Raw genomic sequence first — 57671 nt, 5'->3', positions numbered from 1 at the left:
AGGGTGTTGGACAGGTAGCCCTTGCGCGCCACCGTCTCCCACCCCCAGTGCAGCGGGATGCCGACCTGATGGATGGTCTTGCCGCTGACCGTCAGCGCCTTGACGCGCTTGGTCACCACCGCCTTCGCCTTGATGAAGCCGCGCCGCGAGCTGACCTTCACGGTGTCGCCGGTGCGGATGCCCTTCTCGGCGGCCAGCGTCTCGCCGATCTCCACGAACTGTTCGGGCTGGGCGATGGCGTTCAGCGCCACGCTCTTGGTCCAGAACTGGAAATGCTCGGTCAGGCGGTAGGTGGTGCCGACATAGGGGAACTGGTCATGGGTGCCGAGCCGCGCCTTGTCAGCGGGGAAGATGCGCACCGCCGGGCTGGTGACCACCTTCGGATGGAGTGGGTTGGTGCCGAGCGGGCTTTCCATCGGCTCGTAATGCTCGGGGAATGGGCCGTCCACCAGCTTGTCGGTGGCGAACAGGCGGCCGACGCCCTCCGGATTCATGATGAAGGGGTTCATGCCGCTGGAGGGCGCCGCGTCGATCTTGAAGTCCGGCACGTCGGCGCCCGCCCACCGCTCGCCGGTCCAGGCGATCAGCGTGCGCTTCGGATCCCAGGGCTTGCCCGACGGATCGCAGGAGGCGCGGTTGTAGATGATGCGGCGGTTGGCCGGCCATGCCCATGCCCAGCCCGGTGTGTTGCCGAGACCGGAATCGGAGTTGTCGCGCCGCGCCATCTGGTTGCCCGCCTGGGTCCAGCAGCCGGCGAAGATCCAGCAGGCCGACAGGGTGGAGCCGTCATCCTGCATCAGCGCGAAGCCCGGAAGCTGCTCGCCCTTGCGGGCCAGGAACTTCGTCGGGTCCTTCGGGTCGGGGATGTCGGCCAGCGCCCGGCCGTTCAATTCCTTCGCCAGTTCCTCCGGCGTCGGTTCCAGCGGGTTCCGATAGGGCCAGGAGAGATTGAGGATCGGCTCCGGTGCCGTGCCGCCGTCCCGGCGGTAGAGGCCGCGCAGCGCGACGAACAGCTCGGCGATGATCTCCTGGTCGGTCTTGGCCTCGCCCGGCGGATTGGCGCCCTTGTAGTGCCATTGCAGCCAGCGCGCCGAATTGACGATGGCGCCATCCTCCTCGGCGAAGCAGGTCGACGGCAGGCGGAACACCTCGGTCTTGATGGCTGCGGTGTCGACGTCGTTGATCTCGCCGTGATTGCGCCAGAAGGACGCCGTCTCCGTGGCGATCGGGTCGATCACCACCATGTATTTCAGCTTGGAGAAGCAGGCGGCGGTCTTGCGCGCGTCGGGGAAGGAGGTCAGCGGGTTGAAGCCCTGGACGATCAACCCGTTGACCTTGCCGTTGTGCATCAGGTCCATGACCTGAAGCACGTCGTACATCTTGTCCCACTTGGGGATCCAGTCATAGCCCCAGTCATTGTCGCGGGTGGCGTTGTCGCCCCAGAACCATTTCATCAGGCTGACGAAGAATTTCGGCGTGTTGCTCCAGAAATTGAGCTGGCCGGGCTGCTGCGCCTTGGGCGTCGTCCTGGCGAGATAGTCGGCGAGCGTCGGGTGCGCCTTCTCGTTGGGCAGCGTCAGATAGCCGGGCAGACTGGTGGACAGCAGGCCGAGGTCGGACAGGCCCTGGATGTTGGAATGGCCGCGTAGCGCGTTCACGCCGCCGCCGGGCATGCCGATGTTGCCCAGCAGCAGCTGGATCATCGCCATGGTGCGGATGTTCTGGGCGCCGACCGTGTGCTGGGTCCAGCCGAGCGCGTAGAGGATCGTGCCGACCTTTTCGCGCGCCGAGGTTTCGCCCAGATAGCGGCAGACCGTCAGGAAGCCGTCCTTCGGGCTGCCGGTCAGGTCGGCCACCACGTCGGGCGTGTAGCGCGCGTAATGGGCCTTCATCAGGTTCCACACGCAGCGCGGATGCTGGAGCGTCGGGTCGGTGCAGGCGTTGCCCGCCTCGTCGAACTCGTAGTTCCAGCTCTTGCGGTCGTACTGCCCCTTGGCCGGATCGAAGCCGGAGAACAGGCCGTCCTCGAATCCGAAACCCTCGTCGACGATGTAGGAGGCGTTGGTGAACGCCTTCACATACTCCCACTGGATTTTATCGTTGGCGATCAGCCAGTTGATGACGCCGCCCAGGAAGACGATGTCGGAGCCGGCGCGGATCGGGACATACTCGTCGGCCACGGCGGCGGAGCGGTTGAAGCGCGGATCGACCACGACGATCCGGGCGCCCCTCTTCTTCGCCTCGATGGCCCATTTGAAGCCGACGGGGTGCGCCTCGGCCGGGTTGCCGCCCATCACCAGGATGAAGTCGGCGTTGGAGATGTCCACCCAGGTGTTGGTCATCGCCCCTCGCCCGAAGGTGGAGGCCAGCGCCGACACGGTCGGGCCGTGGCAGACGCGGGCCTGCGCGTCGGTGCCGACAATGCCGAGCGAGCGCATGAATTTCTGCGTCAGGATGCCGGTCTCGTTCGACGAGGCCGAGGCGGTCAGCATCGCCGTCGACACCCAGCGGTTCACCGTCACGCCCTGGTCGTTCCTGACGACGATGTTGGCGTCGCGGTCGTCCTTCATATGGCGGGCGATGCGTTCGACCGCCTCATGCCAGGAAATGCGCTTCCACTCGCTGCTGCCGGCCTCGCGCACCTCTGGATATTTGAGGCGGTTCGGGCTGTGGATGAAGTCCAGCAGGCCGGCGCCCTTCGGACAGAGCGAGCCGCGGCTGACGGGATGGTCGGGGTCGCCCTCGATATGGACGATCTCCGCCTTCGCGTTCTTGGCGCCGTCCCCCAGGCTGTACATCAGCAGGCCGCAGCCGACCGAACAGTAGGGGCAGGTGTTGCGAATCTCCTTGGCGCGGGCCAGCTTGAACTGCCGCACCTCGGCCAGCGCAGTCGCCGGCAGGAACCCCAGCGCCGCAACGCTGGAGGCCGCGATTCCCCCCGCCGTTCCCTTCATGAATTGCCGACGACTGAGCTGCATGGTTCCTCCCGGATTGGCGCTGTTTTGGGCGCGCCCAAGGCAGGTTCCGTGCCAGTCCGGAAAAGCCCTCAAATCCTGTGGCTTTCCGTCATGGCCTTAACGTGTTTATGGACATTCTGTCCGGATCGGAGGGACAGAATGTCCACATAAGGGTTAGGCTGATTGGCACTTTCCACTGCGAAAAGGCGGCTCGGCCGGCTTGTACGGAAATTGCAACGGACGGCGGGCGCAACCTCATGAGAGACGGCCCCCATGTCCCAGCACCGCCACGCCACTGCTACCGAAGGATCCACTCCCGTCAGCGGGGCGATGGCCGAAGCCATGGCCGCCGCCGGACTGGAGCCCGGCCGGTCGCCGTCCCCCGTGCGCCTGCCGGATGCCGGCAAGCTGTTTCAGCACCGCGCCAAACGTCTTCGCAGCCTCGCCAGCGGTCATCGCTTGTCCTCCTGGCTGGCCTTCATGGCGCAGTTGAGCGATGTCCAGCACGCGCTGACCGCGATCCAAACCTTGGCGTCGCCGGAGACAGGCTGGCTTTCCGACCTGGAACAGCTGCGCTGCCGGCTGCGCGGCACGCTTCCGGCGGCGGCGGAGAACGCGCTGGAGGATCTGCCCTGGAGCGACGGGGAGGCGCTGAACGCCTTGGCCGCGCGGCTGTTGGCCGGCGAGGCGAAGCGGGAGGATATCGGCGGCGCACCCTTCATCGTCGCCGCCCTTCAGGTCGCCTGGACCCGCCACGCCGGCGGACTGGAGGCCGGTGCGGTCTCCGCCTCGGCGGTGGCCGGCCACTGCCCGGTTTGCGGAAGCGCGCCGGTTGCCGGCGTGATCCACACCGGGAGCGAGATCGGCGGGCTGCGCTATCTCCATTGCGGCCTCTGCCATACAGCATGGCACCATGTCCGCAGCGCCTGCGTGGCCTGCGGCGAAGGCAACCGGATCGACCTGCGGCTGATCGAGGCGGGGGAGGATTCCGGCAACGGGTCCAACGACCCGGCGCGTGCCGAAACCTGCGAATCCTGCAATGGCTATCTGAAGCTGTTCCTGATGGAGAAGGCGCCCGGCCTCGACCCGGTGGCCGACGACCTCGCCTCCTTCGCCCTCGACATCCTGGTCGGCGACGAGGGATTCCAGCGGATCGGCGGCAACCCATTCCTTGCCAAGGGGGAATGAGCGACCGGTTCACTCGTCGCGGAACAGGACCGATGGGGATGCCGCTTCGCCGGGCCGGCCGGCGAAGCGGGCTATCCGGCGCAACGTCACGGTGAAGGTGGTGCGAAGGCCGGGCCGGCTCTGCACGGCGATGTGGCCGCCCTGGCGCTGGACGATGGCGAAGCTGATCGACAGGCCCAGCCCCGTCCCCTCGGACTTCTTGGTGGTGAAGAAGGGGTCGAAGACGCGGCCGAGACAGTCGGGCTGGATGCCGTGTCCGGTGTCGTGGACCGACAGGACGACGCCCGCCTCGCCATTCTCCGGAAAACGCGTGTCGGCGGTCTCGATGGTCAGCGTGCCGCCGTCCGGCATCGCCTGGACGGCGTTGACCATCAGGTTGACCAGCACCTGCTGCAACTCGCCCCGGCTGATCTCGACCGGCACCGTCGCCGTCAGGCTGGTTTCCACCGCGATGCGGCGGCGCCCCATGGTGTGGCGGGTCAGCAGCAGGCAGTCGAGAACCACCGCGTTGACGTCGACCGGCTCCGCCTGCCCGGCATAGTCGCCCGGCCGGGCGAACTGGAGCAGCTTGGCGATGATGGTCTGGATGCGCCGGGTCTGCTCGTCGATCAGGCGGATCTCGTCCTTCACCGGTGCGGCGGCATCGCCCAGCACCTCGCCCAGCAGGTCGAGGTTGCCCTGGATCACCGCGACGGGGTTGTTGATCTCGTGGGCGACCCCGGCGGTCAGCTGGCCGATGGCGGCCAGCTTCTCGCTCAGCACCAGCTGGCGGCTGGCCTGCCGGAGCGTGGCATTGGCGCTTTCCAGCTCGGCCGTGCGCTCGGCGACCTTGCGGTCGAGGTCTTCGGCCGACCGCTGCAACTCCAGCCGGCGGGCCGCCAGCGAGTCCAGCAGCTGGTCGAAGGCCCGCGACAGCCGCCCAAGCTCGTCCCGGCTCCGGCTCGGCCCGGCGCGCGCCGTCTCGTCGCCTGCCTCGATGGTGGCGATGACCCGGTTCATCCGTTCGAGCGGCCGGAAAATCGCCTGGGCGAAGCGCAGATCCGCCAATGTTCCGAGCGCGGAAACAGCCAGGAACGCCAGGACCAGCCCGGTCATGGCGCGGTATAGCGCGTCCTGCAACGGCGCTTCCAGGAAGCCGACATAGAGCATGCCGATGCGCCGCCCTTCGGTGTCGAGCAGCGGCTCGTAGCCGGAGACATAGGTGTCGTCCACCACGAAGGCGGAGCCCAGCCACACCCTCCCCTCGCCCATCACCCGGCGGTAGACCGCCGCCGACGCCCGCGTGCCGAGCGCACGCTCCCCTTCGAACAGGCGGACATTGGTGGCGATGCGGGTGTCGTCGAGGAACAGGGTTGCGGTGCCCTGGCTGCCCAGCGGCAGCGACGCCTCCTGATAGACGACGGTGTTGATGCGGTCGACAATGGTCTGGCTGCCGTTGAGCAGCGTGCCGCCTTCCAGCACGCCGAGAATCTCGCCGTCGAGCCCGAATATCGGCACTGCGGCGTGGATGGTCAGTGCCCGGTCCTCCACGCTGCGCGCGGTGGAGGCGGCGTTGCGGGTGGGCACCAGCGGAATGAGGGTACGGGCCGGCAGGGACGGGTCGATGGCGGCCAGATGCTCCGGCTCCAGCACGTCGAGCCCGTGGGTGCCGTCGCCCCGCAAGGCCGAGCGCACCACCGTCCAGCCGGACCGGTCGGCCCCTTCCGATCCGGCCTTTTCCGCTCCGCCGCCGGCCCGCACCCGGCCCTGCGGATCGAGCAGCAGCAGGAAGTCCAGCCCTTGCCGGTGCGCGGTCTCGTCCAGCAGCGCTTCCAGCCTGCCGCCCTCCCGCCGCTCGAGCGCAAGCGCCAGGCGGTGGGAGGCCGCGAGCGCCGCCAGCCCGTCGCCGACCGTGCCCTGCACGCGGTCGAACACCTGCCGGGCGGTGCCGAGATCGGCGCTGACCTTGTTGATCAGCAGCTGGTTGTAGCCCTGGGTGCCCCAGTACCAGACGATCAGCAGCAGGGCGGGCATGCCCAGCAGCAGCGGTGCCAGGACCAGCGCCAGCAGCTTGTGGCGGACCGATCCCGTGAAGGGTGTCAGACGCTCGTCCAGCGCGGCGCGCAGGCGGCTCAGACGCCCCATTCGGCCCACTTGCGGTCGAGCGTCTTGCGCGACACCCCCAGCAGGGCGGCGGCCCGCGCCCGGTTCCCGCCGCAATCGGCCAGCACGGCCAGGATATGACGCTTTTCGACCTCGGCCAGCGTCTGCCCGCCGGCCGCGTCGGCGCCGGCCCCCTCCGGGGCGACACAGACCGACAGACCCAGATCCTCCAGCGGGAACTCGCCGAACAGCAGGGCGCGCTCCACAAGGTTGCGCAGTTCGCGCACGTTGCCGGGCCAGCCATGGGCGATCAGCGCCGCTTCGAGCGGCGGGTCGATATCCAGCGGCGGAACCCCCAGGCGCAGCGACAGCACCCCCATGAAGCGGCGCGCCAGCTCGACCACATCGTCGCCCCGCTCCCGCAGCGGCGGAACGCGCAGGGTCATCACGGCGAGCCGGTAAAACAGGTCCGCCCGGAACCGGCCGGCGGCGACCTCCGCCTTCAAGTCGCGATTGGTTGCGGCCACCACGCGGACGTCCACCGGAAGCTCCTGCTCGCCGCCGACCGGACGGATGCGGCGCTCCTCCAGAACGCGCAGCAGCTTCGATTGCAGCGCCAGCGGCAGTTCGCCGATCTCGTCCAGGAACAGCGTGCCGCCATGGGCGTAATAGAACAGCCCCTTGCGCGCCTCCTTGGCCCCGGTGAAGGCGCCGCGCAGATGGCCGAACAGCTCGGCCTCCACCAGATCGGCCGACACGGCGGCGCAGTTCAGCGCCACGAAGGGCCGCTCGGCCCGGTGCGAGCGGGTGTGCAGGGCGCGCGCCACCAACTCCTTGCCGACGCCGGACTCCCCTTCGATCAGCACGGTGGACGGCGAGGGTGCTACCCGTTCGATGAGCGCCCGCAGACGCAGGATCGCCGCCGAGCGGCCGACGATCTCGTCGGTGGTGCCGCGCCGCTTGGCCAGCTGCCGCCGCAGGACGAAGTTCTCGCGCTGGAGCCGGGTGCGCTCCATGCAGCGGGCGATGGCGCTGACGATCTGCTCCACCCGGAACGGCTTCAGGATCAGATCGGCCGCCCCGGCCCGCAACGCCTCGATGGCGGTGTCGATGTCGGCGAAGGCGGTGATCAGGATCACATCGCCGCCGAAGCCGGCCGCCTGCAACTCCTTCAGCCAGTCGAGGCCCGACTGTCCCGGCAGGGCGATGTCGAGGATGATCAGATCGACACAGTGCCGTTCGAGATGAAGCGCGGCGTCCTCGGCGCTGCCCGTCGTGGTGACGCGCCAGCCGCGCCGCTCCAGGCTGCGCGACAGGAAATTGCGGATGCCTTCCTCGTCATCGACGATCAGCACGGACGGCGCGGTTGCCGGCTCCTCCGCTGCGGCCGCGGACGGGATGGCTGCGTCATCGGGCGGCGGGGTATCGGTTGGCATTCTCAGCTTCGGTGAGGCATCGCACAGGGGTATGACCGCGCGATCATAGCGAATGTCCACACTGTTTCCAGAGATAAGCGGCAATCTGCCGCTACTGCCTCCCGGTTGGGTTAACAATTCACTACCGCTTTGATTGCGGCGGTCCTGTCTGCGGCACACGGTGCGCAAGAAAAACCGTTTGTTCGGACACAAACTATTGTCTATCATATTCCAGTCATTGCAATCGTATAGCAATTAATTAATTGGGCTCGGGTTTTCCTGATCCCGTTGCCGCCGGTTGCCTTGGGCAGAACGCCCCCGATCCACTCCATCGTCCTTGGAAAGAGATATCCCATGGCCCTGCACGCCTGGTTTTCCGATCGGAAACTGGTTCACAAGCTGCTCATCCCGGCGGTCCTGCTGCTTGCCGTCATGGGCAGCGTGGTCTGGACGGCCAGATCGGCATTGGTCGACCTGACCGCCTCCACGAGCCGGGTGACCGATGTGGTGGCCGGGCGGCTGTCGGCGGCACTGACCATCCAATCGGCCATGGGCGATGCGATGGACGCTGAATCCAACGCGCTGGTCGCCGGCACGCGCGAGCGCATCGACGCCGCCTTCGCGACCTACAAGGACAACATCGGCAAGGCGCTGACCGCCATCGACCGTCTGGCCGCGGCCTACGACGCCCCGGCCGACCGCGAGGCGATCTCCGGGATCAAATCCATCGTCGGCGAGTATGAACGGGTGTCGCAGAAGGCGGTGGAGCTGGCGCGGGCCTATGACACCGACAGCGCGATCCGCGTGTCGATCGACGTCGGCCGCCCGGTCCGGCAGAAGCTGAACGCGGCCCTGTCGGAGCGGGTGGAGCACAGCCTGGAAGAGACCAAGCGCGCCGAGGACCGGGCGCTGGCGCTGTCCTCCAGCGTCATGACCCGCCTGTACGGTGTCGCCGGTGTCGGCCTGCTGGTCGCCTTCGGCCTGTTCGGTTCCATCATCGTGGCTTTCGTCGTGCGGCCGCTGCACCGGCTGGTCGCCGACATGACGGCCATCGCCGACGGCAATCTCGCGGTCGACATCCAGGGCGCCGGCCGCAAGGACGAGATCGGGCTGCTCGCCCGCGCGCTGCTGGTGTTCAAGAGCAACGGCCTCGCTATGCGCACCCTGCAGGAGGAGCGCGAGGCGCAGAAGCTGCAGGCGGAACGCGACCGGCAGGCCGGCATGCGGGCGCTGGCCGACCGCTTCGACGCCGATGTGCAGGACGTGGTTCAGGCGGTGGCGACGGCCGCCCGCCATCTGCGCGGCAATGCCGAGACCATGACCGCCATCGCCTCGCAGACGAGGGAACAGGCGGCGACCGTCGCCGCCACCACGGCGCAGTCCTCCGCCAACGTCGCCACCGTCGCCGCGGCGTCGGAACAGCTGGGAAGCTCCATCGGCGAGATCGGCCGGCAGGTCAACGCCGCCGCCGCCATCGCCCGCAACGCGGTGCAGGAGGGCGAGCGCACCAACGCGCTGGTCGCCCGGCTGGTCGAGGCCGCCCAGCGGATCGGCGATGTCGTCAGCCTGATCCAGAACATCGCCAGCCAGACCAATCTTCTCGCCCTCAACGCCACCATCGAGGCGGCGCGGGCCGGCGAGGCCGGCAAGGGCTTCGCCGTCGTGGCACAGGAGGTCAAGGCGCTCGCCACCCAGACCGCCCAGGCGACCGAGGAGATCGGCAGCCAGATCGCCGAGATCCAGACGGTGACCGACGGCACGGTGACGGCGATCCAGACCATCGGCCGCACCATCAACGACGTCGATTCCATCGCCGGCGCCATCGCCTCGGCGGTAGAGCAGCAGACCGCCGCCACCCAGGAGATCGGCCGCAACATCCAGCAGGCGGCCCAGGGAACCCAACTGGTGACCGGCAACATCGCCGAGGTCAGCAGCTCCGCCGGGCAGGTCGGACAGGCGGCCACGGAGGTGCTGGGCGCCGCCGACAGCCTGTCGCACGATTCCGACCGGCTGCGCGAGCGGATCCAGGCCTTCATCGGAGAGGTCCGCGCGGCCTGACGCGAAGAGCCGCATTGGGGCCGGCCGCATCGGAGCCGGATGGAACGCTATGGAACGGTTTTCCGGCCCTGTTCCACTGTTCCATCCGCCGCCCCTGCGACCGCAAGGGGACAGGTTTTGGCGCGATGAGCGGCGCCGGCACTCGATTGTTTCCGAAACGGGTCGGGTGGACCGCCGCCACCGCGCCATGCCGTTCCTCCGGTGGGTGAAACACTGGGGGGCACCCAGTTCTATCACCGTCGCCGGCCGGCGCTAAGCGCGCGATGAAAAAACGCCGGGCGGGCGTCAGGCCCGCCTGCGGGTGGCGGACGCCGCGACCATGGCGAAGAACTGCGCCTCGTCGATGGTGTCGGGCTTGCCGTACTTGGCGCGCCGGGCGGCGGCGGTGTCGAGCTTGGTGGCGCCGGGGGCATGGCCGACGACGAGATAGTCGGTGTCCTTGCGGACGCTGTGATGCCAGTGTCCGCCCAGCGCCTGGATGCGGGCCATCACCGCCTCGCGCGACAGGCCGGTCAGCTCGCCGGTGACGGCGAAGGCATAGCCATTGATGCCGTGCGTGATGGGAACGGCCGGTTGCAGGACCAGCGGCGGCGGGTCGATCTGGTTCGTCGGCGCCAGATGGGGAACCGCCAGCATCTCCACACTGCCGAGGATCATCTTCTGGAACAGGCGGCTGGTGATCTCGGCATCGACGAAGGCGCCGTGGAAGCGCGCCCGGATCCCGACATCGATGCCGAACAGCGTCGCCACCGCGTCGAGCGACGCCCGCCCGGCCACCTGCGCCCTGGCATGCTGCATGGTGCAGACCGACTGGCTCGCCATCCAGCGAATGCCGCAGAGTTCGAATTCATGCCGCAGGAACTCGATGTCGAAGCCGACATTGTGGCCGACCAGAACCGCGCCTTGCAGGAAGCCGAGGATGTCCTGGGCGACGCTGTGGAAGGGATCCTGGTGGCGAAGCAGATGGTCCGGCAGCCCGTGCACCCTCAGCGCATGCGGGTTCGACTTGCGCCCCGGATTGAAGATGAGGCTGAGACTGCGGCCGGTCGGGACCGCATCCGCCAGTTCGATGGCGGCGAAGCTGACCATGCGGTCACCGCCGGCCGTCGACAGACCGGTGGTCTCGCAGTCGATGACGACGAAACGGCGGGAAGATGGCCGGCTCCGGCCGGGCTTCGCCCCCGCCGAGGGATCGGTAGGCACTGTATCGCTCGAAAGGCTCATCGACTCTCGCCCTGGGGGCTGGACCGCCCCGTTGCACCACGCAATCACGGGATAATGGCAGGGTCGCCACCGCAGGTCGAGTGTGCGCGCCACCGCATGAACGGCGTCCCGGTAATGCCAGGGCCGACCGGCATTCGCTTCCATCCCGGAAATTTCGCCGTCTATCCAAAAATTCGGTCTCTATGCAAAAAGTGGATTGTTGGCTCACCAATCACGCGCTATCATATTTCAGTTGCTGTAATCGAATAGCGATTACAAACAAACACTATGCAGATCAAGGAGATCGCGTGTGGACGTGATCGCTGAGCTGTCGGGCCTGATCGGCGCCGACGCCGTTCTGACATCCAAATCCGACCTGGACGCGGCGACGGAAGACTGGCGCGGGCGCTACCGCGGGCCGGCCCTCTGCCTCGTCCGGCCGGCGAATGCCGAACAGGTCGCGGCGGTGGTGCGCTGCTGCGCGCAGCACGGGATTCCGCTGCTGCCGCAGGGCGGCAACACCAGCCTGTGCGGCGGCGCCACCCCATGGGAAAGCGGCCTCGCCCCGGTCATCCTCAATCTGGCCCGCATGCGTGCGGTTCGCAGCATCGACCCGGTCAACAGCACGATGGAGGTCGAGGCCGGCTGCGTGCTCGCCACCGTGCAGGAAGCGGCGGCGGCGGCGGGACGGCTCTATCCGGTCAGTCTGGGCGCGGAAGGCTCCTGCCAGATCGGCGGGACCATCGCGACCAACGCCGGCGGCACCTCGGTCCTGCGCTACGGCAACACGCGCGACAATGTGCTGGGGCTGGAGGTGGTGCTGGCCGACGGCACCATCTGGTCCGGCCTGTACGGCCTGCGCAAGAACAACACCGGCTACGACCTGAAGCATCTGTTCATCGGGTCGGAAGGCACGCTGGGCATCGTCACGGCGGCGACGCTGAAGCTGCATCCGCTGCCGACGCGCCATGCCGTCGCCTGGGTCGGCATGGCGGATCCCGCCGATGCGCTGACGCTGCTGACCCGCGTGCAGCAGCGCTGCGGCGCCCGGCTGTCGGCCTTCGAGATGATCAACCGCCTCCAGCTCGATCTGGTGGTGGAACAGGTTCCGGGCCGCCGCAGCCCGCTCGAGACTTCGGCGGACTGGCATGTGCTGATCGAGCTGTCGGACAACAGCGACGGCGACGCGCTGGACATGGAACTTCAGCTGATCCTGGAGGACGCCTTCGGCGACGGGCTGCTGACCGACGCGGCGCTCGCCGCCAGCGACTCCCAGCGCCACGCCATGTGGGAGGTGCGCCACAGCGTGTCGGAGGCCAACAAGAAGGCCGGCGTCGGCCTGACCACCGACTGCGCGGTGCCGCTGTCGGCGGTGCCGACCTTCATCGACGCCGCCACTGCCGCGGTGCAGGCGCTGGTGCCGGATCTGCCGTCGATCGTCGTCGCCCATCTCGGCGACGGCAACGTCCACTTCATCCCCTTCTTCACCTTCGACGCCTGGAATGCGGTTGCCGACCGTGAGGCTCTCGCCGCCGCCATCCGCCATGCGGTGAACGACGAGGCCGCCCGGCTGAACGGCACCTTCAGCGCCGAGCACGGCGTCGGCCGCGTCCAGCTGGGCGAGATGGCGCGCTACAAGCCCGCCGCCGAACTGGCGCTGATGCGCGCGGTGAAGCAGGCGCTGGATCCGCAGAATCTGTTCAACCCCGGCCGCCTGCTGCCGCCGGGCTAAGCCCTTTCCGTATCGTTTCCTGCCGTTCCGTCCGCCGTTCCGGCTCACCAAGAGGAGTTCCGACATGAGCATCCGCCAATCCGGCTGGTCCCGCCGCACCCTGCTGAAAGCCGGCGCCGCCGGCACGGCCGCGCTTGCCATGCCGGCGATCTGGAGCCCGGCCCGCGCGCAGAACAAGCGGATCGTCGTGCGCGACGACGGCGGCATCTACACCAAGGCCTATGGCGAGGTCTTCTACAAGCCCTTCACCGCCGCGACCGGCATCGAAGTGGTCGGCGTCCAGGCCAATGCCGAGCCGACCGCGCAGATCCGCTCGATGGTGGAAGCCAAGTCCTACACCTGGGACATGGCGAAGATCAGCCAGCCGGCCATCCTGATGCTGACGGGCGGCGACAAGCCGCTGCTGGAGAAGCACGGGCTGGAGGCCGATCCGGCCGTCGCCTCGATCCCCAAGCAGTACATGTCGGAATACGGCGTCGGCACCAACGTCTACACCACCGTGCTGGCCTACCGCACCGAAGCCTTCAAGGGCCGCAAGGCGCCGGCCTCCTGGAAGGACTTCTACGACGTCGCCAACTTCCCCGGCCGCCGCGCCCTGCGCAAGCACCCGTTCGACACCATCGAACAGGCGCTGATGGCCGACGGCGTGCCGACCTCGGAGGTCTATCCCTGCGACCTCGACCGCGCCTTCAAGGCGCTGGACCGCATCAAGAAGGACATCTCCGTCTTCTGGACCAGCGGTGCGCAGGTCGAGCAGATGCTGCTGTCGGGTGAAGTCGACATGGTCCCGACCTGGGTGTCGCGTCCGCAGGCCGCCATCGCCGCCGGCGCGCCAGTCGGCATCGTCTGGGACCAGAACATCTGGGGCCTCGACAGCTGGGCGATCCTGGCCGGCACCCCGAACGCCGACGCCTGCCGCCAGTTCATCAAGTTCGCCTCCGATGCCAAGCGTCAGGCCGAGCTGGTGAAGTATTTCCCGGCCGGCGTCACCCAGCCGGAGGCCTTCAAGCACATCGACGCCAAGATCGCTCCCGACTGCCCGACCTTCCCGGCCAACATCGAGCGCGGCGTGCAGATCAACGCCGACTACTGGCTGAAGAACCAGCAGAAGGGTCTCGAGCGCTACAACGCCTGGCTGCTGAGCTGAGGAACAGCGGGTGGGGGATGCCGGTGCGGTGTCCCCTCCCCGCCCTTTCCGCCCCCATCCCCCTTCGGCCCCACCCCTTCGCGAGGAGGCGCGCATGTCTTCTTCCAGCCTTTCCGTCCAGGGTCTTGCCAAGCGCTACGGCGACTTCGTGGCGCTCGCCCCGACGGATCTCGTCGTCGCCGACGGCGAATTCCTGACGCTGCTCGGCCCGTCGGGCTCCGGCAAGACGACGCTGCTCAGCCTGCTGGCCGGGCTGGTGCCGCCCGACGAGGGAAGCGTGCGCATCGGCTCGCAGGACGTCACCTACGCCCCGCCCTATGAGCGCGATATCGGCGTGGTGTTCCAGAACTACGCCCTGTTCCCGCACATGACCATCGAGGAGAACATCGCCTTTCCGCTGAAGATGCGGAAGGTCGGGGCGACCGAAGCCAAGCGGCGCGCGCTTGAGGCGCTGGAGATGGTGCATCTGCCGCACATCGCCGGCCGCTACCCGCGCGAGCTGTCGGGCGGCCAGCAGCAGCGCGTCGCGCTCGCCCGCTGCATGGTCTACAAGCCGTCGATCATCCTGATGGACGAGCCGCTGGGCGCGCTCGACAAGAAGCTGCGCGAGCACATGCAGCTGGAGATCAAGCGCCTGCACCGCGAGCTGGGAACGACGGTCGTCTACGTCACCCACGATCAGGAAGAGGCGATGACGATGTCCGACCGCATCTGCCTGATGAATGCCGGGCGGATCGAGCAGCTGGGCACGCCGGCCGACCTGTATTTCCGTCCGCGCTCGCTGTTCGTCGCCGATTTCCTGGGCGAATCCAACATCCTGCCCGCCGCCCTGGGCAGCCGCAGCGGCGACGAGGTCGAGATCGGGCTCGGCTCGCAGGGCGTGTCCGGCCGGGCGCTCGCCAACGGCAACGACCTGCCGCCGGGCACCGAGGTGCGCGTGATGGTGCGGCCGCAGAACCTGACGGTCGCCCGCAAGGGCGGCGGCGCTGCGGACGGGCTCCAGGGCCGCGTGTCGGAGGTGATGGTCACCGGCAGCCTGACCAAGGTCTATATGGAGCCGCTGGACGGCAAGCTGCCGCCGCTGGTCGCCGCCTTCCCCACCCGCAACGACGACGACGCGGTCCGCATCGACGACGTGCTGACGCTGTCCTGGAGCGGCCGGGACGCCGTGGTAATCGCCGACACGCTGGCCGATGCCGCCCGCGCGGCCGGGACGGCGTGAGATGAGCGGACAGTCCATGACCATGACCCACGCCCCCGGCGCCAAACGCCATTCGCCCCCACCCGCCTGGCGCAAGCCGGTGCTGATGGGCGCCCCGCTCGTCCTGCTGCTCATCGCCTTCCTGGTCTTCCCGGTCGGGCAGCTGCTGGCGCTCAGCGTCTACAACGGCCAGGGCTTCACGCTGGCGCCCTACGCCCAGCTGTTCGCCTCCAGCCTCTACATCACCGTCCTGTGGATCACGCTGAAGATCTCGCTGGCGACGACGGTGGTCGCGGTGATCGCGGCCTATCCGGTCGCCTACCTGATCTCCATCGCCAAGGGCCCGGCGAAGAGCCGGCTGATCTTCTGGGTCCTGCTGTCCTTCTGGACCAGCTTCCTGGTGCGCGCCTTCGCCTGGGTCGTCATCCTCGGCCGCAACGGCGTCGTCAACAGCACGCTGATGTCGCTGGGCATCATCGACACCCCGGCCGACCTGCTCTACGGCTTCGGCGCCGTTCTGATCGGCATGGTGCACGCCATGCTGCCGCTGGCGGTGATGACCATGCTGGCGGTGATGGAGAACATCGACCGCACCCTGCCGCGCGCCGCCGGCACGCTGGGCGCCCGTCCCGGCACCGCCTTCTGGACCGTCTATTTCCCGCTGTCGCTTCCCGGCGTGGCAGCATCGGCGATCATGGTCTTCGTGTCGGCCATCGGCTTCTTCATCGTGCCCGCCCTGCTGGGCGGCCGGAAGGAGACGATGATCACCCAGCTGATCATCGATCAGGTGCAGCAGACGCTGAACTGGGGCCTGGCCGGTGCCATCTCGGTCCTGCTGCTGACGGTCGTGCTGGTGGTGTTCCTGCTGTACGACCGCGTCTTCGGCTTCGCGTCGCTGACCGGCGAGAGCGCCGTGGTGCGCAACCGCGACACCGCCATGCGGCGGCTGGGCGGGCGCGTGCTGGCCGCGCTCGGCTCCGCCAGCGATGCGCTGATCGGCCTGGTGCCGCGCCGCCTCCCCATCCGCGGCCGGTCCGAGCGTCCGGTGGCGCTGACCGCCTTCGTCTGGCTGCTGCTGGTGCTGATCAGCCTGCCGGCCTTCCTGATGATCCCGCTGTCCTTCGGCAAGGGCGGTCTCGCCTGGCCGCCGTCGGGCTTCACGCTGCAATGGTACCAGCAGCTGCTGGACTCGCCGATCTGGATGCAGGCGCTGTGGCGTTCCATCGTGGTGGCGTTCGGCACCGGCCTGCTGTCGATGGCGATCGGCGTTCCCGCCGCCTTCCTGATGGTGCGCAGCCAGATGCGGGGCAAGGGCGCCATGCTGGCCTTCATCCTGTCGCCCATCGTCGTGCCGCGCATGATCATCGCCGTCGGCATGTTCTATGTCTTCGCCCAGATGGGTCTGGTCGGCACCATCCTGGGTCTGGTCATCGGCCACACCGTCGTCGCCGTGCCCTATGTGGTCATGACGATGATGGCGGTGCTGCGCAACTACGACACCCGGCTCGACCTCGCGGCGCAGAGCCTGGGTGCCCGGCCGGTGGCGGCGCTGCGGCACGTCACCTTCCCGATCCTGGGGGCCGGCATGCTGTCGTCCTTCCTGTTCGCCTTCGCCACCTCCTTCGACGAGCTGACCATCTCCCTATTCTCCTCGGGCGGGCTGAGCGCCACGCTGCCCAAGCAGTTCTGGGACGAGGTGACGCTGCAGGTCTCCCCTGTCATCGCGGCGGTGTCGACCGGGCTGCTGCTGTTCGTCGCCACCCTGATCTATGTCGCGGACCGTCTGCGCCGCCGCAGCCTCGCCGGCTGAGACCGGCTCACCAACCGCCTTCACCACCAGCTTCTTCCAAGGACAAGACATGCTCAACGCCACGAAGATTCGCGGCATCCTGCCCGCCACCCCGACGCCGGTCACTGCCGACGGCACCATCGACGTCGCGGCCTCCAAGGCGCTGTTCTCCTGGCTTTTCCGCCAGGGGATCGACGGGCTGGTCCCGCTCGGCGGCACCGGCGAGTATGGGGCGCTGGCGAAGGACCAGCGCATCCGCTTCGCCGAGCTGTCGGTCGAGGCGATGGCAGAGGCCGGTGAGAAGCGCGGGCCGGTGATCGCCGGGGTGCTCGACACCGGCTATTACGACGCGCTGTCGGCGGGCCGCGATTTCGCAGCCGCCGGTGTGGACGGTCTGCTGGTGCTGACCCCCTACTACACCAACCCGACGCAGGCCGGCATCCGCGACTATTTCCTGCGCTATGCCGACGAATCGCCGGTGCCGATCCTGATCTACGAGATCCCCTACCGCACCCGCATCGCCATCGATCCGGAGATCCTGCACGAGCTGTCGCGGCACGAGCGGATCGTCGGCATGAAGGCCTGCAACACCGACATGTATCATTTCCTGCGCACGGTGGCGGGGGTGGACTCCTCCTTCGCGGTGCTGAGCGGCGAGGACACGCTGTTCCCGCTGCATGTGGCGTCGGGCGCCCGGGGCGGCATCGTGGTGACGGCCAACCTGCTGCCGCGGGCGTGGAAGCTGATCCACGACCTCGCCTCCACCGGCAAGCTGGACAAGGCGCTGGAAATCCACCGCACGCTGATCCCGATGATGAACCTCGCCTTCGCCGAGACCAACCCCGGCCCGATGAAGGCGGTGATGGATCTGATCGGCGTGCATGCTCCCACGATGCTGGCGCCGCTGCGCGAGCCGGCCGAGCCGCTGAAGCAGTCGCTGCGGCGCGAGCTGTCCCGCCTGCTGGTCACTTACGAGGGAATGCCGGCCGCCCAGCCGGTATGACGGGTTGCACCGCGCGGCGCGTGGCATTCGGTTCGCCGGATGCTATGCGTTAGCGTGGACATGCCGGCCCCTGGCGCGCAAGCACGGGACCAGGGGCCGGCGGGATGGAGACTGCCTTGGGGAATTGCCGATGACGCGGACAGCAGGACGGAAGCCGAAGGCGGAACAGGCCGTGACGGAAACAGGCGGAGCTTCGGCTGAATCGACTGCGGCCGGTATGACTGCGGAGCCGGAGGCAAAGAAGGCCGACCCGCGCGAGTCTTCGCTGTTCGTCGGCTCGACCGAGAAGACCTTCCAGATCCTCCACGCCTTCGACGGGCCGCACCGGCAGATGCCGCTGTCGGAGATCGCCAGAGCCGCCAACCTGGACCGCAGCGCCGCGCAGCGGCTGGTCTACACGCTGGAGGTCCTCGGGTATCTGCGCCGCGTCCACGGCACGCGCAACTACGCGCTGACGCCGAAGCTGCTGCAATTCTCCTACAACTACCTGCGTGCCAACGAGCTGATCGAGAAGGCCTTCCCCTATCTTCTCGACATCAGCCGCAGTGTCGGCGAGACCGTCAACATGCAGGAGCTGGACGGCACCGAGATCGTCTACGTTGCGCGGTTCCCCGGCAAGCATCTGGTCAACATCGAGTTCATGGTCGGCAGCCGCCTGCCCGCCTACTACACGGCATCCGGCACCGCCATCCTGTCGCGCCTGTCGGAGGAGGAGCAGGAGGACATCCTGGCCCGCACCGACCTGCGACCGCTCACCCCCTTCACGGTCTGCGATCCCGACCAGCTTCGTGCCCGCGTGCGGGAGGCCGGAGAGAAGGGCTATGCCCTGCTGATCAACGAGGCGGTGATGGGCGACATCTCGGTCGGCGCCGCCATCACCGACGAGCATGGCCGCGCCGTGGCCGGCCTCAGCATCTCGGTCCCGGCCACGCGCTGGACGCCGGAGCAGGTCGAGCGGGAGCTCGCCCGCCATGTCCAGGTGGCTGCGGCCTCCATTTCCGTCCACAAATTCGGCGGCTATTCCCGATAGCGGCCCCACCCCGCGGGAGGCGGTGATCCCATGGCGGCCCACCAGGCATGCCTGAACATCGACGAGTTGCGGCTGCGCGCCCGCCGTTTCCTGCCGCGCGGCCTGTTCGAATACATCGACCGCGGCACCGAGGACGAGACCTCCCTGCGCCGGCTGCGCGACAGCTTCGCGCAGGCCGAACTGACGCCGCGGGTGCTGGTCGATTGCAGCGGACGCCACACCGGCGTGACTCTGTTCGGCCGCGACCGCCCGATGCCCTTCGTCGTCGCGCCGACCGCCGCCGCCGGTCTGGTCCGCTATGACGGCGAGGTGCTGCTGGCCCGCGCCGCCCGCGCCGCCGGCATCCCCTTCAGCGTCTCGACCCAGTCGATCACCAGCATCGAGGCCATTGCGGAGTCCGGGGCCGAGCTGTGGTTCCAGCTTTATGTCTGGCGCGACCGCAGCCTGACCCACAGCCTGCTCGACCGCGTCGCCGCCTGCGGCGTGGACACGCTGATCCTGACGGTGGACACCGCGGTTTCGCCCAAGCGCGAGTATAACCGACACAACGGATTCAGCGTTCCGGTCACGCCGTCCCTGCGCGGCGCCCTGGACGTGGCGCGCCACCCGGCTTGGGCCGGCGGGGTGCTGCTCCGCCTGCTGGCCAATGGCGGCTGGCCGGGATACGCCCATTATCCCGAACAGTTCCGCACCCGCATCACCGACGCCGCGGCGCACGACCCGATCCGGCTGTGCGACCGGGTGAGTTGGGACGATGTGGCGGAACTGCGCCGCCGCTGGCAGGGGCGCATCATCCTCAAGGGCGTGCTGGCGCCTGAGGATGCGCTGCGCGCGGCGGCCGCCGGGGTCGAGGCCATCGTGGTGTCCAACCATGGCGGGCGCAATCTCGATTGCGCGCCGTCGCCGCTCACCGTTCTGCCACGGATCGTGGACGCGGTCGGAGACCGGCTGACGGTGCTGGCCGACAGCGGGGTGCGGCGCGGCAGCGACGCGGCGAAGCTGCTGGCCGCCGGGGCCGCCGCGGTTCTGCTCGGCCGGGCGCCGCTGTTCGGTCTTGCGGCCGGCGGACAGGCGGGGGCGGAGCATGCGCTGGCGATCCTGCGGGATGAACTCGACCTGACCATGGCCCTGCTCGGCTGCCGGACCGTGGCCGATCTCCCCCTGCTGCGACGCCTGCCTGCCGGCCGGGTTGCCGAACCGGCGTGATCGCCGTCGGCGCATGAGGTCACCTCCGGCCAGAGGCCGGAGGTCCGGCGACCTTTAAAAAAGCCCTTCGCCCGCTTACGACGGCGGCCCGCTCAATTTGGCGGGTCCGGCCGGCGTACCGTCGGGTTGGACCCGGCGATTTTCCGAATTTTCCCTCGCGAACCGGCGGATTGCCGGATACCGCCCGTCGCACAGCCGGTACAGGCTGAGGAACGGACTGTGGGTGAAACGCACGGAAGGGAAAATCGCAGGCATGTACCACGACCATGTGCGCCGGGACAGATTGACGAACAAGGCGTGGTTCCTGGGCGTGCTGGCGCTCGCCGTCACCGTGGCCGGCATCGTCGGCGGCATCGGTCACACCGGCCTTGGCGCCCCCTTCGCAGCGGTGGTCGCGGCCCTGCCGGGCGGCGAGTCCCTGGCGACCGTCTGGGCCGCCATCGGCCTTGCGCTGGTCTTCACGCTGAACATCCATCTCATCGGCCGGCTCGGCCTGCGGTTGCAGGTCGCCGCCGTCTGGCTGGAGGTGTTCAGCCTGTTCCTGGTGTTCTTCTACAGTTTCGACCTGTCCTACAGCTTCATCCTGAGCAAGCTGTCCTTCCTGATCACCCAGGGCGTCGCCACGACGCTGTACATCTCGGCGATCTCCATCGCCATCGCCTTCGTGCTGGCGATGGTCGGCGCCATCGCGAGGCTGTCGAACAACGGCTTCGCCATCGCCATCTCGTCCTTCTACACCTCCTTCTTCCGCGGCGTGCCGCTGCTGATCCAGATCTACCTGATCTATCTCGGCATCCCGCAGCTCGGCTACGTCATCGGGGCGATCCCGGCCGGCGTGGCGGCGCTGTCGCTGTGCTATGGCGCCTACATGACGGAGATCTTCCGCGCCGGCATCATGAGCATCCCCAAGGGCCAGTGGGAGGCCGCGCGCGCCCTCGGCTTCGGGCCGATGCACACGCTGGTGCTGATCGTCCTGCCGCAGTCGCTGCGCCTGATCATCCCGCCGACCGGAAACCAGTTCATCGCCATGCTGAAGGACAGCTCGCTCGTCTCGGTGATCGGCGTGTGGGAGCTGATGTTCCTCGCCCGCACCCAGGGCCGCGACGAGTTCCGCCACCTGGAAATGCTGATCACCGCCGCCGGCCTTTACTGGCTGATCTCCATCGTCCTGGAGCAGGTGCAGGCCCGGCTGGAGCGCCGTCTGGCGCGCGGCCACCGCCACTGAGCCGGCCCGGTCACTTCCCGAGAATTCACATCGTCCGAACGCCAAGGCTTCCCCTCACGTCAGGAGACCGTCCATGACCCTGCTCAAATCCCTGTGCCTCGGCGCCGTCGCCCTCGGCGCGCTCGCCATCTCCAACGGTGCAGCCATTGCCGGCGCCACGCTGGACCGCATCACGCAGAAGAAGGAAATGGTGGTGGCGACCGCCGCCAACTGGCCGCCGCAGTCCTTCATGAACAAGGACAACCAGCTGGACGGCTTCGACGTCGAGGTGGCCAAGGAGATCGCCAAGCGGCTGGGCGCCACCGCCCGCTTCATCACGCCGGAATGGGGCATCATCACCGCCGGCAACTGGAATGGCCGCTGGGACATCTCGGTCGGATCGATGACGCCGACGACCGGGCGGACCCGCGTCCTCGACTTCCCGGCGATCTATTACTACACGCCCTATGTCTTCGCCGTTCACAAGACATCGAAGCTGGACAATCGCGCGGCGCTGAACGGCAAGACCATCGGGGTCGAAGGCGGCACGACCTCAGAGGATTACATCAACGGCAAGCTGAAGATCGACGCCGTCGGCGTTCCCGAGTTCACCGCCGACGTGAAGCCGGGCACCGTCAAGACCTATGGCGACAGCGTCGGCCCGCTGGACGATCTGCGGCTGGGCGACGGCGTGCGGGTGGATGCCATCGTGTCCGCCCTGCCGACCGTCGAGGCGGCGGTGAAGCGCGGCTACCCGATCCGCGCCATCAACGACAAGCCGGCCTATCACGAGCCGCTGGCCATCGCCATCGACAAGGGCGATGCCGAGCTGAACGCCAAGCTGACGGAAATCGTCGCCGCCCTGAAGGCGGACGGCACGCTGAAGTCGCTGTCGGAGAAGTGGTACGGCATGGACTACACCGTCGCGAAATAAGTGGGGCGTCAAATAAGCCGGGCGCCAGATAACCGGTCGGAGGCCGGCCGCCTCCTTGCGCGGCAGCCGGCCTCCGACAAGCCTTACAGATTACCCGATACCAATCCGGCAAACGGAACCCAACCGGCATGCTCGACTACCCGAACACCTATTACAGCGCCACCCGCCGCCCGGCGAACGACCACGCCCCCCTGCGCGGTACGGTGGCGGTCGACGTCTGCGTGATCGGTGGTGGACTGGCCGGCCTGTCGACCGCCTGGGAGCTGATCCGGCGTGGCCGCTCGGTCGCGCTGATCGAGGCGCAGCGGATCGGTTGGGGGGCATCCGGCCGCAACGGCGGCTTCGTCCTGCAGGGCTGGTCGGAGGGGCTGCGCAACATCGAGGCCCGCTGCGGCCGAGACCATGCCCGCGCGCTGTTCGGCCTTTCGGTGGAAGGCGTGGAGATCGTCCGCGACACCATCGCCGGCAACTCCCTGCCCGGCTGCAACCCGACGACCGGAAAGCTCAGCGTCACCCGTTACGAGGCGGCCGGCCAGTTGCAGCGCCACCGCGACCACATGGCGCAAAGCTACGGCTACGAGTTCACCTACATCGACCGCCCGACGCTGCGCGGTCTGCTGAAGAGCGACCTCTATTTCCAGGGCCTGCGCGACCTGGTCGGCTTCCATTTCCACCCGCTGAACTATTGCCTCGGCCTTGCCGACCTGATCGCCGGCGCCGGCGGGCGCCTGTTCGAAGGCACCGCCATGATCGGCATGAGCCGCACCGACACGCCCGGCTCCGGGGGGCGCTGGCGGGTGGATGCGGTGGACGGATCGGTCCTGTGCCACGATGTGGTGATGTGCGGCGGCGGGTACGGTGGACCGGAGTTTGGTGCCCTGCGCCGGGCCTTCCTGCCGATCGCCACCTATGTCGTGCTGACCGAGCGGCTGGGCGACCGGCTGGCGGACTTCGTCGCCACCACCGACGCGGTCGGCGACGACCGCCGGTCCTCCGACTATTACCGCATCGTCGACGGCGACCGACTGCTGTGGGGCGGACGGATCACCACCCGCTGCGAACAGGACGAACAGCGGCTTGCCGCCATGTTGCGACAGGACATCGGCGGGGTCTTCCCCGGCCTTGCCGATGTGCGGATCGAAAAAGCGTGGTCGGGGCTGATGGGCTACGCGCGCCACAAGATGCCGCACATCGCCAAAATCGAGGACGGTTTGTGGAGCTGTTCGTCCTTCGGCGGGCATGGCATGAACACGGCCCCCATCGGCGGGCGTGTCGTTGCCGAGGCGATCACCGGCGAAAGCGACCGCATCCGGTTTTTCGCCCCTTACGGTTTGACCTGGAATGGCGGTATCTTCGGCCCCCCTGCGGCGGAACTGGTCTATACGGGACTGCGCCTGATGGATTTCTGGCAGGAATCGCGATCCCGGCGTCAGGGCGCTTGAGGGGTCGATTGCCGATGCGGGGGAACGAGGGAATGTCTGGGCCGGGCAACGAGCAGGGGTTCCGCCTGACGGACAAGGACAAGCAGCTTCTCGCCCTGCTGCAAAAGAACGCGCGGGAGCCGACCTCTTCGCTGGCCCGCAAGATCGGCGTGTCGCGGACGGCCTTGCAGGAGCGCATCCAGCGGCTGGAGAGTGCCGGCGTGATCGAGGGCTATTCGGTCCGCATCAACCACAGCAAGCTGATCTACACCGTCAACTGCTTCACCATGGCGGTGTGCAACAACAAGACCTATTCCGACGTCATCGCCCAGATGCGGACGATGGAAGCGGTGCAGGCGGTGTATGCCATTTCCGGCGACTGGGATTTCGTCATCCATGTCGCGACGGAGACGCTGGAAAAGCTGAACACCGAACTGACGCGGATCAACATGATCAAGGGCGTCATCCGCACCACCTCCTGCATCGTCATGGAGACGAAATTCGACCGCCGGCTCGCCTTCATGGGCCGGATGGGGGCCAATCTGCTTGAGAATGCTGGCGATTTGCCGGATCCGGGACAGGAGGGCGCCCAGGCCGCGGATTGACGCGCCGTTTCGACGCCTGCGCTGTTCACGCAGCAGACGCGTCGGAGGTTCTCTTGTCCAGCAAACCCAGCCCGCTCACCACCCCCGATGGCCGCTACATCGTCGTGCGCGGACGTCTGTGGCGCACGGCCAACCCGGCTTTGTCCGACGAGGCCCGCGCCGGCCTCGTCGCCGATCTGATGCGGGCACGCCGGACCGTGGCGACCGCAAGGCGGGCCGGCGACGACAGCGCGGAAGCGGAGGCGCATGCCGCCGTCGATCAGGCCAAGCGGGCGCTCGGCGAGCGGGGACCCGTCTGGTGGTCCGACGGCGCGCCGGACTTGAACCGGCACATGGTCCGGACGACACCCTATGCCGACTGGTTCCGCGAGGTGGGCGGCACAGGCGAGCGATAGGCTGCGGCCAGCCATGCGGCTCGGCCAACGGTATTGCTCCGAAAGAGCATATCTTGTGACCTTGAGAAATGCCGGCCGAGCCCGTATCGTTTGTGTGCCGCGGATAGACTGCGGCGCTCTTTCAGCAAGGAGCTTGCTGAGCATGACCATCGTTTCTCCTACCGGACGCGAGTCCGGAGCCCTGTGTTTGCCGCAGAAGACCGTGGCCCCCGGCGCCCAAGGCGCCTCAGGCTTCGATTTTCTGGTCTTCGTCGGCCGCTTCCGCCCCTTCCATCTCGGCCATCTCACCGTCATGAAGCGGGCCCTGTCGCTGGGTCGGCATCTGATCGTTCTGGTCGGATCGTCGCGTCAGGCGCGCAGCCACCGCAATCCCTTCCGCTTTGAGGAGGTGCGCTCCTGCATCGAGGGCGCCTTCACGCCGGAAGAGTGCGGGCGCATCACGGTGCTTCCCCTCATCGACCGCTACAACGACCTGGAATGGATCCGCGATGTCCAGGCCGCGGTGCATGGCGTCGTCGTGCAGCATCACCGGCCTGCCGACGGCTCGCCCCCCAAAGTCGGGTTGATCGGCCACTCGAAGGACCACAGCAGCTATTATCTGCGCATGTTCCCGCAATGGGGCGCCGTGGAGTGCGCGAATTTCCAGGGCATTTCGGCGACGCCGATCCGCGATGCCTATTTCGCCGACGCGGCGGCGGCGCTGGAGGAGTGGAAAGAGGCACTGCCCGCCACTGTCGCCGCCTTCCTGGCGGAGTTCGCGCACACCGACGAGTACAAGCGGCTGGCCGAGGAAAGCGCCTACATCGCCAAATACAAGGCGGGCTGGGCCAATGCCCCCTACCCTCCCACATTCCTGACCGCCGATGCGGTGGTGGTGCTGTCCGGCCATGTCCTGCTGGTCGAACGCCGCGGCCTGCCGGGGCGCGGCCTGCTGGCGCTGCCCGGCGGCTTCGTCGGCCAGCATGAGCGGATCAAGGACGCCATGATCCGGGAGTTGCGGGAGGAGACGAAGCTCAAGATCCCGGCGGGCTTCCTGGAGGGCGGCATCCGCGCCAGCCAGATCTTCGATCACCCCTACCGCTCGACCCGCGGGCGGACGGTGACGCAGGCCTTCCTCATCCAGCTCAAGCCCACCGACGAAGGCTTTCCAAAGGTGCGCGGCGGCGACGACGCCAGATCGGCGCGCTGGATGCCGATTGCGGACATCGATCCCGAACGGATGTTCGAGGATCACTACCACATCATCCAGACCCTGATCGCCCTGTCCAACAACTGAACGCGGCCGGCTTCCGCACACATGGTCGGGGTCGCATCACACCATGACGATCAAGCCCGCCGGACAGACCGGCGGCATTCGGCAAAGGAGCTTTGCCATGTCCAACACTACTTCCAGCCTGCGCATCGTCTGCGTCCAGGCCAACCCCACGGTCGGCGCGCTCCAGGGCAATTTCGACATCGTCCGCCGCCTTCGCGCGCAGTATCGCGGCAAGGCCGACCTGCTGGTGTTCAGCGAGTGCTTCGGCAGCGGCTATCCGCTTCAGGATCTGGTGCTGCGTCCGGGCTTCCGGCGCGATTTCCGCGCGGCGCTCGACGCGCTGGCCGGTGAGATGCGGGGCGACGGCGGACCGGCGGTGCTGGTCGGCGGTCCGCTCGACGGCGCCGCCCTGCCCTACAACGCCGCCTTTCTCATCGAGACCGATGGGTCGATGAAGATCGTGCTCAAGCACACGCTGCCGAACGACGAGGTCTATGACGAGAAGCGGGTCTTCGCGCCCGGCCCGCTGCCCTCGCCCGTCGATTTCCGCGGCTTCCGCCTGGGCATCGCCATCTGCGAGGATTTCTGGCACGGCAAGGTCGCCCAGGCGCTGGCGGCCGAAGGGGCCGAGATTCTGATCGTGCCGAACGGCTCGCATTTCAGGACCGGGAAGCAGGCGGTCCGCCTCGCCATCGGCCGGCGCACGGTCAAGGCCACCGGCCTGCCGGTCCTCTACGTCAATCAGGTCGGCGGACAGGACAGCCTGGTGTTCGACGGCGGAAGCTATGCGATGGATCGGGCCGGGCTGGTGATCGCCCAGGCCGGCTTCCGGGAGTGCGAGTTCGACATCGCGCTGGAGCGCGGCGAGGACGGCGGTGTCGATCTGCGGCGCGGCGACGTGCTCGGCATGCTGCCGAACGGCTATCCCGACGAGACCGAGGCGATCTATCGGGCGCTGGTGCTGGGCCTCCGCGACTACGTCGACAAGAACGGCTTTCCCGGCGTGGTGCTCGGCATGTCGGGCGGCATCGACAGCGCCCTGTCGGCAGCCGTCGCGGTGGACGCACTGGGGGCCGCGCGCGTGCTGCCGGTGCGCATGCCGTCGCCTTACACCTCGGCGGAGAGCATGGAGGATGCCGAACGGGCCGCTTCCCTGCTCGGCACCCGTCTGCTGACCGTGCCGATTGCGCCGGCGATGGCCGCCTTCGACGGCATGCTCGCCCCGGTCTTCGATGGCCTGCCGGTGCCGGCGGCGGACACCACCTTCGAGAATGTCCAGGCGCGGGCGCGCGGCATGACCCTGATGGCCCTGTCCAACCGGCTTGGGCTGATGGTGCTGAGCACCGGCAACAAGAGCGAGATGAGCGTGGGCTACGCGACCCTCTACGGCGACATGTGCGGCGGCTATTCGGTGCTGAAGGACGTCTACAAGACAATCGTCTTCCGGCTGGCGCGCTGGCGCAACACGCACAGGGCCGAAGGGCTGCTCGGCCCGCAGGGTGCCGTGATGCCGGACCGTATCATCGCCAAGCCGCCGAGCGCCGAACTGCGCGAAGGGCAGACGGACGAGCAGGCGCTTGGCGCCTACGAGCATCTGGACGCGGTGCTCGCGACCATGGTCGAGGGGCTGAACGGAGCGGACCGCGCCGCCGAACTGGCGAGTGCCGCCGTCGGCCAGCCGATCTCCACCGCCTATGCCGAGCGCATCGCCCGCCTGACGGCGCGGGCGCAGTACAAGCGCGACCAGAGCCCTCCGGGCGTCGTCGTCACCGAACGGACCTACGGGCCGGGCTGGCGTCTGCCGGTCACCAACCATTACGGGCTGTGACCCGGTCAGCGAGAACAGGAGGTTCCAGCCATGCTCGTCAATTTCAGTGGCCGCGCCCACAACCACAACTTCGCCACCGACTTCATCGTCCGGTCGCTGCTCGACACCGACTGGTACAAGCTGGCGATGCTGCAATTCATCTGGCGGCATTTCCGCGACGTGAAGGTCCGCTTCAGCCTGATCAACCGCACCCGCTCGGTGAAGCTGGCCCGGATCATCGACGAGGCCGAATTGCGCCGCCAGCTGGACAATGTGCGCTCGCTGCGCCTGAAGCGCTCGGAGGCGGTCTGGCTCCAGGGCAACACCTTCTATGGGCAGCGCGGGATCTTCCGGCCCGAGTTCGTCGCCTGGCTCGCCGACGATTTCGCCCTGCCCGACTACCGGCTGTCGGAGGAGGACGGCCAGTGGCGCCTGGATTTCGAAGGCTCGTGGGCGATGACGACGATGTGGGAGATCTACGCCCTCAGCGTCATCAACGAGCTGAAGACCCGCGCCGCGCTCGCCAGCATGACCGAGACCGAACTCGACATCCTCTATGCCCGCGCCAAGGTCCGCCTGTGGGACAAGATCGAACGGCTGCGCCCGTTGGAGGATCTCAGCCTGTCGGATTTCGGCACGCGGCGACGGCACAGCTTCCTCTGGCAGGAATATGTGGTGGAGACGATGGCGGCTGAACTCGGCCCGCGCTTCATCGGCACCTCCAACACCCATCTGGCCATGAAGCACGATCTGGAGGCCATCGGCACCAACGCGCACGAGCTGCCGACGACGGTCGCGGCGCTGGCGCGGACCGACGGCGATCTGCGGGTGGCGCAGTACGATGTGCTGCGGCTGTGGCAGGAGACCTATGGCGGCGCGATGCTGGTGTTCCTGCCCGACACTTTCGGCTCGACCCAGTTCCTGCGGGACGCGCCGGACTGGGTGGGGGACTGGACCGGCATGCGGGTGGACAGCAAGGAGCCGGTGGCGGCGGGCGAGGAATACATCGCGTGGTTGGAGCGCCACGGCCGCGATCCCCGCGAGAAGCGCGTCCTGTTCAGCGACGGGCTGGACGTCGAGGACATCGTGATGCTTCACCGGACCTTCGGCGGCCGCATCCGCGACGGCTATGGCTGGGGCACACTGCTGACCTCGGACTTCCGGAACTGCCACCCGCGCAACGGCCAGGGGCTCGACCCGCTGAGCCTCGTCTGCAAGGTGACCGCGGTCGAGGTCGACGGCGCCTGGAAGGGGGCGGTCAAGCTCAGCGACAATTACGAGAAGGCCACCGGGCCGGCCGCCGAAGTCGCCCGCTATCGTGCCATCTTCGGCACCGAGGGCGTCGCCAACGTCCCGGTGCTGGTCTGAACCGGAGGAGAGGAACCATGACCGAGACCATCATGACCCCAGCCATCGGCCCCGCCGCCGCTCTGGAGGCCGTCGCCGCCGCCCTGCCGGTGCGCAGCACCAGTGTTTCGCTGGCCGGCAAGCGGGTTGGGAAGCTCGACGTCGATCCGGTGAACGGGTTCGCCGCCATCGGCGGCGGCAATCTGGCGCCGCCGGTCGCCAACGCCCAGGTCTCCCGCATGATCGCCGAGATCGACCGCACCAACCGGCTGTTCCTCTCGGCCGGCTATCCCATCGCGGTGTTCCTCGACACCCATGAGCCGGGCAAGCCCGAATATCCCTACCCGCCCCATTGCGAGGCCGGCACCGGCGAGGAGAATCTGGTCGAGGAACTGTCCTGGCTGGACGGCACCCCCGGCGTCACGCTGATGCGCAAGGACTGCATCAACGGCGTGGTCGGGACGACCGACCTGACGACGGGGCAAAACCGGCTGTTCGACTGGATCGCCGCCAACGGCATCGAGACGCTGGTGGTGGACGGCATCTGCACCGACATCTGCGTGCTTCAGGCGGTGCAAGCCCTTTTGTCGGCGCGCAACCACGGCATGACCGGGCCGCTGCGTGAGATCGTCGTGTATGAGCCGGGCTGCTCCACCTACGACCTGCCGCTCGACACCGCCCGCAGCCTCGGCCTGCCCGACACCGCGGCCCACCCGCAGGCGGTCGCCCACCACATCGGGCTGTACCTGATGCAGGCGAGCGGCGCCATCATCGCCGACGGACTTGTCTTCGGCGGCGCATGACCGCAAACGCGGTCAGGACGGCGCGATCATGTGCGGGACGAAGCGGCTGGTGTTGCCGGTGATCAGCGCGCGGTCCTCGCGGATGCCCAGACCGCAGGCCCTGTCGCCGGCCATCCAGACGCCGAAGACGGCATGGTTGCCGGCGGTCTCCGCCAGCGGCGTGAAGGACTGGTAAACCCAGCCTTCCTCGCCATAGGGCCCTTCGGTCTGGGCGATGGGCTGACCGATGGGCAAGCCGGCGGCGTCGAGGGTGGCGATGCTGACATTGCTGCCCTCGCGGCCGAGCAGCGGCTTCGCCACCACCGTACTGCCGGACGGAAAGCCGGTGCGGTCGAGCGAGGTCTGCAACAGGTTGGGGTGGCCGGGGTTCAGCTCCCACAGCAGGGCGAACAGCCCCTTCGACGCCATCACCATCTTCCAGGCCGGCTCGATCATCCGGATCCGGGCTTGCGCAGCAGCGGTCACCAGTTCACGGCCGGTCTCCTCCCGGATCATCCAGTCCCAGGGATAGAGCTTCATCAAATGCCGGATCGGCAGGCCGGCATCGTCGAGGAAACAGCCGGAGGCGTCGTCGTAGCGGATCGCCTGGATCGGCATCGCCTTGGTGGTCATGCCGGCGCGCAGGGCCAGGGTCTGGAGATAGGCGATGGTCGCCTCGTCCTCCGGATGCGGCATCAGGCAGGCGAAATGCACCGCCTCGGCCTGCGATGCCAGCGCGGGGAAAGCCTGCATCCGCGCCTGCCAGCGCTCGACCAGGACTTCTTCCAGGCTGTTGAACTGGTCGGCGTCGGGATGGACGTCCTGAAGCCAGCACCATTGGGCGACGGCGGTTTCATAAAGCGAGGTCGGCGTTTCCGCATTCAGCTCCAGCGCCTTCGGCGGCCCGCCCTTGCCGTCCCAGGCGAAGTCGAAACGGGCGTAAAGCGCCATGTCCCGCCCTTCGCGCTCTTTCCAGCTCGCTTCGATGGCGGGAGCCGCCCAGCGGGGAAGTCCGACCGCCTCGTACAGGCCCCGCGTCACGACATGGCCGACCGCCTCTGCGCACAGGCGGTAGACCTCCTCGGCGGCCTCCTCCAGCGTTTCGATTTCGGCGAGGGAGAAGCGCCAGTAGGCGCTTTCGTCCCAATAGGCCGTGCCGTCGGCGTCGGTGTGGAAGGGAAAGCCGATCTCGTCGAGCTTGGCCTGCCATTGCAAGCGGGGGGCCGTGGGCACGCGCTCCATGATCTCAGCTCCCCGAGAAGCCGCGCGACGAGCCGGTCGAGCCGAAGCCGGCGCTGCGCCCGCTCGTGGTGACCGTGAAGGACTTGCCCGCATTGCCCGAGCCCGGCCGGTAGTAGGAGCCGGAACTGGAGGCCACGCCGCCGCTGCCCTGGCGAATCTCGTCCCGGCGCTGCGGCGGCAGCGGCGTCTCGGCGATCCGGCTGCTGCCGCTGCGGGCATAGCCCTGGCGGTCGAAATACACCGGCTGGGCGTAGCCGCCGGTCAGGCTGCGGCCGATCATGAAGCCGACCAGCGCCGGAACGAAGATGCTCCCCGTGCCGCTTCCGACGCCCTCGTTGGCCGGGGTGCAGGCGCCGTCGCCCATCTCCGCCTCGCAGGCCTCCCGGCTGGCGAAGCGGGGGGCGCCGGCCAGATGCTCCTGGCTGGCGGCGGCAAAGGCCTCGGCGCAGTCGCTTGCCGGCTTCTCGGCGGTGCAGGCCTCGATTGAGGGATAGACGGTCGCCTCCTCTGGGCCGTCCTCGCCGCAGGCGAACAGGAGCGGGCTGATGCCGCCCAGCAACAGGGCCGCGACGGTGCGCGAGCGCTTCATCGGAAAGCCTTTCCTCAGATCAATAGGTCAGCGAGCCGTAGTTCAGCAGCCCGACCGCGATGGACAGGCTGGCGAGCAGGATGCCGTAAGCGGTGCGGTCGGCTTCGACACCGGCACGGAAATCCGGCAACAGCACGCGCGAGCCGATGACGTAGGCCAACAGTTGCGACACCAGCGCGATCACGCCCCACACCGCCAGATCGACGATGTTGCTGGTGTGGGAGGCGACGCTCGTCAACGGCAGGGCGAAGCCGATCATGGCGCCGCCCAGGGTCAGGGCCGCGGTCGTGTTTCCCTGCCGGACCAGGGCCAGATCGCGATAGGGGGTGACGGCGGTGTAGGCCAGGATGAACAGCAGCAGGAACCCCAGCATCACGATAGCGAAGAGCAGATATGACGGAAGGGTTGTCAGAGACTGGAGAACCGGCGTCATATCTTCATCCAACGTTGCATCGCTACCCCCTAGCGTTGCATCGTTCGTGGGCATTCGACAAGGACGGATCGGCATGGCGGGGGGCGAAGCGCGGCGGCTCATAGGGGGTATATCCATGGGCGGAGCCCGGAACGGCGCACCCTATACTTATTTGCCGTTGCGCCCGTGAAGTGGCCTCGTCACCTTGTGAGTGAACATTCATTCACATGGAGGCGTCATGTCCACCGACGTTCGCCACAAGGTCCGCGATGCCGCCATCGCGCTGTTCGCCCAGAAAGGGGTGAAGGCGACGACGGTCCGCGACATCGCCCGGTCGGCCGGGGTCTCGGAGGGAGCGCTCTACCGCCACTGGCCGAGCAAGGAGGAGCTGGCGGCCGACCTGTTCGCGGCGGAATACACCGCCATGTCGCAGAGCCTGCGCGAGGCGGCGGGCCAGGGTCCGGCGCCGGAGCGGCTGCGGCGGGTCATCCATCACGCCTTCCATCTGGCGGAGGCGGCTCCCGACCGCACCCGCTTCCTCCTGCTGTCGCAGCATGAATCGCTGCCGCTGGTGCCGCAGGGTCAGGAAACGCCGGTCGACGTGATCTGCGGCATCGTCGCCGACGGGATCGCGGAGGGCAGTATCGTGCCGGCCGACCGCGACGCGCTGTCCCACATCGTCATCGGCGCCATCGTGCTGAACGTGCAGTCGCAGGTTTACGGCCGGCAGACGGCGCCGCTCTCCAGCCTCGCCGACCCGATCGCCGATGCGATCCTCACCGGGATTGCAACTCCCGCCGTCCCCCTCGCCGCCCCCCTCACCGCCAGGACCGGAGCCGGCCGATGAACGCGTCATCCCTTCTCGCGTCGCGGCGCTTCCTGCCGCTGTTCCTCGCCCAGTTCCTCGGCGCCTTCGGCGACAATGTCCTGCGCGGCGCCATCGCGGTGCTGGCGGTCTATGGCGTGTCCGGCGAGGGCGCGCTGAGCGGCGCAATGATCTCGACCCTGGCGGCGGGCGCCTTCACCCTGCCCTTCCTGCTGCTGTCCGCCACCGCCGGCCAGCTGGCCGACCGCTACGACCGCACGGTGATCGCCCGCATCGTCAAGCTGGCGGAAATCGGGCTGATGGCGCTGGCATCCTGGGGCATCGTCGCCGCCGACCTGCCGGTCCTGATCGTCGCGCTGGTCGGCATGGGCGCCCATTCGACGCTGTTCGGGCCGGTCAAGTACGGCCTGCTGCCCGACCTGCTCGACCCGTCCGAACTGACCGCCGCCAACGGTCTGGTCGAGGCCGGAACCTTCGTCGCCATCCTGCTGGGGACCATCGCCGGCGGCTCGCTGGCCCTGCTCCATCCCTGGGCGGTGCCGGGCATGCTGGGCGCTTCCGCGCTGCTGGGTCTGGCCGCATCGCTGTTCATCCCGCGCGCCGGCAATGCCGATCCGGCGGTGGCTGTCGGGCTCAACCCGCTGGCGGTGACGGTTCGGGTGCTGCGCTCGGTCGCCGGCGACAGGGCGTCGATGCGGGCGATCCATGGCATCTCGGTGTTCTGGGGCGTCGGCGCGGTGGTGATGGCGCAATTCCCGTCCATCGCCCGCGAGACGCTGGGAACCGACAGCGGCGGCGCCACCCTGCTGCTGGCGGTGTTCGCCATCGGCGTGGCCGCCGGCTCGGTGTATGCCGGCCTCAGCCACCGCACGCCGTCCACCGCCGATGCCGGCCGCGCCGCGCTGGCCGGTCTGGTCGCCGCCCTGGCGGGCGCCGTCCTGCCCCTGCTGACCCCGGCCGTCCCGGCTTTGGTACCGCTGTCGCCCCTGGCCCTGCTGGCCCAGCCCTGGGCGCTGCCGCTGCTGGCCGACCTCTTTGTCATCGCCGCCGCCGGGGGCGCCTTCGCCGTTCCGCTCTATGCGCTGATCCAGCATCGCGCTGCGCCGGGTAACCGCGCCCGCGTCATCGCCGCCGCCTATGTGGTCAATGCGCTCTACATGGTGGCCGGCTCGGCGGTCGCCGCCGGGATGCTGGCGCTGGGGGCCTCGCCGCTGACGGTCGCGTCGGTGGGCGGTGCCAGCATGGCGGTTGCCGTGGTGATGGCGCTCGCCGTCGATGCGCAGGCGCTGATGCGCGCCGTCTTCCGCGGCCTGTTCCGGCTGGCCTTCCGTGTCGAGGTTCGCGGGGCGGAGCATCTGACAAATCTCGATGGCGCCGCCGTGGTGACGCCGAACCACCAGTCCTTCCTGGACGGCGCGCTGCTCGCCGCCTTCCTGCCGGGCATGCGCTTCGCGGTCGACACCCACATCGCCAAGCACCCGCTGGTCAAGCCCTTCCTGGCAATCGCCGACCATGTCACCATCGACCCGACCAACCCGCTGGGCACCCGCATCCTGGCCCGTGCGCTCGCCGACGGCGACAAGGTCTGCGTCTTCCCGGAGGGGCGGATCACCGTCACCGGGTCGCTGATGAAGATCAACGGCGGCCCCGGCATGCTGGCCGACAAGGCGCGCTGCCCGGTGGTGCCGGTCTGCATCGAGGGCGCCCAGCGCTCGCTCCTGTCGCGGATGAAGGGCCGGCTGCGGCTCGGCCTGTTCCCGCACATCACCATCACCGTGCTGCCGCCGGTCAGGACGCCGGATGTGGGCGGTCTGGTCGGCAAGAAGCGGCGCGCCGCCCTGAAGTCCTGGCTGTCGCGCGTGATGACGGAGAGCGTCTTCGCCGCCCGCCCGCGGCAGGAGACGCTGATGCTGGCCCTGCTCGACGCCCGGGCCAAGGCCGGGGCGCGGGAAGAGGCCGTGCAGGACGGCGATTTCTCCACCCTGTCCTACCGTGCGCTGGCGGCCCGCGCCCTGGTGCTCGGCCGCATCCTGACGCGCGGCACGGAAGCGGACGAGCCGGTGGGCGTGCTGCTGCCGACCGCCTCGCCGACGGCGGCGGTGTTCTTCGGCCTCGCCGCCCATGGCCGGCCGGCCGCCATGCTGAACTTCACCGCCGGGCCGGATGCGGTGAAGGCCGCCTGCCGCGCCGCCGGGGTGCGCCGGATCGTCACCTCCGCCCAGTTCATCGAAAAGGCCCGCCTCGGCGCGCTGGTCGAGGCGCTGGCCGCCGACCACGCCATCATCCATCTGGAAGAGGTCAAGCGCGGACTGCGGCTGGGCGACAGGCTGCGCGCCCTGGCGGCTCTGGTGGCACCGGACCGGCTGCTGCCGCCGCAGGGAAACGGCGACGACATCGCCGCCATCCTGTTCACCTCCGGGTCGGAGGGGCCGCCCAAGGGCGTGGCGCTCAGCCACGGCAACCTGCTCGCCAACATGGCGCAGGTGGCATCGGTGGTGGACTTCAACCGGCAGGACGTGGTGTTCAACTGCCTGCCTGTCTTCCACTCCTTCGGCCTGACCGGCGGCATGCTGCTGCCGATCCTGAACGGGGTGAAGACCGTGCTCTACCCCAACCCACGCCATGTCCGGCTGATCCCGGAGCTGGTCTACCAGACCAACGCCACCGTCCTGTTCGGCACCGACTTCTTCCTGAACGCCTGGGCGCGGTCGGCCGATCCCTATGACTACCGCTCGCTGCGCCTCGTCTTTGCCGGGGCAGAGCGGCTCCAGGACGAGACGCGGCGCGTCTATACCGAGCGGCTGCGCGTCCATCTGCTGGAGGGCTACGGCACCACCGAGACCGCGCCGGTGATCGCCGTCAACACCCCGGCCCGCTTCCGTCCCGGCAGCGTCGGACAGGCCCTGCCCGGCATCGAGACCGAACTGGTGCCGGTGCCCGGCGTCGATGTCGGCGGGCGGCTGCGGGTGCGCGGGCCGAACGTGATGAAGGGCTACCTGCACGCCGACCGTCCCGGCGTGATCCAGCCGCCGCAGGATGGCTGGCACGACACCGGCGACATCGTCGAGATCGACGCCGACGGCTTCATCCGCATCGTCGGCCGGGTCAAGCGCTTCGCCAAGGTGGCGGGCGAGATGATTCCGCTCGGCCTCGTCGAAGAGCTGGCGAGCCTCGCCGATCCGGACGCCACCCACGCCGCCGTCGCCCTGCCCGATGCCAAGCGCGGCGAGCGGATCGTGCTGGCGACCACCGGCACCACGCTGACCCGCGATGCGCTGGTCGCCGCCGCACGGGCCAGGGGAGCGCCCGAGATCGCCATTCCGCGCGACATCCTGCGCATCGACGCCGTCCCGCTGCTGGGCACCGGCAAGACCGACTATCCGGCCGTGACGCGGTTCGCCGCGGAGGCCGCAGCCAAGGAGCCTGCATGATGGAAAACAGTGCAACCGCCGCCAAGGCTGCTGCCGCCGACCGCCGCCCCATCGCCACCCGGTCGGCCCGCTGGGCGCAACGGCTGGCGGCGTGGCTGACCACGACGCCGGTGACCCCCAACCAGATCTCGCTGCTGTCGGCGGTATGGGCGGCAATCGGCGGCGCCCTTCTGCTCCAGGGCGGCGTGCTGGCCTGGATCGGCGCCGCGCTGTGCGTCCAGCTGCGCCTCGTCTGCAACCTGCTCGACGGCATGGTCGCGGTGGAGGGCGGCAAGGGATCGCCGGTCGGCGCGCTCTACAACGAGATCCCCGACCGCGTCGCCGACACCGCCTTCCTGGTGCCGCTGGGCTATGCCGCCGGCCTGCCCTGGCTCGGCTGGGCGGCGGCGCTGGCCGCCATGATGACCGCCTATGTCCGCACCTTCGGCGGCGCCCTGGGGCTGGCGCAGGATTTTGGCGGCGTGATGGCCAAGCAGCGCCGCATGGCCGCCCTGACCGTCGCCCTGCTCGCCCAGGCGGTCGAGCATGCGCTGTGGGGCACGCGCTACAGCCTGCTCGCGGCGGCCTGGATCATCATGGCAGGAAGCCTGCTGACCGTCGCGACGCGCACGCTCGGCATCGCCCGCCGCCTGAATGCCCAACACCTGGAATCCCTCAAGCCGGAGGTCCGGTCATGATCTCTCTGTTCCAACCGGCGCTCCGCCACGGTCTGCTCGGGCTGACCCGCCTGCTGGTCGGCGCCCGCGCAAGCTGGGAAGGCAGCGCCCCCGCGGACGTTCCGCGCATCTATTTCGCCAACCACACCAGCCACCTCGACACGCTGGCCGTCATGGCGGCCCTGCCGGCGAATCTCAGGGCGCGCACGCATCCGGTGGCGGCGCTCGACTATTGGGGCGGTTCGGCCCTGCGCCGTGCAGTGGCGGTGGGCTGCCTGAACGCGCTGCTGGTCGACCGCACCGGCAAGGCGACGGCGGAGGTGATGGACGCCATGGCGGCGGTGCTGGAAAGCGGGCAGTCGCTGATCCTCTTTCCTGAGGGCACGCGCGGCGACGGCACCGTGGCGCCGTTCAAGAGCGGGCTTTACCACCTCTCCCAACGGGTGCCGACGGCGGAACTGGTCCCCGTCTTCATCGAGAACCTGCACCGCGTGATGCCGAAGGGCATGCCGCTGTTGGTGCCGCTGATCTGCACCATGCGCTTCGGCGCGCCGCTGCAAGGGATCGCGGGCGAGGACAAGGCGGCATTCCTGGGGCGGGCGCGCGACGCGCTGGTGTCGCTGTCCCGGCCAGCCTCGCAATCCAACTCCCAGCCCGCCCCCCAACCTTCCGACCAACGGACCACCCAATGAGCAGCGCGATCAACTCAGTGATGACTGTTTTCACGACCACCGAGCCGCTGTTCCTCTGGCTGTCGGGCGCCGCCCTCGGCCTGCTGGTCGTCGCCACCCTGATCGGCGCCGTCCTGGCCTATCGGGTGAAGACGCCGGCCGGCCGCGACACGGTGCGCAACCTGAATGCCCGCATCCGCTCCTGGTGGGTGATGGTGGCGCTGTTCGCCGCGGCGATGCTGCTGGGCAGCGGGGTGACGCTGGTGCTGTTCGCCCTGCTCTCCTATCTGGCGCTGCGCGAGTTCATCACGCTGACGCCAACCCGGCGCGGCGACCATGCCGGGCTGTTCCTGTCCTTCTTCGTGGTCGTGCCGCTGCAATACTGGCTGGTCGGGATCGGCTGGTACGGGCTGTTCTCGATCTTCATCCCGGTCTATGTGTTCATGGCGCTGCCGTCGCTGTCGGTGCTGGGCGCCGACACCACCGACTTCCTGACCCGCACCGCCAAAGCGCAATGGGGCCTGATGCTGGCGGTCTACTGCACCAGCCATGCGCCGGCCCTGCTGTGGCTCGACATCCCCGGCTACAACCTGCCCCCCGCCCTGCTGCTGTTGTATCTGATGACGGTGGCGCAGCTGAGCGACGTCTTCCAGTATGTGTTCGGCAAGCTGTGGGGCAAGACGCGGCTGTCGCCCGGCATCAGCCCGTCCAAGACGGTGGAGGGGCTGGTCGGCGGCGGGCTGACCGCCGTCGCCATCGGCACCGGCCTGCACGTCATCACGCCCTTCTCGCCGCTCCAGGCGGCGGGGATGTCGCTGATCATCGTCATCGCCGGATTCTTCGGCGGCTTCGTCCTGTCGGCGATGAAGCGCGACCTCGGCGTCAAGGATTGGGGCACGATGATCGAGGGGCATGGCGGTGTCCTCGACCGTCTCGATTCCGTGGTGTTCTCCGCGCCGCTGTTCTTCCATCTGACGCGCTACTGGTTCACCTGACCACCAGCGCCGGCAGTCCGGACGCACGAACGCCCCGGCTCCTGCGAACCGGGGCGTTCGTGCAATCACGTAGCGAACAGATTTCAGGCAGCGCGGATTTCCGCCAGGAACGCGTCCAGTTCGCGTTTCAGCAGGGCCGCGTCGGTCGCCAGCGTGTCGGCGGACTGCTTGACCTGACCGGCGGCCACCCCGCTGTCGCGCTCGGCCTTCTGGATGTCGACCACGCTGTGCGAGACCTCGTTGGTGCCGAGGGCGGCCTGCTGGGCGTTGCGGCTGATCTCGTCGGTCGCCGCGCTCTGCTGCTCGACCGAGGCGGCCATCTCGGCGGCCGACTGGTCGATCTGCTCCACCTGGCCGATGATGCCGCGCATCGCCTCCACGGTCCGGTCCGACGCCGCCTTCACCGTGCCGATCTGCTGGCCGATCTGCTCGGTCATCGCATGGGTCTGGCTCGCCAGATTCTTGACTTCGCTGGCGACCACGGCGAATCCCTTGCCCGCCTCACCGGCGCGGGCCGCCTCGATGGTCGCATTCAGCGCCAGCAGATTGGTCTGGGAAGCCACGGCATTGATCGACGCGACGACCTGATCGACCTGCTCGATGGCGGTGGACAGCGCATCCAGATGGCCGCGGGCCTGCTCCGCCCGCTCGGCGGTCACCTTGGAGCGCTGGGCCGCCTGCACCACCCGCCCCGACAGGCCGCGGATCGCCGTCGACATCTCCTCGGCAGCCGACGCGACGGCCTGCACATTGACCGACGCCTGCTCCGACGCCGAGGCCACCGACGTGCAGTCCTGCTCGGCCTTGCGGACCGCGCCGGACAGGTGCGAGGCGGTTTGCTGGAAGCCGCTGGCCGACAGGCCGAGCTGGTCGACGATGCGGCCGACCCGGCTTTCGAACCGGTTCGCCAGATCGACCACCGCCGCCCGCTTTTCCGCGGCGGCCTGGACGGCGGCGCTGCGGCGCTCCTGCTCCATCTGGCGGTTGCGCAGGATGTTCTCCTTGAAGACCTCCAGCGTGCGCGCCATGCCGCCGATCTCGTCCCGCCGCCCGCGTTCGGGCACCTCGGCGTCCAGATCATGGTCGGCAAGGCGCAGCATGACGCCATGCACGCGCGACAGCGGACGCGTCACGCTGCGGGCGACCGCCCAGCCCAGCAGAAGGGCCAGCGCCGACAGCCCGGCGACCACCAGCCCGAACACGGTCATCATGCCGACGAAGGCCGAGCGCAGATCGTCGGTATAGACGCCGGTGCCGATCACCCAGTCCCATGGCTCGAAATGGACCGAGTAGGCCAGCTTCTCATAGGTCGGCCCCTTGGGGTCGTTGGGACGCGGCCATTCGTATGTCACGAACTCCGGCACCGGCGTCAGGGCGCCGCGCACCGCCTCGCGGATGACGTAGACGCCGTTGCGGTCGCGGATCTCGGCACCGCTCTTGCCGATCAGCGCCGGGTTGGCATGCATGACGTTGATGACCTGCGAGGTCCAGATCCACAGATACTCCCCGTCGGCATAGCGCATGGCGCCGATGGCCGTTTTGGCACGCTCCTTGGCGTCCTCCTCGCTCATCGCGCCGTCCTGCGCCAGCTTGTGGAAGCGGGCGGCGATGCTGCCGCCGCTCTCGGCGATGAAGCGGACGCTGTTCATCCGCTGCTCGACCAGCGCACGGTTGACGAAATGGCCGCCGACCGCCGCCACCAGCCCGGCGGCGATGATCGACAGCGACGCGAGGAATCCGATTCGCCACCGCAACGGCAGCTCCGACAAACGCATGATTATGTTTCCCTCTTTCCGGCCCGCTCACCCCGGTCCGATCCCAGGGGCCGCTTCCGGTGGCCGGACCGACGTTACGAGCCGCGGCCCGCACCGGCGACGATGCTGGTCACCGCTTCGACGGTGCCATGGTCTGCGGAATGGACCCGGTTCACCTCGTTGAACGCGGCGATCTGGGCGTGACTGACATGGCTGAAATGTTCCGCCGCCCGCAGGGCGAGGGCCGGCCCGTCAGAGGCGTCGGCGACCGCGATGTGGAGGGTGACGGACACCTCGATAATCTCTGCCATACTACTATCCTTCAAAAGGGTACAAATGGTCGCGGAGCCGCTGCCATCTGAGGGCATCGGCGGCTCCGCATGTCTCGATTGGATCAGGCGTGCTCGACGCAGAGGGCGACGCCCATGCCGCCGCCGATGCACAGGGTGGCGAGGCCCTTGCGGGCGTCGCGCCGGCCCATCTCGTGCAGCAGGCTGACCAGGATGCGAGCCCCCGACGCACCGATGGGATGGCCGAGCGCGATGGCGCCGCCATTCACGTTCACCCGGCTCTCGTCCCATCCCATCCCGGCATTGACCGCCAGCGCCTGCGCCGCGAAAGCCTCGTTCGCCTCGATCAGGTCGAGGTCGTCCACCGACCAGCCGGCCTTCTGCAAGGCCAGCTTCGAGGCCGGGATCGGCCCGGTGCCCATGATGCTGGGATCGACGCCGGCCGTCGCCCAGGAGGCGATGCGCGCCAGCGGAGTCAGCCCGCGCCGGGCGGCGTTCTCCGCCGTCATCAGCACCAGCGCGGCGGCTCCGTCATTGAGACCGGAGGCGTTACCGGCGGTCACCGTGCCGTCCTTGGCGAAGGCCGGGCGCAGCTTGGCCAGCGCCTCCAGCGTGGTGCCGTGCTTCGGGTACTCGTCGCTGTCGACGATGGTGTCTCCCTTGCGGCCCTTGATGGTCACCGGCACGATCTCGTCCTTGAAGCGGCCGGCCTTCTGCGCGGCCTCCGCCTTCTGCTGCGAGGCAACCGCGAATTGGTCCTGCCGTTCGCGGCTGAGATCCCAGGCGCGGGCGACATTCTCGGCGGTGGCGCCCATGTGGTAGTTGTGGAAGGCCTCCCACAGCCCGTCGCGGATCATGCTGTCGAGCATCTCGGCCGTGCCCATCTTGGTGCCGTTGCGCAGATGCATGAGGTGGGGCGACAGGCTCATGTTCTCCTGGCCGCCGACCACCATCACCTCGGCGTCGCCGCAGCGGATCGCCTGCCAGCCGAGCGCCACCGAGCGCAGGCCGGAGCCGCAGACCTGATTGATGCCGAAGGCGGTCTTTTCGACCGGAATGCCGGCCTTGACCGCGGCCTGACGGGCCGGGTTCTGGCCCTGGCCGGCGGTCAGCACCTGGCCCAGCACCACCTCGGACACCTCGGCGGCGTCGGTGTGGGCGCGCGACAGCGCCTCGCGGATGGCGGCGGCGCCGAGTTCATGGGCGGGGACGGACGCCAGCGCGCCGTTGAAGCTGCCGATGGCGGTGCGGACCGCGCTGGCGATGACGATCTCGGTCATGGAGGACTCCTGAGAACGATGTGTCTTGCCGGAATAAGTGTGTCTTGCAGGAAGGAAGGCCGCCGCGTCCGTTCGGTGGAGCGCGGCGGCCGGTTGGTTGCAAACGGTCAGAAGTAGAGGCCGATCAGGAAGATGGGCAGCGTGATGACTAGGGCCGTCGCGCAGTAGCCCATGATGTCGCGCACCCCCAGCCCGGCGATGGCGAGCGCCGGCAGCGCCCAGAAGGGCTGAGCCATGTTCATCCACTCCTCACCGTAGGCGATGGCCATGGCGGCCTTGCCGAGATCGACGCCGAGCTGCTGGGCGGCCGGCATGATGAACGGACCCTGCACCACCCAATGGCCGCCGCCCGACGGGACGGCGAAGTTGATCAGGCCCGACGACAGGAAGGCGAGGACCGGGAAGGTTTCCTTGTTGGCGATGTCGACGAACAGGTTGGTGATCAGACCGCCCAGGCCGGAATGCTCCATCATGATCTGGATGCCGGCGTAGAAGGGGAACTGCACCATGATGCCGGCGGTGCCGCGGGCGGCGTTGGCGACGGCGCGGGCATAGGCCATCGGCGTGCCGTGCAGGATCAGTCCGGCCACCAGCATGATCAGGTTGACCGTGTTGATGTTGAGGTCGAAGCCCTTGGCCTGGAAGTGCAGGAACAGGTAGCCGATGCCGAGTGCGGCGACGACGAAGCCGAGGACGCGGCTCTCCTCCAGCTTTTCAGCCGGGCTGGCGTCGGGGCCGAGGACGCGCTTGGTCGAGGGCTCCGGCTTCAGCAGCGCCGGATCGACCGCCACCACTTCGTTCGCCTTCGGATGCATCATCCAGCAGATCAGCGGCAGGACGACGATCAGCGCCAGCGTGATGCCGACATTGTAGGTGGTGAAGATGGTGTCGGAGATCGGGATCAGGCCGACCGTCTTCTCCATCGGGTTGCCCTTGGTCGCGGCGACCAGCGGAACCGAGGCGGAGAAGCCGCCATGCCACGTCATGAAGCCGATATAGGCCGACGCGATCAGCAGCCGGTAGTCCGATTTCGGGACGCGGCGGGCGACCTCGCGGGCGAACATGGCGCCGACGACGAGGCCGAAGCCCCAGTTCACGACGTTGGTCACCGCGGCGGCGAAGCAGACCAGCATGACGCCTTGGGCCGGCGTCCTGGCGATGGAGGCCACCCGGCCCATGACGTTGCGCACCGGCTCCGAACTGGCGAGTGCATGGCCGGTGACCAGCACCAGCGCCATCTGCATCGAGAAGGCCAGCAGGTTCCAGAAGCCGTTGCCCCACATGCGCACCAGATCGACCGGACTGCTCGGCGTCAGCCACCAAGCGAAGCCGAAGGTCAGCACGGTCAGGATGATGGCGAAGATCAGCGGGTCGGGCAGATAGCGGCTGACCAGCCAGGTCAGGGCACGGGAAATCGGCGTGATCGGGTTGAAGCGGGCGCTGGTCTCCGGCGCCGGCGGGGGGGCTGTGGTGACGCTCATGGCGGGTCTCCGGCACGAGGGGGGCCGTTCCCGCGCCGCCGGCTGCACGGCCGGATGGCGCGGGGAGGACGGCTCCCCGATGCTGACGATGCGTGGATGGCGGCGGTCAGGCGGCGACTGGCATGGTCGGCACGGCGGACGGGACGATCAGCTCGGCCCCGGTCTGGGCCAGCACGTCGGCGACGGTGACGCTGGGCGCGACCTCCCGCAGCACCAGACCCTTGTCCGTCGGCTCGATCACCGCCAGTTCGGTGACGATCAGGTCGACGCGCCGGACCGAGGTCAGCGGCAGTTCGCAGCGCTTGACGATCTTGGGCGTGCCCTTGGCACTGTGCTGCATGGCGACAATCACCCGCTTGGCGCCGGAGACCAGATCCATCGCACCGCCCATGCCGGGCACCATCTTGCCGGGCACCATCCAATTGGCGAGCCGGCCCTCCTCGTCGATCTGGAGGCCGCCCAGCACGGTGACGTCCAGATGCCCACCGCGGATCAGGCCGAAGGACATCGCGCTGTCGAAGGAGGCGGCGCCCGGAACGGCGCCGATGGGGCTGCCGCCGGCATCACTCAGATCCTCGTTCTCCGCCCCCGGTTCGGGGACAGGGGCCATGCCAACGATGCCGTTCTCCGACTGGAAGAAGACGTTGACGCCGGCCGGCAGATGGGCGGCGACCATGGTGGGCAGGCCGATGCCGAGATTCACCAGGTTGCCCGGCCGCAGTTCCAGCGCGACGCGCTTGGCGATCAGGGTTTTCTCATCCATGGCGACGCTCCTTGGCGACCAGGCAGTCGACCAGCACATTCGGGGTGACGACGCTGTCGGGCGGAATGACGCCCACCGGCACGATGTCCTCGGCCTCGGCGATCACCGTTTCGGCGGCCATCGCCATCAGCGGATTGAAGTTGCGCGCCGTCAGCGCGTATTCGAGATTTCCCAGATAATCGGCCCGCTTGGCGGCGATCAGGGCGAAATCGGCCTTCAGCGCCGTCTCCAGCAGATAGACCGTGCCGTCCAGCTCGATGCGCTGCTTGCCCTCCTCGACCACCGTGCCGACGCCGGTGGGGGTCAGCACGCCGCCCAGCCCGAAGCCGCCGGCGCGCACCCGCTCGGCCAGCGTGCCCTGCGGCACCAGCTCGACCATCGTCTCGCCGGCGATCATCTGGCGCTGGGTCTCGGAATTGGTGCCGATGTGGCTGGCGATCACCTTGCGCACCACCTTCGCCGTGACCAGCCGGCCGATCCCCACGGTGGGGCGGGCGGTGTCGTTGGCGATGACCGTCAGGTCGCGCTTGCCCTGGCGGAGCAGTTCATCGATCAGGTGGGGCGGCGTGCCGACCCCCATGAAGCCCCCGATCATCAAAACCGCGCCGTCGGGAATCATGGCGACGGCCTCTTCCAGCTTTCGCACTTTACTCATTCGACGTCTCCCTTGGACGTCGGGGTGCGGCGGATCGATTTCCGCCGGCAGCCCCGCGGGCGCGGAGCCCGCCCCGGGATCCCGGACGGGGATCCTTGAGAGGTGGACCGCGCGCTCATTCTTGGTTTCATAGCGCTGCGATCGGGGGACCCGCGACATCCAGGCCAGTGCCGTGGACCGTCTGAGCCGGCCGATATACCCACACTCTAGCAATGGATGTGCCAATCGCCGGTTCCGGTCTGGATGACGGAGAAATCCAGGATCTGCACTGGAATTCGGCGACCGCTGCCGGTCGGAACCGGGAGAAAGCCGCCCCGGCCGCCCGATCCGGTGCGCAACTTTGTGCGTGCTGCGCAAAAACTTGCGCAGCAGCCCCCCCTTAGACCGTCCGTTCAGGAAATGCCGTATTCCTGAAGTTTATAGAGCAGGGAGCGGCGGCTGATTCCCAGCTGCTGGGCCGTCTTCATCCGGTTGCCGTCGTTGCGGGCCAGCGCGTCGGCCACCACCCGTGCCTCGAAGCGGCTGACCTGTTCGCGCAGGCTGCCGGCGGCGGACGGGGCGGCAGCGCCGTCGCTGTCGGTATCGGTTGCCGGTTCGCTGTCCCCGGCCCGCCCGGCGATCTGCTCCGGCAAATCCTCGGTGACGATCATGGCACCGGTGCTCATCACCACCGCGCGCTCCATTGCATTGGACAGTTCGCGGATGTTGCCCGGCCAGCGGTAGGCCAGCAGGCGCTCCATCGCCTGTTCGTCGATGCCGCTGACATCGATGCGGTTCTCGGCGGCGAAGCGTTGCAGGAAATGGCTGGCGAGCAGGCGGACATCCTCCGGCCGCTCGCGCAGCGGCACCGTCCTGAGGGTCACGACATTCAGCCGGAAATAGAGGTCCTGGCGGAACAGCCCCTGGCGGACCATCTCCTCAAGGTTGCGGTTGGTGGCGACGATGACGCGCACATCCGTACGCACCAGTTCGGCGCCGCCGACCCGCTCGAACTCACGCTCCTGAAGCACGCGCAGCAGCTTCACCTGCAAGCTGGGGGAGATGTCGCCGATCTCGTCGAGGAACAGGGTGCCGTGCTCCGCCTGTTCGAAGCGGCCGCGTCGGCGCGCCTGCGCCCCGGTGAAGGCGCCCCTCTCGTGGCCGAAGAACTCGCTTTCCAGCAGCCCTTCGGGCACCGCGGCGCAGTTGACCTTGACGAAGGGGCCGGCATTGCGCGGGCTGTTGTAGTGGATGGCCGCCGCCACCAGCTCCTTGCCGGTTCCGCTCTCGCCGGTCACCAGCACGGTCGCGTTGCTCTTGGCGACCTTGGCGATGGTCTGGAGAAGCTCGCTCATGCGCGGGCTGGCGGTCAGGATGCGGTCGGTGCGATAGCTGCTCGACAGTTCGCGGTGCAGGGTGGCGATGTCGTCGCGCATCCGGCGCATCTGCAACGCCCGCCCGACCTGAAGCAGGATCTCCGCGATGTCGAAGGGCTTGATGACATAGTCGAAGGCGCCGTCCTTGATCGCCTGGACCGCAGCGCCGACCTCGGCATAGGCGGTCATCAGGATCACCGCGGTGGAGCGGTCGAGCTTGCGGATTTCCGCCAGCGCCTGCAACCCGGTCATCCGCGGCATGCGGACATCCATCAGCACCACGGCATGGCGCTGTGCGGCGAAGGCGGCGACCGCCTCCACCCCGTCGGCGGCGGTGGTCACCGACAGCCCGTCGCGCGTCAGCACCGCGGCGAGCATCTCGCGGATCGCCTCGTCGTCGTCCACCACCAGGACGGCCGGCGCCGAAATGGCCTGCATGGCAGGAAACTGGGTCGTCATGCGTCAACCGCCCGGTTGTGAAGGATGGGAATCCGCAGGGTCACCGTGGTGCCGGCACCCGGCACGCTGGCGATGGCGATGGTTCCATGATGCGCGTCGACGATCCGGTGCGCCATCGCCAGCCCGAGCCCGGTCCCCTGCGGCTTGGTCGAAAAGAAGGGATCGAACACCTTGTCGAGGTTCTCCGGCGCGATTCCCTCGCCGTCGTCGCTCACCGTGATGACGGCCTCGCGGCCATCCGCCGCCATGGCGGTGGCGATGGCGATGCCTCCGGTTTCCGAGGTCGCCTGCACCGCGTTGATGATCAGGTTGAGCATGACCTGCTTCAGCGCCTCGCCGTCGGCTTCGGCCAGGGGCAGGTCGGGGGCGGGATGCAGGGCGATGCGGGCGTTCGACTTGCGCCCGGCCAGCAGGGACACCTCGCGGATCAGATCGTTCAGCTGCACCGGCAGGAAGGCCGGCGGGCGGGGCCGGCCGAACTCCAGCAGTTCGGTGACGAGGCGGTTCAGGCTGTCGACCTGCCGCACGATCAGGGGGGCATAGCGCTGCCACTCGGCGACATCGTCGGAGCTTTCGAGGAACTGCATGAAGCCGCGGATCGAGGTCAGCGGGTTGCGCACCTCGTGGGCGAGGCCGGCGACCAGTTCGCCCAGCGCCGCCAGCCGGTCGGCCCGCATGATCTGGGTGCGGAGCCGCTGCTGCTCGGTCAGATCCTTCAGCACCACCACCGCGCCGATGGCCTCGCCATGGCTGTCGCGCAGCACGCTGCTCGACACCGTGAGATGAAGCGTCTGTCTGGTCCCCGGAAAATCCAGCGCCACGCCGACATGCTGCCGGCCGGTCTTCAGCGTGTCGAGCAGCGGGCTGGCGAAGCGGCCATCCGGCTTGAACAGGGACTCATAGGGCCTGCCGATCACCTCGGTGGCGTTCACCCCGATCATCGCCTCGGCAGCCGGGTTGAGTGCCGTGACCTGCCCGGCCCGATCCACGGCGATCACGCCATCGGCGATGCTGTGCAGGATGTTTTCGGTCAGGGACTTGGCATCCAGCAGGGCGCGGGCCATGGCGTTGACCTCGACCGCGATGGCGCCGACCTCGCCGGGCGGCGGCCGGATCGCGTCGCCAAGGTCGCTCCGCATGCGCAGCAGGCCGTCGATGATCTGGCGGATGTCGCGGCCGACCCCGCGCGTCAGCACCTGCGTCAGCACAAGCCCGAGCAGTATTCCGCCGAGGCTGACGGTCAGGACCGCCCGGTCCATGGCGGCTGCCTGCCGCTCCACATCGTCGGAAAGCTCATTGGCCCAGATATAGCCGATCACGCCGCCGTCGCGAAGGATGGGCAGCATCGCGTTCAGGATGAAGCCGCGCACCTGCCGGCCGCTTTCGAGCGCCTGCTTCCCGCTTTCCAGCACATGCCAGCCCGGATGCTCCGGCGGTATGGTGGTGCCGACCGTCGCGCTGTAGTCCCGGCTGGGCCCATAGGTGATGATGGTGTTGAGCGCTTTGCTGTAATAGCCGACCCCCACGCCGGGATTCGCCCCGGCGATCATGTCGGTGAAGGGGGTCAGCCGGCCCGACAGGACCCGGATGGCGGCATCGCGGTCGCCGGCCGCAACAGCGGCATCGACACCGGCATCGGTCAGCAGGGAATCGAATCCGGGGCCGAGATGAGCGTCCAGCAGGCGCGTCAGGCCGAAGAGCTTCTCCGACTTTTCCCGGACCAGCGCCTGCCGCCCCTCCCGCTCCAGCAGATAGCCGGTCAGCGAGATGGGCAGGACAACCACGGCGAGCGAAACCAGAAGCAGCTTGCCGCGCAGGGTGCTCGGCAGGGAACGGCGGATCCAGTCAAGGTGCCACATGGCGCCCACTCCTTTCACCCGGGCATAGCCTGGAGTGCGATCGGTTCAAGCGGAATCGCTTGAAGCGTGAATCGCACGGGAAACCAAAAGGCTAGAGTCCGCCCGGTTCCGCGGCCATAGCAGATTTGCGGCCGGCTGGGGAAGGAGGAACGCCCGCCTTCCCCAGCCGGCCGCAATGCCGGCCCCGATCCGGTCATCAACCAAGGTTGACGTCGGAGAGCGAAAGCACCGTGCTGTTGTAGATGCCGAGCAGCCGGGCCTCGGTGGCGGCCACCTGTCCATCGCCGTTGGTGTCGACCACCTGGTACAGGCCGGAGCTGGTGCCGTTGTTGGCCAGAACCAGCATGCTTGCACCGGCCGACGAGTTCGTCAGCGTCCCCAGGGCCGTGCGGAAATTGGCGAGGCCGGCGTCCGTCAGGCTGCCGCTGACGACCGAGGTCAGGCTCACCAGCTCGTTGGTCATGCTCGCTCCATTGGTCGCCGCGGTCGCTGTGGTCAGCGAAGCGTCGCCGTTCCGGTCCGCCGTCGTCCGGGCGGCATCGGTCAGCTGCACCTTGTCGGTGCCCGACTGGAAGCTCGACACCGAGACGGAGCCGGTGTTCGTGCCCAGCGCCGAGATGTCGGTGAGGGACGAGTACACCACCGTGTCGGTGCCGCTGCCCGACGCCAGGGCGATGCTGTCGCCCGAACCCGCCTGGAAGCGGATGCCCGAACCGCCGGTCACCGTGATCGCATCGGTGCCCGTGCCGCCGACCAGCGTCTCGACGTTCTGCACCGACATGGTCACGCCGGTGTTGCCCAGCGTGATCACGTCGTTGCCGGTGCCGCCGGTCAGGGTCTCGATGCCACGCAGCAGGACCGTGTTGCCGCCGTCGCCGAGGCTGACGATGTCGGAACCGGCGCCGCCGACCAGGATCTCGATCCCGCTCTCGGCCCGCATGGTSACGCCSGTGTCGCCCAGGATCACCARGTCGCTACCSGCACCRCCGATCATGGTGTCGATGCCGCGGGTGATGACGGTGTTGCCCGCCGCACCCAGGGTCACGACATCCGAGCCGGTGCCGCCAACCAGGAACTCGACGCCCGAGGCCGTCATCGTCACGCCGGCCGAACCGGTGAGGACGATGTCGGTGKYRGCGCCACCGRTCAGGCTGTCGATGCCGCTGACCGTGACCGTGTTCGGGGTGTCGCCCAGGGTGATCGCGTCGTTGCCGGTGCCGCCGGCCAGCGTCTCGATGCCGCGCAGYAGGACGGTCGAACCGCCRTCGCCGAAGCTGACCACGTCCGTGGCCGCACCGCCGATGATGATCTCGATCCCGCTCTCGGCCCGCATGGTSACGCCGGTGTCGCCCAGGAASACCAGRTCGCTGCCCGCACCGCCCGACAGGGTGTCGATGCCGCGGACGGTGRYGGTSKYCSCSSYNNCGCCCMSRGYGNNACGACATCCGAACCGGCACCGCCGACCANGAACTYSRWNGCCCGARRCCGTCATCGTCACGCCGGNNSSNGGCCGNTGAAGACRAYGTCGGTGYYSGCACCGCCGGTCAGGGTATCGATGCCCGTCACGGTGACAATGTTCGGCSTGTCGCCSAGGGTGATGACRTCGRTRCCGACAYCGCCGATCAGSGTCTCGACACCGCGGGTCASCAGGGTGGYGCCCGMMSTGCCGATGGTCACSACRTCSKKKKCRGCGCCGCCRASCAGRATCTCGAYRCCMGMMCCCAGSGTCAWCSTGTTGCCGGTRTCGCCCAGGAWCRCSAGRTCGGWRCCRGYRCCGCCGATCAGCGTCTCGATGYYGCGGATGGTGGTGGTGTTGCCSGCCGAYCCCARKGTCAGSACRTCGGTGCCGGMRYTGCCGATSACGAARTCSGCRCYCGAGACGGTCAGGGTMGMCCCMGCCGARCCGGTGARGATGACSTCCASGCCSAYRCCRCCGAYSAGCGTCTCGATRCCRARCRCCAGCAGCGTGCCGCCGGCGGTGCCGATGGTCACGATRTCGGTGCCGGCSCCGCCSRSCARYGTYTCGACACCCGWSACCACCAGCGTGTTGCCGGYCGWGCCGAGGGCGATGAGGTCACTGCCGAGGCCGCCGACGATCGTTTCGAAAAGCGAAACCGTCGATGTGCTGCCGGTATCGCCGAGCGTCAGCACGTCGATACCGCCGTTGCCGATCAGGGTCTCGATGCCGCGCAGCAGGATGGTGTTGCCCGCCGAACCCAGCGTCACGACATCCGTGCCGGGGCCGCCGATCAGGGTGTCGATGCCCGACGCCGAGATCGTCGATCCGCCCGAACCGAGGAAGATGAGTTCGGATGCCGTGCCACCCAGCAGGGTTTCAAGGGCATTGGCCACCAGGGTCGCCCCCAGGGTGCCGACCGCGACCACGTCGCTGCCTGCCCCACCGGTCAGCGTTTCGAGGAGCGACACCGTCAGCGTGTTGCCGCTCGAACCTAATGCGACGATGTCCAGCCCGGTCCCGCCGGTCAGCGTCTCGACCGCCCCCACCAGCATGGTGGAGCCGGTGTCGCCGATGGTGACGGCATCGCTGCCCGCCCCGCCGGTCAGCGTTTCGATCGCGCGCAGCAGCAGCGTGTTGCCGCCTGAGCCCAGCGCGATGACATCCCGACCGCTGCCGCCGACCAGGATATCGAGCGCCGATGCCAGCAGAGTGCTGCCGGAACCGCCCAGGAAGACCAGATCCAGCCCTTCGCCGCCGATGAGGGTCTCGAGCGCGGTCGCCTGCAGCGTGATGCCGCCCGACCCGATGGTAACGGCATCAGTCGCCGCGCCGCCGGTGATGGTTTCGATGGCCGACACCGTCAGCGTCGTGCCGCCGGTGCCGAGCGTCACCACGTCCAGGCCGGCCCCACCCCGCAACGTCTCAAGCTGGGCCACCACCAAGGTGCTGCCGCCGGACCCCAGCATCACCACATCGAGCCCCGCGCCGCCCGACAGCGTTTCCAACTGCGACGCCAGCAGCGTGGAGCCACCGGTGCCGAGCAGGATGCTGTCGACACCGGTGCCGCCGGCAATCGTCTCGAACAGCGATACCGTCGCCGTGTTGCCGGTRTCGCCCAGCRWCAGSASRTCGRYRCCGSYRYTGCCGGTCAGGGTCTCGATGCCGCGCARCAGCACGGTGTTGCCGCCGTCGCCCAGCGTCACCGCGTCGCTGCCTGCCCCGCCGACCAGGATCTCCAAACCCGACACCAGCAGCGTGTTGCCGGCCGAGCCGAGATAGACCACGTCGGTCCCGCTCGACCCGAYCAGCGTCTCCAGCCCGGAGACCAGCAGCGTGTTGCCGCTGGTGCCCGACACCCGGTTCATGTCCGCCGCACTGTCRAAGCCGGCGGTGGCGAGCGTCACGATGTCCAGCCCGGCCCCGCCGGTCAGCGTCTCCAGCTGCGACACCAGCAGCGTGTTGCCCCCGGTGCCCAGCCCGATCACRTCCAGCGCGAAGCCGCCGACCAGCGTTTCCAGGTTCGACGCCAGCATGGTCGAGCCGCGGTTGCCGATGGTGATGGCGTCCAGCCCGGTGCCGCCGGTCAACGTCTCCAGCATGCGCAGCAGCGTGGTGTTGCCGCCGTCGCTGAGCGTGACGATGTCGGAGCCGGAACTGCCGACGAGGATCTCCAGCCCGGCGATCAGCAGGGTCGAGCCGCCACCGAGCTCGCCGACCACCGCCACGTCGCTGCCGGAACTGCCGACCAGCGTTTCCAGCAAATTGACGATGAAGGTGCCGCCGCTCTCCGACAGCTGGACGACGTCGCGCCCGCTGTTGCCGGTGACGGACTCGATGCCGACGATCCGCACCGTCGTGCCGCCGGTGCCCAGCGTCACCACATCCAGGCCGCTGCCGCCGATCAGCGTTTCCACCGCCAYCGTCATCAGCGTGCTGCCGCCGGACCCCAGCGTCACCACGTCCAGGCCGGACCCGCCGACCAGCGTYTCRASMCSCRRCACMRCCARCGTGTTGCCGGYSKWSCCGAGCAGGATGCTGTCGACACCGGTCCCGCCGATGATGGTCTCGAACAGCGACACCGTCGCCGTGTTGCCGGTGTCGCCCAGCGTCACCACATCGCTGCCGCTGTTGCCAGTCAGGGTCTCGATGCCGCGCAACAGCACGGTATTGCCGCCGCCATTCAGTGCGACAACGTCGGTGCCGGCCCCACCGATCAGGATCTCGATGCCCGATACCGTGACCGTCGAACCGGTCGAGCCGAGGAAGATCAACTCGGAGCCCGCACCACCGACAATCGTCTCCAGCAGGTTGGCAAGCAGCGTGCCGCCGGCAGACCCGATGGCGATCACGTCGGTGCCGATGCCGCCGGTCAGGGTCTCCATCGCCCGAACCAGCAGGGTGCCGCCGGCCGTGCCCAGGGTGATGGCATCGATGCCCAAACCGCCGACCAGCGTCTCGATGCCCGAGGCCGCCATGGTAATGCCGGTGTCGCCGATGGTGACGGCATCGATGCCCAAACCGCCGGTCAGGCTTTCAAGGCCACGCACGACGACCGTGCTGCCGGCCGGCCCCAGAGTGACGATGTCGGTGCCGGCGCCGCCGATCAGCATTTCCAGGCCGGACACCAGGAACGTGCCGCCGGCCGAGCCAAGGAAAATCAGCTCGGAGCCCGTGCCGCCAGCAATCGTCTCCAGCAAATTGGCAAGCAGGGTGCCGCCGGCGGAGCCGAACGTCACGACATCGGTGCCCGCACCGCCGGTGATCGTCTCCAGGCCGAAGATTTGCAGGGTGTCGCCGGCAGTGCCCAGGGCGACGACATCGGCACCATCGCCACCGGCAATGGTCTCGACACCCGAAACGGACAGGGTGTTGCCGGCAGAACCGAGAGCCACGACGTCGGTGCCCAGTCCGCCGGTCAGAGTCTCGAGAGCCGTTGCAAACAGGGTGCTGCCCGCGGTGCCCAGCGAAATCGAGTCGAGAGACGCACCGCCGACGATTGTTTCGAGAGCCGAAACCAGCAGGGTGTTACCGGTGCCACCCAGCGTGACGATGTCGGTGCCGGCGCCACCGGCCAGCGTCTCGATACCGCGCAACAGCAGGGTGTTTCCGACCGAGCCCAGGACAATGACATCGGTCCCGGATCCGCCGGTCAGGCTGTCGATGGCCAAGAGGGAGACGGTGGACCCGGACGTGCCGAGGATGACCAGATCGGCCCCCGTGCCGCCGACGAGAGTTTCGATCAGATCGGCCAGGATCGTGTTGCCGCCGGCTCCCAATGTGACGACGTCGGTGCCTGCCGACCCTGCCAATGTCTCGATGCCATTCACCAGCAGGGTTGTGCCGGTGGTGCCCAGGGTGACGATATCGACTCCGCTGCCGCCGCTCAAAGTCTCCAGCCGGTCGACGAGCAGGGTGCCGCCGGCGCCGCCAAGGGTGATGATGTCGGTGCCGGCCCCGCCGATGATCGTTTCGAACAGCGTGGCCAGCAGCGTGATGCCGGCCGTGCCGACGATCACCGTATCGCCGCCGTTCGACCCGGTCAGCGTTTCGAGGCGTTCGACGAGAACCGTGCTGCCGCCGCTTCCAAGCGTGATCACATCGGATGCCGACGATCCGAGAATGGTCCTGTATTGGGTGGAGACGGTCAGGGTGCTGCCACCGTCGTCCAGGACGAGAATGTCGGCACTCAGAATGCTGACCAGGGTTTCCAGCCCGCTCAGATGAAGGGTCTGCCCCGTCGCGATGATGGTTTCGATATTGGCGACGTGAATGGTCGCCCCGCTGGCGCCGATCACGACGACATCGGTGCCGGAGCCACCGATGAGCGTTTCGATGCCGGTCGTCAGCAGGGTGTTTCCGGCGGCGCCCAGCGTCACGACGTCGGTGCCAATCCCGCCGATCAGCGTCTCGATACCGGCCACCAGCAGGGTATTGCCGCCAGTGCTCAGCGTTACAACGTCGGTGCCGCTGTCTCCCGTCAGCGTTTCGAGAGCCGAGACCAGCAGCGTGTTGCCGGCGGTGCCAAGTATCGCAACGTCGATGCCGGCACCGCCGGTCAACGTCTCAAGGCCCTGCACGCTCAGGGTTGAGCCGGCGGTGCCCAGGATGACGACGTCGGTGCCGCTGTCTCCCGTCACCGTCTCGATACCGGACACCAGCAATGTGCTGCCGGCAGTGCCGAGCGTGACGACGTCGGTACCGACCCCACCGGTCAGCGTTTCAAGCGCCGACACCAGCAAGGTGTTGCCGCCGGTGCCAAGCGTCGCCACGTCTGTGCCGGCCCCACCCGTCAGCGCTTCGATGAGCGAAACCAGCAGCGTGTTGCCGCCGGCGCCGAGCGTGACGATGTCGGTTGCGCTGCCGCCGGCCAGGGTCTCGATATCGACGACACTCAGCGTGTTGCCGGCGTTGCCAAGCGTTACGATGTCGGTGCCGGCCCCGCCGGCAAGCGTTTCCATAGCCGAGACCAGCAGCGTGTTGCCGCCGGTGCCAAGCGTCGCCACGTCTGTGCCGGCCCCACCCGTCAGCGTCTCGACAGCCGAGATCAGCATCGTGTTGCCGGCGGTGCCGAGGGTCACGAGATCGATGCCGGTGCTGCCCGTCAGCGTCTCGATGCCGGTCATCAGCGTCGTGCTTCCGGTAAAGCCGAACGTCACGACATCGATTCCGGCGCCACCTGTCAGCGTTTCGATTCTCGACATCAGGACAGTGTTGCCCGTTCCCGCCAGCAGGATGGAATCGAGGCCCGAGCCACCGGTCAGCGTTTCGATCTGGGAAACCAGAAGAGTGGCACCGCTGGCACTGGCCGTGACGCTATCGATGCCAGCACCACCGACGAGCGTTTCAAGCGCCGAGATCAAGACCGTGTTGCCGGTCGACCCGAAGGTCACGACGTCGGTGCCACCGGCACCGATGATGCTTTCCACCGCGGTAACCAGCAGCGTGGTGCCGGCGGTGCCGAACCTCAGAACATCGGTGCCGGCATCGCCCGTCAAGGTCTCGATGCCGGAGATGCTCAGCGTGTTGCCGCTGGAGCCCAGAATCGCGACATCGATGCCGCTGTTTCCCGTCAATGTTTCGATGCGAGACAGATAAATCGTGCTGCCGGCGGTGCCGAGCACAATGACATCCGAAGCAATCCCACCGATCAGTGTTTCGATGTCGGAGGCCAGCACCGAGTTGCCGCTGGTGCCGAGTGTCACGACATCGGTGCCGGCACCGCCGGTCAGCGTTTCGATGCGCGAAACCAGAATCGTGTTGCCGCCGGTCCCAAGGGTAACGACATCGGTGTTGGTGCCGCCGGTCAACGTCTCGATACCGGTGACGTTCAGCGTGTTGCCGCCGGTGCCCAGCGTCACGAGATCGGTACCGGCACCGCCGGTCAGCGTCTCGATGCGCGAAACCAGAATCGTGTTGCCGCCGGTTCCAAGCAGGATGACATCGGTGCCGCTGCCTCCGAGCGCGGTCTCCAGCCTCGAAACCAGCATCGTGCTGCCGGCGGTGCCAAGGGCAACGACATCCAGGCCAGCCCCCCCGGTCAGCGTCTCCACTGCCGCGACCGTAAGGGTATTGCCCGCGGTACCGAGCGTGACGACGTCGGTGCCGGCCCCACCCGTCAGAGTCTCGACTGCCGTGACCGTAAGGGTAGTGCCGCTGGTGTCCAACGTCACGATGTCGGTTCCGGCTCCGCCGGTCAGCGTTTCGATGAGAGAAATCAGCAGAGTGCTGCCACCGGCGCTCAGCGTTGCAACGTCGGTGCCGGCACCACCCGTCAGGGTCTCGATGGCGGTGATGCTCAGCGTATTGCCGCCGGTGCCGAGTGTAACAGCATCGGTTCCGGCTCCACCCGCCAGCGTTTCGAGAGCCGAGACCAGCAGTGTGCTGCCGGCGGTGCCGAGCGTGATTATGTCGGTGCCGACCCCACCGGTCAGTGTTTCGACAGACGACACCAGCACGGTGTTGCCACCGGTGCTCAGCGTCACAATGTCGGTGTCGGCGCCACCCGTCAGCGTTTCGATGGCGGTGACACTCAGCGTATTGCCGCCGGTGCCAAGTGTAACAGCATCGGTTCCGGCTCCACCCGCCAGCGTTTCGAGCGCCGAGACCAGCAGTGTGTTGCCGACGGTGCCCAGCGTCACGATGTCGGTGCCGGCAACGCCGATCAGTGTTTCGATGCCGGCCACCAGCATGGTGTTGCCGCCGGTGCCCAGCGTCACGACATCGGTGCCGGCCCCACCGGTCAAGGTCTCAAGGCCCTGCACGCTCAGGGTTGAGCCGACGGTCCCCAGGATGACGACGTCGGTGCCGCCGTCTCCCGTCACCGTCTCGATATCGGACACCGATATTGTGCTGCCGGTGGTGCCCAACATGACGATATCGGTACCGGCACCGCCGGTCAGGGTCTCGACGTCGGACACCAGCAAAGTGCTGCCGGTGGTGCCGAGCGTGATTATGTCGGTGCCGGCCCCGCCGGTCAGTGTTTCGACAGACGACACCAGCACGGTGTTGCCGCCGGTGCCCAGTGCTACAACGTCGATGCCGATGCCACCCGTCAGGGTCTCGATGTCGGACACCAGCATTGTGCTGCCGGTGGTGCCGAGGATGACGGCATCCAAACCGGCACTGCCGGTCAACGTCTCGACATCGGTTGCCAGCACCATGTTGCCGCCGGTGCCGAGCGTCACCACGTCGGTGCCGGCGCTGCCGCTCAGCGTCTCCAGCTGCCTCACCAAGATGGTGTTGCCGCCGGTGCCGAGTTGGACGGCATCGACCCCAGACCCGCCGATGAGCGTCTCGATTCTGGACACCAGCAGAGTGTTTCCCGCTGTGCCGAGCGTCACGGCATCGGTGGCAACGCTTCCGGTCAACGTCTCGACAGCCGAGATCAGCAGAGTGCTGCCACCGGTGCCGAGTGTCACGATGTCGGTGCCGGCACCGCCGGTCAGGGTTTCCAGCAGCCTCACCAACATGGTGCTGCCACCGGAGCCGAGCGTCACGACGTCGACGTTGGTCCCGCCGGTCAACGTCTCGATCTCGGACACCGATGTCGTGTTGCCACCGGAGCCGAACGTCACGATGTCGGTGCCGGCACCGCCGGTCAGCGTATCCAGCTGCCTCACCAGCATGGTGCTGCCGCCGGAGCCGACGGTGAGGACATCGGTACCGACACCACCCGTCAGGGTTTCCAGCAGGGAAACCCGCATTGTTGCGCCGGATGTCAGGATGGTCACGGC

The 57671-nt window shown here is 68.2% G+C and carries 40 protein-coding genes (2 of these 40 cut by a window edge); 23 read left to right on the top strand and 17 right to left on the bottom strand.

Translation table 11 applies throughout. The features are described from left to right. Positions 1-2978 carry the 5' portion of a formate dehydrogenase-N subunit alpha gene (gene fdnG / locus VH569_RS13890; RefSeq protein WP_423315868.1) on the bottom strand. It extends 85 nt beyond the left edge of the window, so 2978 of the gene's 3063 nt are visible here — the first part of the coding sequence; the start codon lies at positions 2976-2978; its stop codon lies beyond the left edge, outside the window. Between the two features lie 252 nt (positions 2979-3230). On the opposite strand from fdnG, the gene VH569_RS13885 reads away from it, so the two are divergent. After that, the gene (locus VH569_RS13885; protein ID WP_423315867.1) at positions 3231-4145 is read left to right on the top strand and encodes a formate dehydrogenase accessory protein FdhE; all 915 of its coding nucleotides are present in this window, start codon (positions 3231-3233) and stop codon (positions 4143-4145) included. A gap of 9 nt (positions 4146-4154) precedes the next feature. Here the strand turns inward: VH569_RS13885 and VH569_RS13880 are convergent, their stop codons facing one another. After that, positions 4155-6269 (bottom strand): sensor histidine kinase, encoded by a 2115-nt coding sequence (locus VH569_RS13880; RefSeq protein WP_423315866.1) that lies wholly within the window; start codon positions 6267-6269, stop codon positions 4155-4157. After that, the gene (locus VH569_RS13875) at positions 6257-7663 is read right to left on the bottom strand and encodes a sigma-54-dependent transcriptional regulator (RefSeq protein ID WP_423315865.1); all 1407 of its coding nucleotides are present in this window, start codon (positions 7661-7663) and stop codon (positions 6257-6259) included. Before VH569_RS13875 ends, VH569_RS13880 begins: the two co-directional genes overlap by 13 nt. A gap of 333 nt (positions 7664-7996) precedes the next feature. On the opposite strand from VH569_RS13875, the gene VH569_RS13870 reads away from it, so the two are divergent. Next, positions 7997-9700 carry a methyl-accepting chemotaxis protein gene (locus VH569_RS13870; RefSeq protein WP_423315864.1) on the top strand — a complete coding sequence of 568 codons (1704 nt, stop codon included), beginning with the start codon at positions 7997-7999 and terminating at the stop codon, positions 9698-9700. Between the two features lie 285 nt (positions 9701-9985). Here the strand turns inward: VH569_RS13870 and VH569_RS13865 are convergent, their stop codons facing one another. Next, positions 9986-10903 (bottom strand): exonuclease domain-containing protein, encoded by a 918-nt coding sequence (locus VH569_RS13865; RefSeq protein ID WP_423315863.1) that lies wholly within the window; start codon positions 10901-10903, stop codon positions 9986-9988. A 310-nt stretch (positions 10904-11213) separates the two neighbouring features. On the opposite strand from VH569_RS13865, the gene VH569_RS13860 reads away from it, so the two are divergent. The 16 genes from VH569_RS13860 (at position 11214) to VH569_RS13785 (ending at position 29782) form a co-directional block, all read left to right on the top strand. Continuing rightward, complete coding sequence (locus VH569_RS13860; protein ID WP_423315862.1) at positions 11214-12635, top strand: FAD-binding oxidoreductase; 1422 nt, start codon at positions 11214-11216, stop codon at positions 12633-12635. Positions 12636-12699: 64 nt separating this feature from the next. After that, the gene (locus tag VH569_RS13855; protein WP_423315861.1) at positions 12700-13782 is read left to right on the top strand and encodes an ABC transporter substrate-binding protein; all 1083 of its coding nucleotides are present in this window, start codon (positions 12700-12702) and stop codon (positions 13780-13782) included. Between the two features lie 94 nt (positions 13783-13876). Beyond that, complete coding sequence (locus VH569_RS13850) at positions 13877-15004, top strand: ABC transporter ATP-binding protein (RefSeq protein WP_423315860.1); 1128 nt, start codon at positions 13877-13879, stop codon at positions 15002-15004. 1 nt (position 15005) lies between these two features. Further along, entirely contained in the window at positions 15006-16793 is a 1788-nt protein-coding gene (locus VH569_RS13845; RefSeq protein WP_423315859.1) for an ABC transporter permease subunit, read from the top strand. 49 nt (positions 16794-16842) lie between these two features. Then, positions 16843-17775, top strand: a complete 933-nt coding sequence (locus tag VH569_RS13840) for a dihydrodipicolinate synthase family protein (RefSeq protein WP_423315858.1) — start codon at positions 16843-16845, stop codon at positions 17773-17775. A gap of 217 nt (positions 17776-17992) precedes the next feature. Beyond that, positions 17993-18805 (top strand): IclR family transcriptional regulator, encoded by an 813-nt coding sequence (locus tag VH569_RS13835; protein ID WP_423315857.1) that lies wholly within the window; start codon positions 17993-17995, stop codon positions 18803-18805. Positions 18806-18835: 30 nt separating this feature from the next. Then, positions 18836-20011, top strand: a complete 1176-nt coding sequence (locus VH569_RS13830) for an alpha-hydroxy acid oxidase (protein WP_423315856.1) — start codon at positions 18836-18838, stop codon at positions 20009-20011. A gap of 253 nt (positions 20012-20264) precedes the next feature. Beyond that, complete coding sequence (locus VH569_RS13825; RefSeq protein ID WP_423315855.1) at positions 20265-21236, top strand: amino acid ABC transporter permease; 972 nt, start codon at positions 20265-20267, stop codon at positions 21234-21236. Between the two features lie 73 nt (positions 21237-21309). Beyond that, positions 21310-22149 (top strand): transporter substrate-binding domain-containing protein, encoded by an 840-nt coding sequence (locus VH569_RS13820; RefSeq protein WP_423315854.1) that lies wholly within the window; start codon positions 21310-21312, stop codon positions 22147-22149. A gap of 128 nt (positions 22150-22277) precedes the next feature. Further along, a complete protein-coding gene (locus VH569_RS13815) occupies positions 22278-23591 on the top strand; it encodes an NAD(P)/FAD-dependent oxidoreductase (protein ID WP_423315853.1) in 1314 nt (437 codons plus the stop codon). A gap of 32 nt (positions 23592-23623) precedes the next feature. Then, the gene (locus VH569_RS13810) at positions 23624-24175 is read left to right on the top strand and encodes an Lrp/AsnC family transcriptional regulator (protein WP_423315852.1); all 552 of its coding nucleotides are present in this window, start codon (positions 23624-23626) and stop codon (positions 24173-24175) included. Between the two features lie 53 nt (positions 24176-24228). After that, positions 24229-24570, top strand: a complete 342-nt coding sequence (locus tag VH569_RS13805; RefSeq protein WP_423315851.1) for a hypothetical protein — start codon at positions 24229-24231, stop codon at positions 24568-24570. Positions 24571-24757: 187 nt separating this feature from the next. Next, the gene (locus tag VH569_RS13800; RefSeq protein ID WP_423315850.1) at positions 24758-25846 is read left to right on the top strand and encodes a bifunctional nicotinamide-nucleotide adenylyltransferase/Nudix hydroxylase; all 1089 of its coding nucleotides are present in this window, start codon (positions 24758-24760) and stop codon (positions 25844-25846) included. 97 nt (positions 25847-25943) lie between these two features. Then, positions 25944-27653 carry an NAD+ synthase gene (locus VH569_RS13795; RefSeq protein WP_423315849.1) on the top strand — a complete coding sequence of 570 codons (1710 nt, stop codon included), beginning with the start codon at positions 25944-25946 and terminating at the stop codon, positions 27651-27653. A 30-nt stretch (positions 27654-27683) separates the two neighbouring features. After that, a complete protein-coding gene (locus VH569_RS13790) occupies positions 27684-29000 on the top strand; it encodes a nicotinate phosphoribosyltransferase (RefSeq protein WP_423315848.1) in 1317 nt (438 codons plus the stop codon). 17 nt (positions 29001-29017) lie between these two features. Continuing rightward, entirely contained in the window at positions 29018-29782 is a 765-nt protein-coding gene (locus VH569_RS13785) for an isochorismatase family protein (RefSeq protein WP_423315847.1), read from the top strand. A 12-nt stretch (positions 29783-29794) separates the two neighbouring features. On the opposite strand, the gene VH569_RS13780 is transcribed toward VH569_RS13785, so the two are convergent. From VH569_RS13780 to VH569_RS13770, 3 genes are read right to left on the bottom strand one after another with little or no spacing between them, the layout of a single operon-like run. Further along, on the bottom strand, positions 29795-31003 hold the full coding sequence (locus VH569_RS13780; protein WP_423315846.1) for a glutathionylspermidine synthase family protein: 1209 nt from the start codon (positions 31001-31003) through the stop codon (positions 29795-29797). 4 nt (positions 31004-31007) lie between these two features. After that, positions 31008-31592 carry a DUF1190 domain-containing protein gene (locus tag VH569_RS13775; RefSeq protein ID WP_423315845.1) on the bottom strand — a complete coding sequence of 195 codons (585 nt, stop codon included), beginning with the start codon at positions 31590-31592 and terminating at the stop codon, positions 31008-31010. A 19-nt stretch (positions 31593-31611) separates the two neighbouring features. Further along, a complete protein-coding gene (locus VH569_RS13770; RefSeq protein ID WP_423315844.1) occupies positions 31612-32025 on the bottom strand; it encodes a DUF350 domain-containing protein in 414 nt (137 codons plus the stop codon). Between the two features lie 217 nt (positions 32026-32242). Here VH569_RS13770 and VH569_RS13765 point away from each other — a divergent pair, with 217 nt between their 5' ends. From VH569_RS13765 to VH569_RS13745, 5 genes are read left to right on the top strand one after another with little or no spacing between them, the layout of a single operon-like run. Beyond that, positions 32243-32851 carry a TetR/AcrR family transcriptional regulator gene (locus VH569_RS13765; protein WP_423315843.1) on the top strand — a complete coding sequence of 203 codons (609 nt, stop codon included), beginning with the start codon at positions 32243-32245 and terminating at the stop codon, positions 32849-32851. Next, positions 32848-36261 carry an acyl-[ACP]--phospholipid O-acyltransferase gene (locus VH569_RS13760; protein ID WP_423315842.1) on the top strand — a complete coding sequence of 1138 codons (3414 nt, stop codon included), beginning with the start codon at positions 32848-32850 and terminating at the stop codon, positions 36259-36261. Before VH569_RS13765 ends, VH569_RS13760 begins: the two co-directional genes overlap by 4 nt. Next, positions 36258-36938, top strand: coding sequence for a CDP-alcohol phosphatidyltransferase family protein (locus VH569_RS13755; protein ID WP_423315841.1), 681 nt, complete (start codon positions 36258-36260; stop codon positions 36936-36938). Before VH569_RS13760 ends, VH569_RS13755 begins: the two co-directional genes overlap by 4 nt. Then, the gene (locus VH569_RS13750; protein WP_423315840.1) at positions 36935-37609 is read left to right on the top strand and encodes a lysophospholipid acyltransferase family protein; all 675 of its coding nucleotides are present in this window, start codon (positions 36935-36937) and stop codon (positions 37607-37609) included. Before VH569_RS13755 ends, VH569_RS13750 begins: the two co-directional genes overlap by 4 nt. A 20-nt stretch (positions 37610-37629) precedes the next feature. After that, a complete protein-coding gene (locus VH569_RS13745; protein WP_423315839.1) occupies positions 37630-38583 on the top strand; it encodes a phosphatidate cytidylyltransferase in 954 nt (317 codons plus the stop codon). Between the two features lie 83 nt (positions 38584-38666). Here VH569_RS13745 and VH569_RS13740 read toward each other — a convergent pair whose 3' ends face one another. The 10 genes from VH569_RS13740 to VH569_RS13695 form a co-directional block, all read right to left on the bottom strand. After that, complete coding sequence (locus VH569_RS13740) at positions 38667-40358, bottom strand: methyl-accepting chemotaxis protein (protein WP_423315838.1); 1692 nt, start codon at positions 40356-40358, stop codon at positions 38667-38669. A 74-nt stretch (positions 40359-40432) separates the two neighbouring features. After that, entirely contained in the window at positions 40433-40648 is a 216-nt protein-coding gene (locus VH569_RS13735) for a hypothetical protein (protein WP_377805109.1), read from the bottom strand. 83 nt (positions 40649-40731) lie between these two features. After that, complete coding sequence (locus VH569_RS13730) at positions 40732-41907, bottom strand: acetyl-CoA C-acetyltransferase (protein ID WP_423315837.1); 1176 nt, start codon at positions 41905-41907, stop codon at positions 40732-40734. A 107-nt stretch (positions 41908-42014) separates the two neighbouring features. Beyond that, a complete protein-coding gene (locus VH569_RS13725; RefSeq protein ID WP_423315836.1) occupies positions 42015-43388 on the bottom strand; it encodes a TIGR00366 family protein in 1374 nt (457 codons plus the stop codon). A 106-nt stretch (positions 43389-43494) separates the two neighbouring features. Then, complete coding sequence (locus tag VH569_RS13720; protein ID WP_423315835.1) at positions 43495-44151, bottom strand: 3-oxoacid CoA-transferase subunit B; 657 nt, start codon at positions 44149-44151, stop codon at positions 43495-43497. Beyond that, positions 44144-44806, bottom strand: coding sequence for a 3-oxoacid CoA-transferase subunit A (locus VH569_RS13715; RefSeq protein ID WP_423315834.1), 663 nt, complete (start codon positions 44804-44806; stop codon positions 44144-44146). The genes VH569_RS13720 and VH569_RS13715 overlap by 8 nt, the downstream gene beginning before the upstream one ends. 392 nt (positions 44807-45198) lie before the next feature. After that, the gene (gene atoC / locus VH569_RS13710) at positions 45199-46620 is read right to left on the bottom strand and encodes an acetoacetate metabolism transcriptional regulator AtoC (RefSeq protein WP_423315833.1); all 1422 of its coding nucleotides are present in this window, start codon (positions 46618-46620) and stop codon (positions 45199-45201) included. Beyond that, entirely contained in the window at positions 46617-48479 is a 1863-nt protein-coding gene (gene atoS / locus VH569_RS13705) for a two-component system sensor histidine kinase AtoS (protein WP_423315832.1), read from the bottom strand. Before atoS ends, atoC begins: the two co-directional genes overlap by 4 nt. A 196-nt stretch (positions 48480-48675) precedes the next feature. Then, positions 48676-49812, bottom strand: a complete 1137-nt coding sequence (locus VH569_RS13700; protein ID WP_423315831.1) for a hypothetical protein — start codon at positions 49810-49812, stop codon at positions 48676-48678. A 161-nt stretch (positions 49813-49973) separates the two neighbouring features. Continuing rightward, positions 49974-57671, bottom strand: the 3' portion of a protein-coding gene (locus tag VH569_RS13695; RefSeq protein WP_423315960.1) for an FG-GAP-like repeat-containing protein. The gene runs 1833 nt beyond the window's last position; only the last 7698 of its 9531 coding nucleotides appear in the window; its start codon lies off the right edge, out of view; the stop codon is at positions 49974-49976.

The organism is Azospirillum sp. 11R-A, from assembly GCF_049472615.1.
GTDB classification, from domain to species: domain Bacteria; phylum Pseudomonadota; class Alphaproteobacteria; order Azospirillales; family Azospirillaceae; genus Azospirillum; species Azospirillum palustre.
This window is presented reverse-complemented; position numbering and strand designations above follow the sequence as displayed.

What these genes read in the sequence shown, in the direction of transcription:
- VH569_RS13885 (WP_423315867.1), top strand. Translation starts at nt 3,231, where the DNA reads ATGTCCCAGCACCGCCACGCCACTGCTACCGAAGGATCCACTCCCGTC.
- VH569_RS13880 (WP_423315866.1), bottom strand. Translation starts at nt 6,269, where the DNA reads ATGGGGCGTCTGAGCCGCCTGCGCGCCGCGCTGGACGAGCGTCTGACA.
- VH569_RS13875 (WP_423315865.1), bottom strand. Translation starts at nt 7,663, where the DNA reads ATGCCAACCGATACCCCGCCGCCCGATGACGCAGCCATCCCGTCCGCG.
- VH569_RS13870 (WP_423315864.1), top strand. Translation starts at nt 7,997, where the DNA reads ATGGCCCTGCACGCCTGGTTTTCCGATCGGAAACTGGTTCACAAGCTG.
- VH569_RS13855 (WP_423315861.1), top strand. Translation starts at nt 12,700, where the DNA reads ATGAGCATCCGCCAATCCGGCTGGTCCCGCCGCACCCTGCTGAAAGCC.
- VH569_RS13850 (WP_423315860.1), top strand. Translation starts at nt 13,877, where the DNA reads ATGTCTTCTTCCAGCCTTTCCGTCCAGGGTCTTGCCAAGCGCTACGGC.
- VH569_RS13845 (WP_423315859.1), top strand. Translation starts at nt 15,006, where the DNA reads ATGAGCGGACAGTCCATGACCATGACCCACGCCCCCGGCGCCAAACGC.
- VH569_RS13840 (WP_423315858.1), top strand. Translation starts at nt 16,843, where the DNA reads ATGCTCAACGCCACGAAGATTCGCGGCATCCTGCCCGCCACCCCGACG.
- VH569_RS13835 (WP_423315857.1), top strand. Translation starts at nt 17,993, where the DNA reads ATGACTGCGGAGCCGGAGGCAAAGAAGGCCGACCCGCGCGAGTCTTCG.
- VH569_RS13830 (WP_423315856.1), top strand. Translation starts at nt 18,836, where the DNA reads ATGGCGGCCCACCAGGCATGCCTGAACATCGACGAGTTGCGGCTGCGC.
- VH569_RS13825 (WP_423315855.1), top strand. Translation starts at nt 20,265, where the DNA reads ATGTACCACGACCATGTGCGCCGGGACAGATTGACGAACAAGGCGTGG.
- VH569_RS13820 (WP_423315854.1), top strand. Translation starts at nt 21,310, where the DNA reads ATGACCCTGCTCAAATCCCTGTGCCTCGGCGCCGTCGCCCTCGGCGCG.
- VH569_RS13815 (WP_423315853.1), top strand. Translation starts at nt 22,278, where the DNA reads ATGCTCGACTACCCGAACACCTATTACAGCGCCACCCGCCGCCCGGCG.
- VH569_RS13810 (WP_423315852.1), top strand. Translation starts at nt 23,624, where the DNA reads ATGTCTGGGCCGGGCAACGAGCAGGGGTTCCGCCTGACGGACAAGGAC.
- VH569_RS13795 (WP_423315849.1), top strand. Translation starts at nt 25,944, where the DNA reads ATGTCCAACACTACTTCCAGCCTGCGCATCGTCTGCGTCCAGGCCAAC.
- VH569_RS13790 (WP_423315848.1), top strand. Translation starts at nt 27,684, where the DNA reads ATGCTCGTCAATTTCAGTGGCCGCGCCCACAACCACAACTTCGCCACC.
- VH569_RS13785 (WP_423315847.1), top strand. Translation starts at nt 29,018, where the DNA reads ATGACCGAGACCATCATGACCCCAGCCATCGGCCCCGCCGCCGCTCTG.
- VH569_RS13780 (WP_423315846.1), bottom strand. Translation starts at nt 31,003, where the DNA reads ATGGAGCGCGTGCCCACGGCCCCCCGCTTGCAATGGCAGGCCAAGCTC.
- VH569_RS13775 (WP_423315845.1), bottom strand. Translation starts at nt 31,592, where the DNA reads ATGAAGCGCTCGCGCACCGTCGCGGCCCTGTTGCTGGGCGGCATCAGC.
- VH569_RS13770 (WP_423315844.1), bottom strand. Translation starts at nt 32,025, where the DNA reads ATGACGCCGGTTCTCCAGTCTCTGACAACCCTTCCGTCATATCTGCTC.
- VH569_RS13765 (WP_423315843.1), top strand. Translation starts at nt 32,243, where the DNA reads ATGTCCACCGACGTTCGCCACAAGGTCCGCGATGCCGCCATCGCGCTG.
- VH569_RS13760 (WP_423315842.1), top strand. Translation starts at nt 32,848, where the DNA reads ATGAACGCGTCATCCCTTCTCGCGTCGCGGCGCTTCCTGCCGCTGTTC.
- VH569_RS13755 (WP_423315841.1), top strand. Translation starts at nt 36,258, where the DNA reads ATGATGGAAAACAGTGCAACCGCCGCCAAGGCTGCTGCCGCCGACCGC.
- VH569_RS13750 (WP_423315840.1), top strand. Translation starts at nt 36,935, where the DNA reads ATGATCTCTCTGTTCCAACCGGCGCTCCGCCACGGTCTGCTCGGGCTG.
- VH569_RS13745 (WP_423315839.1), top strand. Translation starts at nt 37,630, where the DNA reads ATGACTGTTTTCACGACCACCGAGCCGCTGTTCCTCTGGCTGTCGGGC.
- VH569_RS13740 (WP_423315838.1), bottom strand. Translation starts at nt 40,358, where the DNA reads ATGCGTTTGTCGGAGCTGCCGTTGCGGTGGCGAATCGGATTCCTCGCG.
- VH569_RS13735 (WP_377805109.1), bottom strand. Translation starts at nt 40,648, where the DNA reads ATGGCAGAGATTATCGAGGTGTCCGTCACCCTCCACATCGCGGTCGCC.
- VH569_RS13730 (WP_423315837.1), bottom strand. Translation starts at nt 41,907, where the DNA reads ATGACCGAGATCGTCATCGCCAGCGCGGTCCGCACCGCCATCGGCAGC.
- VH569_RS13725 (WP_423315836.1), bottom strand. Translation starts at nt 43,388, where the DNA reads ATGAGCGTCACCACAGCCCCCCCGCCGGCGCCGGAGACCAGCGCCCGC.
- VH569_RS13720 (WP_423315835.1), bottom strand. Translation starts at nt 44,151, where the DNA reads ATGGATGAGAAAACCCTGATCGCCAAGCGCGTCGCGCTGGAACTGCGG.
- VH569_RS13715 (WP_423315834.1), bottom strand. Translation starts at nt 44,806, where the DNA reads ATGAGTAAAGTGCGAAAGCTGGAAGAGGCCGTCGCCATGATTCCCGAC.
- atoC (WP_423315833.1), bottom strand. Translation starts at nt 46,620, where the DNA reads ATGACGACCCAGTTTCCTGCCATGCAGGCCATTTCGGCGCCGGCCGTC.
- atoS (WP_423315832.1), bottom strand. Translation starts at nt 48,479, where the DNA reads ATGTGGCACCTTGACTGGATCCGCCGTTCCCTGCCGAGCACCCTGCGC.